The 57,671-nt window shown below is 70.3% G+C and carries 54 protein-coding genes, 6 pseudogenes and 1 riboswitch (1 of these 61 running past the window's edge); of the genes and pseudogenes, 43 read left to right on the top strand and 17 right to left on the bottom strand.

The genetic code is table 11. The features are described 5' to 3' along the window. Both ACWC1K_RS41850 and ACWC1K_RS41845 read left to right on the top strand, forming a co-directional pair. Positions 1-811, top strand: the 3' portion of a protein-coding gene (locus ACWC1K_RS41850; protein WP_450838506.1) for an NADP-dependent oxidoreductase. It extends 188 nt beyond the left edge of the window; only the last 811 of its 999 coding nucleotides appear in the window; its start codon lies beyond the left edge, outside the window; the stop codon is at positions 809-811. Beyond that, positions 808-1,236 (top strand): nuclear transport factor 2 family protein, encoded by a 429-nt coding sequence (locus ACWC1K_RS41845; RefSeq protein WP_450838505.1) that lies wholly within the window; start codon positions 808-810, stop codon positions 1,234-1,236. Before ACWC1K_RS41850 ends, ACWC1K_RS41845 begins: the two co-directional genes overlap by 4 nt. Before the next feature lie 147 nt (positions 1,237-1,383). Here the strand turns inward: ACWC1K_RS41845 and ACWC1K_RS41840 are convergent, their stop codons facing one another. Then, positions 1,384-1,686 (bottom strand): hypothetical protein, encoded by a 303-nt coding sequence (locus ACWC1K_RS41840; RefSeq protein ID WP_450838503.1) that lies wholly within the window; start codon positions 1,684-1,686, stop codon positions 1,384-1,386. Positions 1,687-2,305: 619 nt separating this feature from the next. On the opposite strand from ACWC1K_RS41840, the gene ACWC1K_RS41835 reads away from it, so the two are divergent. The 18 genes from ACWC1K_RS41835 (at position 2,306) to ACWC1K_RS41750 (ending at position 25,684) form a co-directional block, all read left to right on the top strand. Next, positions 2,306-4,474 (top strand): AAA family ATPase, encoded by a 2,169-nt coding sequence (locus ACWC1K_RS41835; RefSeq protein WP_450838501.1) that lies wholly within the window; start codon positions 2,306-2,308, stop codon positions 4,472-4,474. A gap of 46 nt (positions 4,475-4,520) precedes the next feature. Beyond that, positions 4,521-5,348 (top strand): Pvc16 family protein, encoded by an 828-nt coding sequence (locus ACWC1K_RS41830; protein WP_450838499.1) that lies wholly within the window; start codon positions 4,521-4,523, stop codon positions 5,346-5,348. A 23-nt stretch (positions 5,349-5,371) separates the two neighbouring features. Next, entirely contained in the window at positions 5,372-6,520 is a 1,149-nt protein-coding gene (locus tag ACWC1K_RS41825; protein ID WP_450838497.1) for a phage tail sheath family protein, read from the top strand. A gap of 10 nt (positions 6,521-6,530) precedes the next feature. Next, positions 6,531-6,971: a phage tail protein gene (locus ACWC1K_RS41820; protein WP_450838495.1), complete on the top strand. Its 441-nt coding sequence runs from the start codon at positions 6,531-6,533 to the stop codon at positions 6,969-6,971. Beyond that, positions 6,968-7,336, top strand: a complete 369-nt coding sequence (locus ACWC1K_RS41815; RefSeq protein ID WP_450838493.1) for a hypothetical protein — start codon at positions 6,968-6,970, stop codon at positions 7,334-7,336. Before ACWC1K_RS41820 ends, ACWC1K_RS41815 begins: the two co-directional genes overlap by 4 nt. An 11-nt stretch (positions 7,337-7,347) precedes the next feature. Beyond that, positions 7,348-7,485 (top strand): DUF6760 family protein, encoded by a 138-nt coding sequence (locus ACWC1K_RS41810; RefSeq protein WP_450838491.1) that lies wholly within the window; start codon positions 7,348-7,350, stop codon positions 7,483-7,485. Positions 7,486-7,535: 50 nt separating this feature from the next. Beyond that, positions 7,536-8,501, top strand: a complete 966-nt coding sequence (locus ACWC1K_RS41805; protein ID WP_450838489.1) for an eCIS core domain-containing protein — start codon at positions 7,536-7,538, stop codon at positions 8,499-8,501. A 1-nt stretch (position 8,502) separates the two neighbouring features. Next, the gene (locus ACWC1K_RS41800) at positions 8,503-9,246 is read left to right on the top strand and encodes a CIS tube protein (RefSeq protein ID WP_450838487.1); all 744 of its coding nucleotides are present in this window, start codon (positions 8,503-8,505) and stop codon (positions 9,244-9,246) included. Further along, positions 9,243-10,928: a phage baseplate assembly protein V gene (locus ACWC1K_RS41795; protein WP_450838485.1), complete on the top strand. Its 1,686-nt coding sequence runs from the start codon at positions 9,243-9,245 to the stop codon at positions 10,926-10,928. The genes ACWC1K_RS41800 and ACWC1K_RS41795 overlap by 4 nt, the downstream gene beginning before the upstream one ends. A 34-nt stretch (positions 10,929-10,962) precedes the next feature. Next, a complete protein-coding gene (locus ACWC1K_RS41790) occupies positions 10,963-11,346 on the top strand; it encodes a GPW/gp25 family protein (protein WP_450838483.1) in 384 nt (127 codons plus the stop codon). Beyond that, on the top strand, positions 11,343-13,565 hold the full coding sequence (locus ACWC1K_RS41785; protein WP_450838481.1) for a putative baseplate assembly protein: 2,223 nt from the start codon (positions 11,343-11,345) through the stop codon (positions 13,563-13,565). Before ACWC1K_RS41790 ends, ACWC1K_RS41785 begins: the two co-directional genes overlap by 4 nt. A gap of 10 nt (positions 13,566-13,575) precedes the next feature. Then, positions 13,576-15,228 (top strand): hypothetical protein, encoded by a 1,653-nt coding sequence (locus ACWC1K_RS41780; protein ID WP_450838479.1) that lies wholly within the window; start codon positions 13,576-13,578, stop codon positions 15,226-15,228. Between the two features lie 40 nt (positions 15,229-15,268). Further along, positions 15,269-17,380, top strand: coding sequence for a hypothetical protein (locus tag ACWC1K_RS41775; RefSeq protein WP_450838477.1), 2,112 nt, complete (start codon positions 15,269-15,271; stop codon positions 17,378-17,380). A 78-nt stretch (positions 17,381-17,458) separates the two neighbouring features. Further along, positions 17,459-17,737, top strand: a complete 279-nt coding sequence (locus tag ACWC1K_RS41770) for a hypothetical protein (protein ID WP_450838475.1) — start codon at positions 17,459-17,461, stop codon at positions 17,735-17,737. Beyond that, complete coding sequence (locus ACWC1K_RS41765; RefSeq protein ID WP_450838474.1) at positions 17,737-18,132, top strand: hypothetical protein; 396 nt, start codon at positions 17,737-17,739, stop codon at positions 18,130-18,132. Before ACWC1K_RS41770 ends, ACWC1K_RS41765 begins: the two co-directional genes overlap by 1 nt. A 34-nt stretch (positions 18,133-18,166) precedes the next feature. Next, positions 18,167-20,299, top strand: coding sequence for a hypothetical protein (locus ACWC1K_RS41760; protein WP_450838472.1), 2,133 nt, complete (start codon positions 18,167-18,169; stop codon positions 20,297-20,299). Further along, positions 20,292-22,334 (top strand): eCIS core domain-containing protein, encoded by a 2,043-nt coding sequence (locus ACWC1K_RS41755; protein ID WP_450838470.1) that lies wholly within the window; start codon positions 20,292-20,294, stop codon positions 22,332-22,334. Before ACWC1K_RS41760 ends, ACWC1K_RS41755 begins: the two co-directional genes overlap by 8 nt. An 86-nt stretch (positions 22,335-22,420) precedes the next feature. Then, positions 22,421-25,684, top strand: a complete 3,264-nt coding sequence (locus ACWC1K_RS41750) for a hypothetical protein (RefSeq protein ID WP_450838468.1) — start codon at positions 22,421-22,423, stop codon at positions 25,682-25,684. A 544-nt stretch (positions 25,685-26,228) separates the two neighbouring features. On the opposite strand, the pseudogene ACWC1K_RS41745 reads toward ACWC1K_RS41750, so the two are convergent. The 4 genes and pseudogenes from ACWC1K_RS41745 to ACWC1K_RS41730 form a co-directional block, all read right to left on the bottom strand. Continuing rightward, positions 26,229-26,718 (bottom strand): annotated as a pseudogene (locus tag ACWC1K_RS41745) (IS701 family transposase); the annotation flags it as partial. Continuing rightward, entirely contained in the window at positions 26,628-29,372 is a 2,745-nt protein-coding gene (locus ACWC1K_RS41740) for an ATP-binding protein (protein WP_450838466.1), read from the bottom strand. The pseudogene ACWC1K_RS41745 and the gene ACWC1K_RS41740, both read right to left, overlap by 91 nt. 123 nt (positions 29,373-29,495) lie before the next feature. Continuing rightward, positions 29,496-30,458, bottom strand: a complete 963-nt coding sequence (locus ACWC1K_RS41735; RefSeq protein WP_450838464.1) for a GNAT family N-acetyltransferase — start codon at positions 30,456-30,458, stop codon at positions 29,496-29,498. Positions 30,459-30,466: 8 nt separating this feature from the next. Next, positions 30,467-31,036 carry a dihydrofolate reductase family protein gene (locus ACWC1K_RS41730; RefSeq protein ID WP_450838462.1) on the bottom strand — a complete coding sequence of 190 codons (570 nt, stop codon included), beginning with the start codon at positions 31,034-31,036 and terminating at the stop codon, positions 30,467-30,469. Positions 31,037-31,501: 465 nt separating this feature from the next. Here ACWC1K_RS41730 and ACWC1K_RS41725 point away from each other — a divergent pair. From ACWC1K_RS41725 to ACWC1K_RS41700, 6 genes and pseudogenes are all read left to right on the top strand, one after another. Continuing rightward, positions 31,502-31,738, top strand: a pseudogene (locus ACWC1K_RS41725) (PhzF family phenazine biosynthesis protein); the annotation flags it as partial. 49 nt (positions 31,739-31,787) lie between these two features. Further along, positions 31,788-32,383 (top strand): annotated as a pseudogene (locus ACWC1K_RS41720) (transposase family protein). Between the two features lie 105 nt (positions 32,384-32,488). Next, a complete protein-coding gene (locus tag ACWC1K_RS41715; RefSeq protein WP_450838460.1) occupies positions 32,489-33,355 on the top strand; it encodes a TIGR04222 domain-containing membrane protein in 867 nt (288 codons plus the stop codon). Between the two features lie 51 nt (positions 33,356-33,406). Continuing rightward, positions 33,407-33,601, top strand: a complete 195-nt coding sequence (locus ACWC1K_RS41710) for a hypothetical protein (protein WP_450838458.1) — start codon at positions 33,407-33,409, stop codon at positions 33,599-33,601. Then, the gene (locus ACWC1K_RS41705; RefSeq protein ID WP_450838456.1) at positions 33,576-33,953 is read left to right on the top strand and encodes a hypothetical protein; all 378 of its coding nucleotides are present in this window, start codon (positions 33,576-33,578) and stop codon (positions 33,951-33,953) included. The genes ACWC1K_RS41710 and ACWC1K_RS41705 overlap by 26 nt, the downstream gene beginning before the upstream one ends. Next, positions 33,859-34,215 carry a VOC family protein gene (locus ACWC1K_RS41700; protein WP_450838528.1) on the top strand — a complete coding sequence of 119 codons (357 nt, stop codon included), beginning with the start codon at positions 33,859-33,861 and terminating at the stop codon, positions 34,213-34,215. The genes ACWC1K_RS41705 and ACWC1K_RS41700 overlap by 95 nt, the downstream gene beginning before the upstream one ends. A 52-nt stretch (positions 34,216-34,267) precedes the next feature. Here ACWC1K_RS41700 and dacB read toward each other — a convergent pair whose 3' ends face one another. Continuing rightward, a complete protein-coding gene (gene dacB / locus ACWC1K_RS41695; protein WP_450838454.1) occupies positions 34,268-35,596 on the bottom strand; it encodes a D-alanyl-D-alanine carboxypeptidase/D-alanyl-D-alanine endopeptidase in 1,329 nt (442 codons plus the stop codon). Positions 35,597-36,965: 1,369 nt separating this feature from the next. Here dacB and ACWC1K_RS41690 point away from each other — a divergent pair. From ACWC1K_RS41690 to ACWC1K_RS41675, 4 genes are all read left to right on the top strand, one after another. After that, complete coding sequence (locus tag ACWC1K_RS41690) at positions 36,966-37,994, top strand: SDR family oxidoreductase (protein WP_450838452.1); 1,029 nt, start codon at positions 36,966-36,968, stop codon at positions 37,992-37,994. Positions 37,995-38,012: 18 nt separating this feature from the next. Continuing rightward, on the top strand, positions 38,013-38,816 hold the full coding sequence (locus ACWC1K_RS41685; protein WP_450838450.1) for a helix-turn-helix transcriptional regulator: 804 nt from the start codon (positions 38,013-38,015) through the stop codon (positions 38,814-38,816). Between the two features lie 150 nt (positions 38,817-38,966). Then, the gene (locus ACWC1K_RS41680) at positions 38,967-39,491 is read left to right on the top strand and encodes a transposase family protein (protein WP_450838448.1); all 525 of its coding nucleotides are present in this window, start codon (positions 38,967-38,969) and stop codon (positions 39,489-39,491) included. Positions 39,492-39,502: 11 nt separating this feature from the next. Beyond that, positions 39,503-39,742, top strand: a complete 240-nt coding sequence (locus tag ACWC1K_RS41675) for a hypothetical protein (RefSeq protein ID WP_450838446.1) — start codon at positions 39,503-39,505, stop codon at positions 39,740-39,742. A gap of 921 nt (positions 39,743-40,663) precedes the next feature. Here ACWC1K_RS41675 and ACWC1K_RS41670 read toward each other — a convergent pair. The 6 genes and pseudogenes from ACWC1K_RS41670 to ACWC1K_RS41645 form a co-directional block, all read right to left on the bottom strand. Further along, positions 40,664-41,197, bottom strand: a complete 534-nt coding sequence (locus ACWC1K_RS41670; protein WP_450838444.1) for a GNAT family N-acetyltransferase — start codon at positions 41,195-41,197, stop codon at positions 40,664-40,666. After that, on the bottom strand, positions 41,160-41,750 hold the full coding sequence (locus ACWC1K_RS41665; protein WP_450838526.1) for a Mu transposase domain-containing protein: 591 nt from the start codon (positions 41,748-41,750) through the stop codon (positions 41,160-41,162). Before ACWC1K_RS41665 ends, ACWC1K_RS41670 begins: the two co-directional genes overlap by 38 nt. Positions 41,751-41,800: 50 nt before the next feature. Further along, positions 41,801-41,980, bottom strand: a complete 180-nt coding sequence (locus tag ACWC1K_RS41660) for a hypothetical protein (protein ID WP_450838442.1) — start codon at positions 41,978-41,980, stop codon at positions 41,801-41,803. Positions 41,981-42,314: 334 nt separating this feature from the next. After that, positions 42,315-42,719 (bottom strand): STAS domain-containing protein, encoded by a 405-nt coding sequence (locus tag ACWC1K_RS41655; RefSeq protein WP_450838440.1) that lies wholly within the window; start codon positions 42,717-42,719, stop codon positions 42,315-42,317. Positions 42,720-43,008: 289 nt separating this feature from the next. After that, a pseudogene (locus tag ACWC1K_RS41650) lies at positions 43,009-43,217 on the bottom strand (VOC family protein); the annotation flags it as partial. A gap of 631 nt (positions 43,218-43,848) precedes the next feature. Then, positions 43,849-44,121: a hypothetical protein gene (locus tag ACWC1K_RS41645; protein WP_450838438.1), complete on the bottom strand. Its 273-nt coding sequence runs from the start codon at positions 44,119-44,121 to the stop codon at positions 43,849-43,851. Between the two features lie 177 nt (positions 44,122-44,298). On the opposite strand from ACWC1K_RS41645, the gene ACWC1K_RS41640 reads away from it, so the two are divergent. The 4 genes from ACWC1K_RS41640 (at position 44,299) to ACWC1K_RS41625 (ending at position 48,003) form a co-directional block, all read left to right on the top strand. Continuing rightward, complete coding sequence (locus tag ACWC1K_RS41640) at positions 44,299-45,129, top strand: maleylpyruvate isomerase family mycothiol-dependent enzyme (protein ID WP_450838436.1); 831 nt, start codon at positions 44,299-44,301, stop codon at positions 45,127-45,129. Positions 45,130-45,192: 63 nt separating this feature from the next. Continuing rightward, a riboswitch (guanidine-III (ykkC-III) riboswitch) is annotated at positions 45,193-45,262 on the top strand. 147 nt (positions 45,263-45,409) lie between these two features. Next, entirely contained in the window at positions 45,410-46,147 is a 738-nt protein-coding gene (locus ACWC1K_RS41635) for an MBL fold metallo-hydrolase (RefSeq protein ID WP_450838434.1), read from the top strand. Between the two features lie 164 nt (positions 46,148-46,311). Further along, positions 46,312-46,758, top strand: a complete 447-nt coding sequence (locus tag ACWC1K_RS41630; protein WP_450838432.1) for an SRPBCC family protein — start codon at positions 46,312-46,314, stop codon at positions 46,756-46,758. A 657-nt stretch (positions 46,759-47,415) separates the two neighbouring features. Then, on the top strand, positions 47,416-48,003 hold the full coding sequence (locus ACWC1K_RS41625) for a hypothetical protein (RefSeq protein ID WP_450838430.1): 588 nt from the start codon (positions 47,416-47,418) through the stop codon (positions 48,001-48,003). On the opposite strand, the gene ACWC1K_RS41620 is transcribed toward ACWC1K_RS41625, so the two are convergent. After that, on the bottom strand, positions 47,991-48,968 hold the full coding sequence (locus ACWC1K_RS41620; protein WP_450838428.1) for a TolB family protein: 978 nt from the start codon (positions 48,966-48,968) through the stop codon (positions 47,991-47,993). The two genes, ACWC1K_RS41625 and ACWC1K_RS41620, sit on opposite strands and share 13 nt — an antisense overlap. A gap of 497 nt (positions 48,969-49,465) precedes the next feature. Between ACWC1K_RS41620 and ACWC1K_RS41615 the strand changes: the two genes are divergently transcribed. Both ACWC1K_RS41615 and sigJ read left to right on the top strand, forming a co-directional pair. Then, positions 49,466-50,635: an NAD(P)/FAD-dependent oxidoreductase gene (locus ACWC1K_RS41615; RefSeq protein WP_450838426.1), complete on the top strand. Its 1,170-nt coding sequence runs from the start codon at positions 49,466-49,468 to the stop codon at positions 50,633-50,635. After that, positions 50,632-51,525 carry an RNA polymerase sigma factor SigJ gene (gene sigJ, locus ACWC1K_RS41610; protein WP_450838424.1) on the top strand — a complete coding sequence of 298 codons (894 nt, stop codon included), beginning with the start codon at positions 50,632-50,634 and terminating at the stop codon, positions 51,523-51,525. Before ACWC1K_RS41615 ends, sigJ begins: the two co-directional genes overlap by 4 nt. 332 nt (positions 51,526-51,857) lie before the next feature. On the opposite strand, the pseudogene ACWC1K_RS41605 reads toward sigJ, so the two are convergent. Continuing rightward, a pseudogene (locus ACWC1K_RS41605) lies at positions 51,858-52,016 on the bottom strand (IS5/IS1182 family transposase); the annotation flags it as partial. A gap of 85 nt (positions 52,017-52,101) precedes the next feature. Here ACWC1K_RS41605 and ACWC1K_RS41600 point away from each other — a divergent pair. Further along, a pseudogene (locus ACWC1K_RS41600) lies at positions 52,102-52,251 on the top strand (NUDIX hydrolase); the annotation flags it as partial. Between the two features lie 112 nt (positions 52,252-52,363). Here ACWC1K_RS41600 and ACWC1K_RS41595 read toward each other — a convergent pair. Next, positions 52,364-52,774, bottom strand: coding sequence for a winged helix-turn-helix transcriptional regulator (locus ACWC1K_RS41595; RefSeq protein ID WP_450838422.1), 411 nt, complete (start codon positions 52,772-52,774; stop codon positions 52,364-52,366). Between the two features lie 44 nt (positions 52,775-52,818). On the opposite strand from ACWC1K_RS41595, the gene ACWC1K_RS41590 reads away from it, so the two are divergent. Beyond that, a complete protein-coding gene (locus ACWC1K_RS41590; RefSeq protein WP_450838420.1) occupies positions 52,819-53,709 on the top strand; it encodes an NAD(P)H-binding protein in 891 nt (296 codons plus the stop codon). A 204-nt stretch (positions 53,710-53,913) separates the two neighbouring features. After that, positions 53,914-54,438 carry a hypothetical protein gene (locus ACWC1K_RS41585; protein WP_450838418.1) on the top strand — a complete coding sequence of 175 codons (525 nt, stop codon included), beginning with the start codon at positions 53,914-53,916 and terminating at the stop codon, positions 54,436-54,438. Positions 54,439-54,638: 200 nt separating this feature from the next. On the opposite strand, the gene ACWC1K_RS41580 is transcribed toward ACWC1K_RS41585, so the two are convergent. After that, entirely contained in the window at positions 54,639-54,788 is a 150-nt protein-coding gene (locus ACWC1K_RS41580; RefSeq protein WP_450838534.1) for a hypothetical protein, read from the bottom strand. Here ACWC1K_RS41580 and ACWC1K_RS41575 point away from each other — a divergent pair. From ACWC1K_RS41575 to ACWC1K_RS41560, 4 genes are all read left to right on the top strand, one after another. Then, the gene (locus tag ACWC1K_RS41575) at positions 54,750-55,064 is read left to right on the top strand and encodes an SMI1/KNR4 family protein (RefSeq protein WP_450838524.1); all 315 of its coding nucleotides are present in this window, start codon (positions 54,750-54,752) and stop codon (positions 55,062-55,064) included. The two genes, ACWC1K_RS41580 and ACWC1K_RS41575, sit on opposite strands and share 39 nt — an antisense overlap. Before the next feature lie 118 nt (positions 55,065-55,182). Continuing rightward, positions 55,183-55,410: a hypothetical protein gene (locus ACWC1K_RS41570; protein ID WP_450838416.1), complete on the top strand. Its 228-nt coding sequence runs from the start codon at positions 55,183-55,185 to the stop codon at positions 55,408-55,410. 22 nt (positions 55,411-55,432) lie between these two features. Next, the gene (locus ACWC1K_RS41565; RefSeq protein WP_450838414.1) at positions 55,433-55,597 is read left to right on the top strand and encodes a hypothetical protein; all 165 of its coding nucleotides are present in this window, start codon (positions 55,433-55,435) and stop codon (positions 55,595-55,597) included. A 186-nt stretch (positions 55,598-55,783) separates the two neighbouring features. Further along, positions 55,784-56,683, top strand: coding sequence for an aldo/keto reductase (locus tag ACWC1K_RS41560; protein WP_450838412.1), 900 nt, complete (start codon positions 55,784-55,786; stop codon positions 56,681-56,683). A 245-nt stretch (positions 56,684-56,928) separates the two neighbouring features. On the opposite strand, the gene ACWC1K_RS41555 is transcribed toward ACWC1K_RS41560, so the two are convergent. Further along, a complete protein-coding gene (locus ACWC1K_RS41555) occupies positions 56,929-57,366 on the bottom strand; it encodes a hypothetical protein (protein ID WP_450838410.1) in 438 nt (145 codons plus the stop codon). Positions 57,367-57,671: the final 305 nt, after the last annotated feature.

The raw sequence follows: 57,671 nt of genomic DNA, 5'->3' as shown, positions 1-57,671 counted from the left end.
CCCCCTCATCCCCGGAACGGACATGTCGGGCGTGGTCGAGGCGGTCGCTCCGGGCGTGCGGGGGTTCGCCGTCGGTGACCAGGTCTTCGGCATGCTGCGGTTCCCCGGATTCGACGGACGGACGTACGCCGAGTACGTGGCCGCGCCGGCTTCTGACCTGGCTCACAAGCCGGCCGGTATCGACCACGTTGAGGCGGCCGGGGTGCCGATGGCCCTGCTGACGGCCTGGCAGTACCTGGTTGATCTCGGCCACGACGTGCCGTCACCCTTCACCGGCCAGGTGCACCAGCCGGTGCCGATCACGCCAGGGATGACCGTGCTGGTCAACGGGGCCGCCGGTGGAGTGGGTCACTTCGCGGTGCAATTGGCGAAATGGAGGGGCGCACACGTCATCGCGGTGGCCTCAAGCCGGCACGAGCAGTTCCTGCGCAAGCTCGGCGCCGATGAGTTCATCGACTACACCACGACGCAGGCCGCGGACGTGGTCAGCGGCGTCGACCTGGTGATCGACACCGTCGGTGGCCCGGACAGCGCACGCTTCCTGAGCGTGCTCAAGCGCGGCGGCACGATGCTTCCGGTGTTCTTCGCCCAGTACGACCCGGAAGAGACGGCGCGTCTGGACATCACCGTCTCGAACATTCAGGTGCGTTCCAACGGCCCCCAGCTCGCCGAGATCGGGCGCCTGTTCGACGAGGGCACGCTCCAGGTCGGGGTGGACAGCACCTACCCGCTGTCCGAAGCGGTCAGCGCACACACGCGAGCCGCGCAGGGCCACATCCAAGGCAAGATCGTGCTGACGGTGGCCTCGTGACCGCCGAACTCCAGCAGGCGGTGGCGAGCTACGCCCACGCCCTGGACGAGCTGAATGTGCCCGAGCTGGAAGCGGTCCTGACCGAGGACACCACCTGGACCTTCACGATGCCCGGACAGGGGATGCTCGGCCCGGTCGCCGGACGCGCGGCGGTGCTCGACTTCATCCGTGACGGGCACACGGCCCAGACCGGAAGGGTGCGGCATCACCTGGGCAACGTCGTGGTCACGACGACGGACGCCGCCACCGCCGAGGTGCGGGCCACTCTGCTGCAGACGAGGAACACCGGCGAGAGCATCCAGATGATCTCGACCGGGCTCTACACGTTCAGCCTGCGACGGTCCGACGGTAGGTGGCGGATCGCCGAGCTCGCCCTGACGCTGGACAACGCCTTACGGCTTGGATCAGCGGGATCAGCTGGGTGACGTCGTTGCGGATGCCGCCGGTCTTTGATCACGAAGGGCCGACGGCCCGGGCGCCGCGGCAGTTACCCCAAAGCGGCGCGGCACGCTGCGGTCGCACCCGAGGTGCCCCATGCCTGGCATGGGGCACCTCGGGAGTGCGGTGGGCGATTACCAGATGGTGGCCCACCCGGGCGCGCACTTGTCGAAGACCAGGCGGCCCTGCCCTGTCTTGTGGCCCAGGCATTCCTGAACCTGGATGTCGCGGACCGATGAGGCGAAGTTGTAGCCGTCGGAGCCGAGTTGCTTGGAGCTGCCGGTCACATCGCGCTCGTAGCGGTGGCCTCCGTCGGCGCAGGTGGCCCAGATCTGCAGGACGGCCAGCTTGTGGTCGGACTGGTTGGTGTCCCACAGCTTGCCGGTCAGCTGCACGCGGCCGTCCCCGCGCTTGTAGATGCTCCCGGAAGCGACCATGCGACGGAACAGCGCGCTGACTCCCTGGACTGAGCCGCGCCGGCGCACTGCACTGGCTGTGGACAGCCACGAGTAGCCGGGCCACCATTGACGATCGCGGTGATCACACGCGGCGGGCCAGAACCAAGAACCTTTTCGCGGCCGGGCCCCTGCTTCCTCTGGATGGGCACTCCCTGTGCGGATGGACCGATCGCCAGGTCCTGCCACGCCAGGATCAGTCCGTCGTCTGCGGCAAGATCACTCTCCGTCGCCCTCGCCCGGCCCGGCGGTGTACGCCTCCTTCGCCAGGTTGGCCGGCGCGTCCCACATCTGTGCTTCCTCGGAAGCCCCTCCGTTCACCGAACCCGATCACCGCACCCTGTCACGCGGGTCGGGGCAGTGTCAGCGGGATGATCGGCCGGTACCCCAAGGCGTTCCGGCACCTTCGAGACCAGCCGTTCCCTATCTGACAACTACTGACTGAAAACATCCGGAAGATGATGATTCAAGGTGACAAGACGGGTGTAGCAGAAAGAATCACTGCATGCCTGCAACAGAGCTCTTGACGGCTTTCACCCGGCTTTTCTAGGCTTCGTCTGCCCTGGGGGGCATACGGCTGGGCGCGTGAGGGGGGCGGCTCATGCTGGACGCGACCCGTGTTGCCGCGGTGCACGAACTCGCAGGGCTGCTCGCGTTCCGTCGCCTCGACCTTTTGCTCGCCACCGGCGTGGCCGCGGCCGGGCAACGCTATGGGCCCGATGCCGGAACAGACTCCTTCAGAGGCCTGTACCTGAGCGACGATCAGGTGCGCCGCAGTCTGCTCACGCCCGCGGCCCTTCCGTTGGCGGCCGACGCGGGCTCGCCCCCGCACCCACTGCCGAGTTGGCCGGAGATCGAGGCGGACAACCCTCGTTGGAGGTGGTTACGCCGCCGCTACGACCTCGGCCCCAGCGAACTCGACACCGTGCTCGTGGCCCTCGGCCCCGATGTCGATCGCCGCTACGAGCAGCTGTACGGCTATCTGCAGGACGACGTCTCCGCGCGCCGCCCCACCGTGAACCTCGCCCTCGACCTGCTCACCACCTCGCCTGCCGAACGGCTGCGCATGCTCGGCGTGTTCGCCGCCGACGCTCCGCTGCTGCGACACCGGCTGGTCACGCTGCTCAGCGACCCGCGGGCACTCGCCCCACCGTTGATCGCTCGCGTGCTCGCTGTCGACGAGCAGATCGTCGCCGCTCTGCTCGGGGTGGACGGTCTGGACCACAGGCTCGCCCCCTGGTGCGAAGTCATCGCGCCGGCGGCGCGCGAGGACGCGGACGCGGCGGACGACGGTGGGGAGACCGGGGCCCGTACGGCATCGCTGGCGGCCGTGGTGCGCCAGGCGTGGGCCGCCCGCCGCCCGTTGCGCCTGTGCTTCCACGGCCCCGGCGGTACCGGCCGGAAGCCGACCGCACGAGCCGTCGCGACGCAGTCGGACCGGCCGCTGCTCGTGGTGGACGTGCCCACGATGGCCCGGGATGCCGCCGCCGTCGACGAGCGCCTGCACTTGGCTCTGCGGGAAGCCGAGTTGCGCGACGCGCTGGTCTATCTGGACGGTGCCGACACCTTGCCGGCGGCGGACGGGACAGGGCCTCGGCGTCTCGCCGCGGCGCTCGCCGGGCACCGGGGTGTGATCCTCTTGGGCACGACCGAGCCCTGGGCCCCGCTCACCCACCATCCCCTCGGTGTGCTGAACATCGCCTTCACCCGGCCGTCGGCGCCGGAGCGGCTCCTGGTGTGGCGTCAGGCGTTGGCCACCGCCGGGGGAGTGGCGTCGGCGCAAGACGTGTCCGCCATCGCCGACCGGTTCCGGCTGTCGCCCGGACAGATCCGGGACGCCGCGCTCACCGCGACCGCCGCCGCCCGGCTGCGGGGCTCCGGCCGGGACGACCATCCCGAGCTGAGCGCCGCACAACTCTCCGCCGCGGCCCGCCAGGAACGGGGACACGACCTCGGCGCGTTGGCGCGCCGGGTCCGGCTCGTGCATCGCTGGGAAGACCTGGTGCTGCCGGACGACGTGCTGCGCCAGTTGCACGAACTCACCCTGCGGGTGCGGTACCGCACCCGGGTGCTGGACGAGTGGGGCTTTGGCCCCAAACTCTCCGGCGGCAAGGGAGTGACCGCGCTGTTCGCCGGCCCGCCCGGCACCGGCAAGACGATGGCCGCCTCCGTGATCGCCGCCGACCTCGGTCTCGACCTGTTCGCGGTCGACCTGTCCAGGGTGGTCAGCAAGTACGTGGGAGAGACGGAGAAGAACCTCGCCCGGGTCTTCGACGCCGCCGCGGACAGCGACGCCGTCCTCTTCTTCGACGAGGCGGACGCCTTGTTCGGCAAGCGGGCCGAGGTGCGCGACGCCCACGACCGCTACGCCAACCTCGAGACGGCCTACCTGCTGCAGCGCATGGAGCAGTACGAGGGCCTCGCCGTGCTGGCGACGAACCTGCGCCACCACCTCGACCAGGCGTTCACCCGGCGACTGCACATCGTGGCCGACTTCCCGTTCCCCGACGTACCGGAACGGCTGCGGATCTGGCGGACCTGTCTGCCCCCGCAGACGCCGACGGCACCGGACGTCGACCTCGCCGAGCTGGCCCGGTACCGCCTCGCGGGCGGCAGCATCAGGAACGTCGTCCTCGGTGCGGCATTTCTGGCCGCGGCCGAGGGCGTGCCGGTCGGCCGGCGGCATTTCGTCGACTCCTCCCGGCGCGAGCATCACAAGATGGGCAAGGTGGCCGCCGACCTCGAGCCGCCACCCCCGCCCGACCCCTGATCCGATCCGCACGGGCCTGTTCGACAACCGAGAAGGGGGACGCGCGGTGTTCGACGATCTCGATGCCAGCCTGGCCGCAGTGCTCGCCGACGCCGGCGCGCCCGCCGAGGTGCGCACGGCCGACGTCAGCTTCGCAGTGCCGGACAAGGACTTCACCCCCGGCCAGGTCACCTTGAACCTGTTCCTGCACGAGGTGCAGGAGAACCGCGCGCTGCGCGACGACACACCGCTGCGGCGACCCCTTCCCGGCGGAGCCTGGGAGAGCCGGCGCCCACCGCTGCGGATGGACTGCACCTACCTGATCACCGCCTGGTCCGCCATGACCGGCGGGCACCGGGTCACCGAGGAACACCGACTGCTCGGCCGTTCCCTGCTGTGGCTGTCCCGCTTCGCGGTCGTCCCGGACAGCTTTCTGCGGGGCGCGCTCAAGAACCCGCCGCAGCCCTACCCCCTCGCCACCAGCATCGCCCAGACCCGGGAAGGCCCGTCACTGGGCGAGTTCTGGAGCGCACTCGGCGTCGCGCCGAGACCCGCGTACACGCTCACCGCGACCATCGCCCTGCAACCGTTCACCGAAACCGAGACCTTCCCCGCCGTCGAGGCGGTCGAACTGCGCACCGGGCTGCTCAACGACCCGCAGCTGCGCGGGCGGGTGCTCGACCCCACCCTGGCGGCCGTGCCGGGGGCGAGCGTCCGCCTGGTCGAGGCGTCCCGCACCGTCACCAGCGGTTCCGCGGGCGGCTTCGGCTTCACGGATGTCCCGTTCGGCACCTACACGCTGACGGTCCGGTCCGCCGGGCGCCCCGACGTCACGTCGACGGTGGTCTACGCGCAGGACACGCAAGTGCACGACGTCATCCTGAGCGGGCCCTGACCCGCCATCGCCGAGGAGAGAGCATGGTCGACTACGAGACCAAGGCGCCGGGCGTCTACATAGAGGAGCAACCGGCGGCCGGGCCGATCGCCGGAGCGGGAACGGGCACGGCGGCGATGATCGGCACCCCGGTGGCGTCGGTCTCCAATGCGGCCCTCGGCATCCCCGTCGTGATCACCAACTGGACCGACTACGTCACCCAGTTCGGCGGCTTCAAGACCAACTCGCCCCTGCCCTACGCGGTGCGCGGCTTCTTCGACAACGGCGGTGCGAAGGCCTACGTCGTCCCGGTCAAGGACATCAAGGACGCCACCGGCATGGCCGCGGCCCTGGAACAGCTCACCAGGGTCCGGGAGGTGAACCTGGTGTGCGCCCCGGGCCTGGTCGACGCCGGGGTGCAGAGCAGCCTGCTCACCCACTGCGAGACCATGGCCAACCGGTTCGCCATCCTCGACGGCGCCACCGACACCACCCCGCTCAAGGCCGACGGGGCGCTGCTGACCCAGCGGGGCGGACTGCTGTCGAAGGGCGGCTGGGGCGGGCTGTACTGGCCGTGGATCGTCGTCGACGATCCGGCGCCCACGCCGCCGGGCACCACGCTCGTGCCCCCGTCCGGGCACATCGCCGGGATCATGGCCCGGGTCGACGGTGCCGTCGGCGTGCACAAGGCGCCGGCGAACGAGGTGGTACGCGGCGCCCGCAACCTGTCGTACACGCTCAACGACACCGAGCAGGGCACGCTCAACCACGCCGGAGTCAACGCGATCCGGCTCTTCCCCGGACGGCCCCCCACGCTCTGGGGCGCCCGCACCCTCACCGACGGCACCGCCTGGCGGTACGTCAATGTGCGGCGCCTGGTCGCCTACGTCGAGGAATCGCTGCTGCAGGGGCTGCGCTGGGCGGTGTTCAGCCCCAACACGACCGGGTTGTGGAAGACGCTGGAGCGGACCGTCTCCGAGTTCCTCGTCCGGATCTGGAAGGCGGGCGCGCTGTTCGGTCGTACCGCCCAGGACGCCTTCTACGTCCGGATCGACGAGGAGCTGAATCCCGCCGCGGTACGCAACGCCGGCCAGGTGATCATCGAAATCGGGCTGGCCCCGGTGCGGCCCGCCGAGTTCATCGTCGTCCGGCTCGGACTGTGGGACGGCGGATCCCAGGCGACGGAGAGTTGAGGAGAAGCCGATGACCCAGACAGGACAGCTGGTCGACCCGTTCCGGAACTTCAACTTCCTTGTCGAGATCGACGGGATCGCCCAGGTCGGCTTCAGCGAGTGCAGCGGCCTCGGCTCGACCACCGAGGTGATCGAGTACCGCGAGGGCGGCGACAACACCACCGTGCACAAACTGCCGGGCAAGACGAGTTACGGGGACATCACCCTTAAATGGGGGGTCACCGACAACCTGGTCCTGTGGAACTGGCGGCAGCAGGTCATCGACGGCCACATGGTGCGCAAGAGCGGCGCGCTCATCCTGTTCGACCTCGCGGGGAGCACCGAGGTCGCCCGGTGGAACTTCGTCCGGGCCTGGCCCACCAAGTGCGAACTGCCCTCGTTCAGCGCCAAGGGCAACGACATCGCGATCGAGACCCTGGTGCTCGCTCACGAAGGGCTGACCCGGGCGTGAACACCTTCGTCACCGAGATCGAGTTCGAACTGCCCAAGGGGTACGTCGACTCCACCGGCACGGTGCACCGCACGGGCGTGATGCGGCTGGCCACCGCGGCGGACGAGATCTACCCGCTCAAGGATCCGCGGGTGCGCAACCTGCCCGCCTACCTGATCGTGCTGCTGCTCGCCCGCGTCGTGATCAAACTCGGCAGTCTCCCTGAGGTCCATGCCGGGGTGATCGAGGGCCTGTTCTCCGAGGACCTGGCCTACCTCCAGGACCTCTACAACCGGATCAACGGTCTGACACCGGCCACCCTGGCGGTCACCTGCGCGCACTGCGGTGCCGAACACACCGTGGAGGTACCGCCGTTGGGGGGATAGCCGGCTACCCCGTGGACCGGGTTCACCACGAGGTCGCCTTCCTGGGACGGCATGTCCACTGGACCCTCGAAGAACTGCTCGGCCTTGACCACGCCGAACGCCTGCGCTGGGTCGGGGAGATCTCCGCCCAGCTCACCGGCGAGACGTGACCACCCGGCCGAGCCGACGACGGCCGACGAGAGCGCAGGGGAGGACCACCGTGAACGACCAAGGCACCGCCGAGGAGCGACCGCCACCCGACGAGGAACGGCCCACGTTGGGCCAGTTGCTCGACGCCCGGGCACGTCACCGTGCCCGGACCGTGCAAGCCCATCTGGCCTGGGCCCGGCCCCTGGCGGCCGTGATGCGCAAGGCGGAACAGCTGGGCGGCGTCGTCGGGGACCGGTTCGACCGGTTCGAAGGACGTCCTTTCGCCTATCCCGGCGCGAGCGCCCCCACCGCCGCGGCCCTCGTGCGACGCCCGCCCACGGCACCCCGCCACGTTGACATCGGGGAAGTCACGACGGGCGAGCACCCACGCGGCACAGATGCCACCGCCTCCTGGAAGTCCCCTTCCCGCCAAGGGAGTTCGCAGCCGGCCTCGGTGGACGGCGCCGGTGCCGACGCCGAGCTGCGCGAGCTGCCGCCCTCGACGCGCTACCGGCTGCGGCAGGAGGTCGGTGCGGCGGCGGACGCCCTGCGGGTGCACGACGGTCCGCACGCCGATGCGCTGGCCCGGGCCGCCGACGCCGACGCGGTGGCGGTCGGCCGGGAGGTCCACCTGCGCCAGGGCCGTTACGCCCCGCACCGGCAGGACGGGCTGGCCCTGCTCGCCCACGAGGCCACCCACGTCGCCGCCGTTCTGGAGCCAGGACACGCCTGGCGCCGAGCCGTCGGTGACGACGCCGAGGAAACAACGGCCCGGACCATCGAGGCCCGGCTGCTCGGTGGCACGTCGCACCCCCCGTCCCGGCCCTCGGCCCCCGCCCCGCCCGGCCGCTCCCTCACGCCCTCCGCCGCGCCGCCCGCGGACACCTCGGCTGCGACGCCCGCTCCCAGAGCCGCGCACACCGACCGGGACCTCACCGCGAGCCCGGCCGAGCCGGTGGACCTGGACGCACTGCGGCGCAGCGTGCTGGCCGACGTGATGCGACAGATCAGGACCGAGTCCGAACGGGGAGGATGACATGGCCGATCCCGGAGTCGTCCGGACGACGGCGGTGCCGCGCGTGCGCACGCACGAACCGGCCAAGGCGACCATCGTCAACACGTTCACCCGCGAGTCGTTCGGTGTGATGTACAACCCCGACGAGCTCAAGCTGGAGCAGGGCAACACCTTCGCCGAGGTGGGCGTCCCGGGCCTGGGCACCCCGCCGGTGCAGTACGTCCGCGGCAAGGCACGCACCTTGTCCATGGAGCTGTTCTTCGACACCTACGAGGAAGGCATCGACGTACGGCGGCTGACCTCTCCCGTGGTCGCCCTGCTCGACAAGGACCCCCGCGAACAGGCCCCGCCCGTCCTGCTGTTCTCCCTGGGCCGGCTGCAGTTCCGGTGCGTGCTGGTCGAGGCCGGACAGCGGTTCACGATGTTCCTGCAGGACGGAACTCCCGTGCGCAGCACCCTGACGGTGAGATTCCAGGAGTACGTGCGCGTCGAGGTCGACGTCCGCCAGGGCCTGTTCTTCGGCTCCCCGACGGTGTCCGCTGCCGTCAACGCCGTCGGCACGGTGATCGGCGTCGGCACCACCCTGCATGTCACCACGGCGGGCGACACCCTCTCCGGCCTCGCCGGTGCCTACCTGGGCGACCCCGGACTGTGGCGGGAGATCGCCCGCGCCAACCGGATCGACGACCCGCTGAACCTGCCGCCTGGCCAGACCCTCGTCATCCCGCCCCGCACCGGCGCCGGCCGGACGGGAGACGCGCGATGACCGAGCCCTTCTACGCACCCCGGTTCGAGGTCCTGATGTCCGGGGTCACCCTCGCCGCCGACCTCACCGAGCAGGTCGTCGGCCTCACCGTGGAGACCGACCTGGACCTGGCCGGCACCTTCTCCCTGGTGCTGCGCAACGGCGACAACCGACTCCTCGACTCCGCGCTGCTGGACATCGGCAAGAGCGTGGAGATCCACCTCGGCTACGGGCACGACCTGCACCCCGCGTTCCTCGGTGAGATCGCCTCCGTCGAGCCGAGCTTTCCGCAGGACGGACCCCCGACGATCCAGATCACCGGGTACGACAAGTCCTTCAAGCTGCGCCGCAACCAACCCGAGCCGACCACGTACCGCCTGACCACACCGAGCCTCATCGCGGCGCGGATCGCCGCGCTGAACGGACTGGTCCCGGTCGTCGACCCGACCCCCGACCTGCCGGAGGCCCTGACCCGGACCGAGAGCGACTTCGCCTTCCTCAAGTCGCTGGCCGCCCCGCACGCCTTCGACGTCTTCGTGGAATGGGACCGGCTGCACTTCCAGTTCCCGCGGCCCCGGTTCGCGGCGCAGGTCCTGGAGTGGGGACGGAACCTGTCCAGCTTCAACGCCCGCATCTCCGCCGCCGGGCTGGCCGGGCTGCAAGTGGTGCGCGGCTACAACCAGGAGCTCGCACAGAGCGTCTACGCCGCCGCCCTCGCCATGGACGTCAGCACCGAAAACCTCGTGGAACGGCTCGGCAGCAGCGCCATGGACCTGCTCACCACACTGGTGCGGGAAGGCGTGCGCGACCACAAGGTGACCAACCCGCTGAACGCGCTGGAGGTCGCGAAGTCGGTGCTGATCGACCTGATGGAGGGGATGTACGAGGGCCAGGGGTCCTGCGTCGGACTTCCCGAGCTGACCGCCGGCAAGTACGTCGAGATCCGCGGCGTCGGCAAGCGCTTCTCCGGAACGTACCGGGCCCGCAAGGTCACCCACCGCATCGACTCCGGCGGCTTCCGCACCGACTTCTCCATCACCCAGCGCGGCCAGACCAGCCTGCTCGGGCTGCTGCGCAAACACGCCGTACAGGTCCCGGCGCCGGACCGGGCCGAGAAGTTCTACGGCGTCAAGGTCGGCGTGGTGGACAGCAACAACGAGCTGGCCGGCGCGGCCGTACCACTGGGACGGGTGAAGGTGAGATTCCCCGATCTGTCGGACTCCGTCGAGAGCACCTGGGCCCCCTGCGCCCAGGCCGCGGCCGGTGACGGCAGCGGCTTCTACTGGCTGCCCCAGGAGGGCGACCAAGTGCTGGTCGCCTTCCGCGACGGCGACTTCTCGCAGCCGTACGTGGTCGGCAGCCTGTGGAACGCCGCGAAGCGGCCACCGGCGAGCAACCTCGACGGCGGCAACAGCCTGCGCGTCCTGCGCACGCCCGCCGGGCACACGATCACCTTCGACGACTCACCGCAGAGCCGGTCGTTGACCGTCCAGGACGCCGGCGGCAGCTCCGTCGTCCTGGACTCCCGGACCGGCAAGATCACCGTGCACAGCGCCGGGAACCTCGAGATCGGCGCCACGGGCGCCGTGTCGCTTTCGGCCGGCACGAACATCACCCTGTCGGCCAAGGGCGAGATCCACCTCGAGGCCGCGGCGGGGACCACGAAGGTGGCCATGACGGCGACCTCGGTGGACGTCACATGAACGGGCGGCGCTAGCGGCGACGGAGGGGGCCACGGTGAACGAAGCGGCGTACGGGCGGGGGCTGACGCATCCCTTCCGGCTCGGTGTGATGGGACTCAGCCAGTCCGAAGGAGTCCCCAAGGTCGAGGAGTCGATCCGGATCATCCTCGGCACCCAGCACGGCCAGCGGGTCATGCGGCCCTCCTTCGGATGCGACCTCGCCTCGCTGGCGTTCGCACCGAACAACGCGACGACGGCGAACCTGGCCCGGTACTACGTCGCCGACGGACTGGCCCGCTGGGAACCGCGGATCGAGGTGCTGGACGTCGGCGTCGACAACGGAGACGCCCAGCTGATCATCACGATCACCTACCGGCTCCGGGCCACCCAGGACGTGCACAACCTCGTCTACCCCTTCTACCTGGAGCCCGCGCCATGACGTTCGACGCGCAGCGGGGCCGCATCCTCCCGCCGAACCTCGACGACCGGACCTGGCAGGACCTGGTCGAACAGATGCGGGCGCTGATCCCGAAGTACGCCCCGGAATGGACCGACCACAACCCCAGCGACCTCGGCATCACCCTGATCGAGCTGTTCGCGTGGCTGACCGAGGGCGTCATCTACCGCCTCAACCAGGTCCCGGACAAGAACTACCTCGCCTTCCTGAACCTGCTCGGCGTCACCCGGGACCCGCCCACGCCCGCGCACACCCACCTCACCTTCACCACCGGCGCCGGGCCCCTGGACGTACCGGCCGGGGCGCAGGCCTCGACACCGGCCGGCGAGGGCCGCACCCCGGTCGTCTTCGAGACCGACGAGCCGGTGCGGGTCCTGCCGGTCAAGCTCGACACCGCCCTGCTGATCGGACCGTTCGACACCGGAGCGGCATCGGCCGGCTACCGCGACGTGAGCACGGAACTCGTCGGCCCGCCGGCCGCGAAGACGCTGCTGCAACTGCCGGCCGGGCAGAGCGTGCAGCTGTGCCTCGGATTCGACGCGGCCGCCGCGGAGGCGGTCCGGCTCGGCGTCCGGCTGTATCTGCCGCTGCCGCCCGGGGCGACCGTCAGCTGGGTCTACTCCACCGGCAGCACCGAGCCGATCGCCTGGCCGTCCCCGGCGGCGGGACAGCTGTCCGACGGCACGCTGGACCGGCCCCCCGACGGCAGCAAGGGCCGCCCGCTCGCCCAGGACGGCTCCGTCGTACTCACGCCCCCGGCCGACTGGACCGCGCAACGGCCGGCACCCGCACCCGGCGGTCCCGCCTCCCCGACCTGGTCCGCCGTCAAGCCGCTCTCCGCCAAGGACGCGCACACCGACCCGCGGTTCTGGCTGGGCCTGCGGCTGGCCAATCCCGGCACCTCCCAGACGGCCGTCGGGATCGACCGCCTGCTGTTCAACGCCGCTCACGCCTCCACCGCCCTCACCCTGCGCGTGCCGGAGACGCTCGGCACCAGCGACGGCACCCCCCTGCAGTCCCTGCCGCTGCACCATCGCCCGCTGCACCGGCGCCCGGACCTGCGCGCCCCCTACGGCGATCTGCTGGTCGAGGTCGGCACCGGCACCCCGCCGGTCTGGCAGGCCTGGACAGCGGTGGCCGACCTGCCCGCCGGCGCGGGGAACGTCTACCGGTTCGACCCCGTCGTCGGCGAGATCTTCTTCGGCAACCACGACCCGCAGAGCCAGCAGGGCAGCGGTTCGATCCCGCCGGCCGGCGCCCTGATCCGGGCCGTGTACCGGTACGTGGCGAGCGGCGCCGCCGGCAACGTGGCCGCCGGGCAGGTCGTCCAGCTCGGTACGACACGTCGGGGCGGCCCCCTCACCGGCCTGACCGACGTCACCAACCTCGCACCCGCGGCGGACGGCGCCGACGAGGAGCCGATCGAGGACACCCTGCGCCGGGCGCCCCGCGAGCTGAAGACCCGCGACCGGGCGGTCACCGGCGAGGACTACGAAGTGCTCGCCGGCGAGCCCAACAAGAACGTCAAAGTGGTCGCCTGTCTGCCACCGCGCTCCCAGGCCCTGGACAACCCGCCGGCCTGGAAGGCCGGGGACCCCTGGACCTTCGCCGGAATCATCCGGGCACCCGGCACCGCCAACGTCGTCATCGTCCCCGACCAGGGCGACGGCGTCCCACGGCCGGAACCGACCCCCGAACTCCTCGACCAGGTGCGCAGCCACCTCGACCAGCGGCGCGACATCGGCGTCCAGCTGCAAGTGATCGGGCCCCGCTACCTGCCCATCATGGTCCAGGCCGAGGTGGTGATCTGGCAGCAGGCCGCCGCCGCGGGCGCCACCCTGTCCGACGTCCGCGACGACACCCTCGCCCGGATCGCCGCGTTCCTGCACCCCACACGCGGCGGACCGGACGGCACCGGCTGGCGGGTCGGCCAGAACGTCTACACCTCCGACCTGTTCCGGGCCGTCATGCCCGCGCCCGACCTCGGCTACCTCTCCACCCTCCAGGTCAGGCCGGACACCCCCGCCTACCACTACCCGCCTCTCCGGCCCGACGGCACGGACGCCAACTACAACCCGAATCTGGAGCGGCCGTTCGCGCTGTCCGGCTTCGGCGCCTCGGTACGTCTGGCCGACTACGAACTGGTCTGCGCCGCCGTGCCCGGCAAGCAGGTCGTCACCCCGAAGATCTCGGACAGCTGAGGGAGGCGACGTGGACCAGAGTTCCTACCTGCGCCACCTGCCACCGGTTCTGTGGCAGGACGTCCCGCCCGACCAGGGCCCGCCGCCCGGCGTCCGGCTCGGCGAGTGGCTGCGGATCGTGGAGAAGGTGCTCACCGGCATCGACGACGGTATCGAGCTGCCGCACGACCATCACACCCACCCGGCCGTCACCGATGCCATCGCCGGCCTCCACCGCCTCCTCGACCCGTGGAAGACCCGGGAGGAGATGCTGCCGTGGCTGGCCTCGTGGGTGGCCCTGGAGCTGCCGACGCTGCGCGGGAAGCCGCTGTGGGACGAGTACCAGCGGCGCCGGGTGACCGCCGGGATCGCCGCCACCTACCGGCGGCGCGGCCTCAAGGCCGGCCTGCTCGCGCACCTCGGGCTGCACACCCTGGGACCGGCCCGGCCACGGGTCGCCGTCGACGACGGCAGCCGCGTGCTGGTGTGCACACCGCGGCCGGACCGCGTCGCCCCGATCAGCGTGCTGGTCGGTCAGGGCCCGGTGCTGCGCGGACAGACCGTCGTCACCGAGGGACTGATCCGCCCCTGGTGCATCGCCCGCGCCGGCGACGGGGAGTTGCTCATCGGCGACGCCGGACTGCCCTCGGCGGTGGTACTGCCACCGTTGCGCAGCCGGGTGTGGCAGGTAACCCGTTCGGGTGCCTACCACTTCGCCGGAGCCCCGCCCAAGCCGCGGCCGGTCACCCCGGACACCCAGCTCAACGCGGTGATCGCGGTCGCCGTCCGGCCGACCCGAGGCGCCCAGCCGGAAACCCTGTACATCCTCGACCGGCGCGGCACCCTGCTCAGCGTCCCCGCCCCCTTCGACGCCGCCACCGCCACCACGGTGACCGCACTGCCGCTGGGCGCGAACCAGTTCACCCCGATCGCCATGGCGGTGGACGTCAACGGCGACCTCCTGGTCCTCGACCGCGGCGACGGTCCGGGCACGCAGAACCCGCCGAAGATCGTCACGGTCGCCCCGAACCCGCTCACCGTCACCCGGCGCAACCTCGGCACCGTCGTCGAACCGCTGTCGCTGCTGGTCCGGCCCGACGGTTCCCTGGTGATCGGCGACGGGCGCGAACAGGACAACCCGGGCCCGGCGCAACGCTCCGGCAACCTCGTGGTCGTCGACCGCGCCGACCCCGCGGCCTGGAGGGAGTCCTTGCTGCTTCCGCCGGCCAACCCGCTCGTGGCCCCCACCGGGATCGTCCGATCCCACGACGGCAGCCTCTACGTCCTCGACGCCGGCCTGAAGCCGTTCCGGCCGTCCGGCGACCCGTTCGTGCGGGCCGTCTGTGAGCCGGCGGCCGTCTACCGGGTCGACCCGCTCGCCGGCACGCCGGACGCGGTCCGCATCAGCGAGGCGGGACACATGGTGTTCCCCACCGCCATGATCGCCGACGGGGACCGCCTGATCATCTGCGACCCCGGCCAGCCGGAGTCCGCCGGGGTCGCCCCCATCTGGCCCCGGCTGCGGCCGTTCCGGTTCGACGTCGTCGTCCACTTCCTCGAGGACGGGCTGCCCGCCGGTTCCGCCCGCGAGCGGATGGAGAACCAGGTCATCGCCACCATCCGCAGCGTCGTCGAGGACAACCGGCCGGCCCACACCGAGTGGGGCCGGATCACCGCGGTCTAGGTCACCGGCCTGACCGGTGCGAGAAGGAGAGGGGGACGGTATGCCGGTACGGCGCACGTACTACGGGAACCTGGCGAGCGGTCAGGTCATCACGGGCAGCACTCAGCACGGCGAGAGCCTCACCGACATCGAGGGATACGCCCTGCCCCTGCAACAGGCCCGGCTGAGCGCACTGCTGGCCCCCGGTGTCGCCGACGGTCTGCAGGTCGGCGCGACGCTCGGGCAGCCCGGTCTCACGGTCGGCGTCGGCGTGGCCGTGGACGGGCGGGGGCGCAGCGCCGTCCTCGCCGTCGACGGTGCCGCCGTCGCCGACCAGTCCCTGCCCGGCGACCAGCTGAGAAACGTACCGACCGTGCCCGTCACCGCGAACGGGGCCCAGTTGCCCACGGACGGCATCGACGGTATCCAGGTGCTGTCGATCGTCGCCCGCGAGGTGCTCGTCACCGGCAGCCTCGGGCAGAACCCGGAACTCGTGCACGCCCCCTGGCTGCGCCTGGAACCTGCCTCGGCCTGGACCGGCGACAACCAGAGCGTGCCGCTGGCCACCGTCACCCTCGACCCGGCCGGCGCGGTGACCGCCCTGACCGCGGACCGCCGGCTGATCGCCACTCCGGTCGGCACGCCCGCCACCCGCTTCCCGACCGCGTCCCCGGGCCCGTCCCCGGTGATCGGCCAGGCCACCGGCAGCGGACTGCGTGCGCTCGCCGACGGCGGACTCCACCTGTTGCGGAAGGCCCCGGACGGCACGGTCGCCGCGGCGCTGACCGTCGATCCGGCCACCGGAGACATCGGGCTGCCGGCGCGCCTCGCGGTCGGCACCACCGCCCCGGCCTCCGCGGTCACCCTGCACGTCGAGGGGGCCGAGGTGCACAGCGGCGGGCAGGGGGCCGGATTCTCGTTCATGGACCGGCACGTGCCCGGCTTCGTCGGTGCCCCGACCGACGGGCAGCGCTGGGTCTGGTACGCCCAGGACGGCAGCGCACGCCTGTGGTCCGGGCACGACCAGCTGACCGTCGGGAGCCCCGGGGACGGCGGCGGCCTCGACGTGCCCCGCCGGATGCGGGTCCGGCAGGGCCCGGACGCCTCGGCCGGGATCTGGCTGCGGCAGAACGGCTCCGGCGACGCCGCCTTCCTCGGCATGCGCGACGACACCCACGTCGGGATGTGGGGCACGCGGGCCGGCTGGGCGCTGGTGATGGACGTCGGGACCGGGCGGACCGCCACCACGGGCCCCCTCGACGTCGGCGCCGGCGCCCGTGCCGACCTCCACGTCAGCGGGAGCACGGTGATCGGGGCGGGCGGCAACGGCGACCTGACGGTGCGCCACGTCAACGGCAAGGCGGTGGGCCACGACGGCGACGACGACCTGTACCTCAACTCCGGGACCGGTCGCACGGTCCACATAGGCGGCCAGGCACCCGCACCGCTGGCCGTGCACGGGACGGCCTTAGTCGAGGGCGACCTGCGTGCTTCCGGCGGGATCACCATGGCGCCGTTCGGAACGCTGCAAGGCGAGGGACGCCTCCACATCAGCGGCGGAGAGACCCTCTACCTCCTCAACCACGACGGCGTCGTGATCAGCACCGCGTGGGGCGGGAACGGTCAACTTCGGGTCGAGGGGCACCAGATGAGCATCGGCAGTACGCCACCGATAGCGACCTGGTCCAGCGGCGGACTGCTCACCGTGGACGTCTTCGCCAGCGGTGCGCTCTACGTCGGAGGCAACTTCGAGAACCCCAGCTGCGCCTTCTACGCCGACGGCACCAAGCACTTCGTCATCGACCATCCCCTGGACCCCGAGAACAAGTCGCTGCACCACGTGTGCGTCGAGGGCCCGGAGGCCGCCGTGTACTACCGGGGATCCGCGCGGCTGACCGGCGGAAGCACCGACGTCGAACTACCGCCGTACTTCGAGGCGTTGGCCCGGGTCGACGGCCGCACGGTCATGCTCACCCCGGTCTGTGACGGCGACGGGCCGATCAGCGTGCTGGCCGCCTCACCCGTGCGCGGCGGCCGGTTCACCGTCCGGGCCGCGGACGACCGCAATGCCGCCCAGCGCTTCTGCTGGGAGGTCAAGGCGGTGCGGGCCGACGTCGAGTTGCTCGCCGTGGAGACGGCCAAGGCCGGCCGGGAGACGAGCGCCGTGGGCTGACCGGACCGGACATGTGCGGGGGACACCTCACAGGAGCAGCAGCAGATGCGATCGAACGCGAGGAGCGAAAGGAACGCGATGAGCGAGCAGATGCGGGACCGGCTGGCCGAACTGCGGCGCGAGTACGAGCTGGGGCAGCGCCGCCTCCAGGAAGTGATGGGACAGGAAGTCGCCCTGCGCGAGACCCTGTTGCGGATCAGCGGCGCCATCCAGGTGCTGGAGGAACTGTCGGGCGCCCCGGCGGACGGCGCCGCCCCGGACCCGCAGAGCACGAGGGATCCGAGCACGGGCGATCCTCGGCTGGACGGCGTACCGGCCGAACCGCCCGCACCCGCCACCGTGCTCACCGTCGGCTGATGGCCACACCACCACCCGCGGTGGCAGTGGCGGGCGGAAAGCTGCTGTGCGGGCACGGAGGGCAGATCGACATCCCCGCGGACAAGGTGAGCACCCGACTGACCGTGGCCAAACGGGGCGTGCTGCTGGTGGGCCAGGAAAAGGACCTGCCGTTCCTGCTGGCCGCGCCCCCGTGCGCGCACGTCACCCAGGACAACCCGCCGAAACCGGCCCCCTGCGTCACCAAGGCGGCCAAGACCGGGACGACCGCCACCAAACTCACCGTCGGCGGGTTCGCGGTCGTGCTGAAGACCACGACGGGCACGACGACGACGGACGTTCCCAACCCCGTGGCGCCGAAAGACAGCACCTGGTCACTGTCAGAGGCCGGGCAGGCCAGACTCCGCGCCGTGTGACCGCACCTCACCGGACAACACGAAAGGCGATGCCGTGAGCGCCACCCCGATGATCCGCACGCAGTACTGGAACCTCGCCACGAACACTTTGCGCGGCGGCACGACGGGCCACGGGGAGAGCGTGACCGACATCGAGAGCGGCCTGCTGCCCCTGGCCCGGGCCACCGAGTCGAGCCTGCACTCCTGGGGCGTGGCCGACGGGCTCGGCGTCTTCGCCACGGCGCACAGCCCCGGCGTCACCGTCGCGCCGGGAACGGGGCTGGACGCCCTGGGCCGGCTCGTCGCGCTCGCCTCCGGGGGAGTCGCCGTCATCGACCCCACCGTCGATCCCGGGCAGATGGTCAACGTTCCCACCGTGCCGGTCGCCGACGCCGGCGTCGTCCTGCCCACCGACACCCTCGCGGCGGGCGTCCTGCTGCTGACCATCGCCTTCCGCGAGGTGCAGGACGACGGGCTGCTGGCCAACGCCCCCGTGCTGCTGCACGCCCCCTGGCTGCGGCTGCAGGCTCCCGGTGATGTCCCGGACGACGGCCGCGAGTTGGTGCTCGCCCAGGTGACACTGGGCGCCGGTGGAGCCGTCACCACGCTGGACGCGGTCCGGCGCCGACCGGTCGGGCTGCCCACGGGCCGCCTCGAACTCCGCCGCCCGGTCGCCGTCACAGCCCCGCGACTCGGTGTCTCCCACATGGCCGCCGCCGCGCTCGCCGTCGGCGCCGGCGGCGGTGTCACCCTCACCGGGACCGCCGGCGGCCCCGCCGTGCCCCTGCTCACCGCGGACGCGGCGCTGACCTCACTCGCTCTGCTGCCGGGCGGCGGAAGGGTCGCGATCGGCCTCGCCGCGCCACCGCAGACCAGCCTGCACGTGGAAGGTTCGCCGGTGCACAGCGGCGGACCCGGCGGCGGGCTCTCCTTCGCCGACCGGGGCACCGGCTCGTACGTCGACAACCCCGGCGCCGGTGAACGGTGGCTGTGGTACGCCCAGGACCGCACCGCCCGGCTGTGGTCCGGCGGTGACCTGCTGACCGTCTCGGCCGTCGACCAGCAGGTCACCCTGCCCGGCCCGGTCAAGCTCGCCATCGGAACCAGCGATCCCGCCCTGCGGACCCTCCACGTGGAGGGCAGCGAGGTGCACAGCGGCGGCCCCGGCGGCGGGTTCTCGTTCGCCGACCGAGACGTCGGCTCGCTCGTGGACCTACCGGACCGGGGGCAGCGCTGGGTCTGGTACTCCCTCGGCGGAGCCGGACGGCTGTGGTCGGGCAAGGACCTGTTCACGGTGACCCCGACCCCGGACGGCGGCACCGAGTTCGGGCACCCGGACGGGCCAGCCACGCTCTCGCTGTGGGGGTCACGGATCGCCGACACCGGCGGCGGCGCCTTGGCGATCCAGTCCGGCGGGGACATCATCGCGTTCAACGGCGGCGACCGCGTCGGGATCGGCACCGACGCCCCCGGCGGACAGCTCGAGGTGATCTCGGAAGGTACGGCGGTCGTCGCCAACAACACCCAGAACGGCTTCCTGCGAGCCGGGTTGTTCGCCACCGGTGGGCTGGCCGTGCTGGCTCAGGGCAGGACCACTGGCGTCTTCGCGGGCGGCCAGAGCACCGGCATCATCGCCAGCGGCCCGACCGCCGGGCAGTTCAACGGCAACGTCAGTATCACCGGAACCCTCAGCAAGGGCGGTGGCGGCTTCCGTATCGACCATCCGCTCGACCCGGCGAACCAGTACCTGTCGCACTCCTTCGTGGAGTCGCCCGAGATGCTCAACGTCTACCGGGGGACCGTCACGACCGACGACACCGGCGAGGCCACCGTCGAGCTCCCGGCGTACGTGGAGGCGCTCAACGCCGATGTCAGCTACCACCTCACCGTGGTCGGCGACGTCGGCGCCGCCTCGGTCACCGAGCCCTTGCGGGACAACCGGTTCACCCTGCGCACCGATCGCCCCGGCGCCGATGTGTGCTGGCTGCTCCTCGGCGTGCGTACGGACCCGTGGGCGCAGAAGCACCGCATCCAGGTCGAGGAGGACAAGCCGGACGACGTGCGCGGCCGCTATCTCCACCCCCACCTGTTCGAGGAAGGCGCTCAACCGGCTTACCCCTACGCCGAGTACGAGCAGATACGCGAACCGTCGAAGCCGTCCGACGCGTCGGAGGATTCTCATGAGTGACCGACAGCGCGTGTCCGACACAGGTCTGCCGGTGAACCGTGACCACCCCGCGGCCGGGAGGGGAACGCCGGCGCCGCGTGCCCACCGTGACCTCGATGTCCGGCCGCGCCGTGCCGCCCCGCCGAGCCGGGTACGCGGTGGCGGCGACGTGCCGGCCGATCTGCTCGCCCTGCAGGGGCTCGCGGGCAACAACGCCGTGGCCGCACTGCTCGACACGGGCCGGCCGTGGCCCGCAGGGTCCGACCCCGGCACACCCCTGCCCGGGGACGTGCGCGGACGCCTGGAGCACGCTTTCGGCGTTCCCCTCGACCATGTCCGCCTGCACCGGGGAGCAGACGCCGCTCGCACGGCCCAGGCCCTGGACGCCCGCGCCTTCACCGTGGGGGAGCACATCGGATTCCCTCCCCGGCTGTCCCCGGGCTCGGCGGACGGGGAACGTCTGCTCGCGCACGAGGTCGCCCACGTCGTCCAGCAGGGCCCGCAGACCGGCAACACCGGGACGTGGCAGCGGACCTCACGAGGCGACGGCACGGAGCGATCGGCCGAACAGGCCGCCGGCCGCGCCGCGCGCGGTCAGCGCGTCGGTCCGCTCACCGCCGTCCGCGCACCCGGCCCCCTCGTCGCCCGCGACGGGGTCTTCAGCGCCCTGGAGTGGCTCGGCGACAAGGCCACGCAGACGAAGGAGGCCGGATACCACTGGCTGATCGAGCGTCTGCGAGCACTGCACCGAGCCGGCATCGCCCGCCTGATGTCGTACGGAGACCGCCTGACGGGTACGCAGCGCACCCTGTGGCAGGGCATCGTCGGGGCGGTGGACATGACGATGACCATCCTGGAGGGTCTTGTCTACGCCGTGGTGGGCATCGTTGCCGGCTTCGTCACCGGCATCCTGCAGATGCTGGTCGGCCTGCTGCGCATGCTCGTCGGAGTGTGCGAGGGAATCCTGCGGTTCCTCTACGGTTTCATCGACGGCGGCAAGGCGTACGACGAGTGGGTAACCGGCGTCGCCCGGACGATCTCCCTGATCCCCCAGGGGCTGCGGATGCTTGTCGACGACTGGCTGGCCGAGTTCCGTACCGCCTCGCCGGAGAAGGCCGGCCTGATGATCGGCGAACTCACCGGCCAGATCCTGGCGTTCCTGGCGACCCTCGGTGTCTCCGCGGGCAAGGCGGGCAGCGCCGCCCAGTCCGTGAAGCTCGTGCCGAAGCTGGCCGCGCTGATCGAGACCACGCCCGGGGCCCTCGCGACCACGACCGGGATCACCGTTCCGCTGGCCGTCGAGATCGCGCCCGAGACCGCGCAGGCGATCGCCGCCACCGTGGTCAAGCACGGCTCCGCCGCCACCGACGCGGCCGTGCTGACGAGCACGCAGATGGCCGCCCACGGCGGTCGACCCTCCGGCCCCTCCCGCAGCGCCGGCGGCAGCGGGCAGGGCAAGCCGCCGTCCCAGCAGACCGGTCCCGGGAAGAAGGCCCCGGGGGGATCCGGACCCGCACTGGCCGGACCGGTCACGGCCGCCGACGAGGCGGCACGCCTCGCCGCCTGGCGGAAGCTGGCCGACCAGGAGTTCGAGGCGTTCCTCGAATGGACGCGCAGCGAGGGTTCGAAGGGCGTCTCGTCCGGCGAGCGACTGGAGATGCAGGCGCACGGCGCGGCGTCGGAGATCCGCGCCCGCTACGGACTGACCGGGGACCACCAGTCGATGCACGGCCTGCCCCGTTCAACGGCCAGGGACCTGCCCGGCTACGACCCGAAGGCCTCCCTGACCATCCTGGGTGAGAGGGAACTGCACGCCGGGGTCGACGAGGGCTGGAAACAGGCGTTCCAGCAGATGCGCCGGGAGGGCCGGGTCGACGTCACCGCGGGTGAGGTGTTCGACGAAGTGGCGAAGTCCATCGATGGGTCCCCACAGCTGTCCGCGGGCACGAAACGCAGCATGATCCTGCGGCTGTGGGACGAGATGTTCGTCGAGTACGCCCTCAAGGAAGACCAGCTGCTACGGCTTCCGTACCCCAACATCCCGGCGGCCCCCTGATGCCCCCCGACGGCACGGGCCGGGCCCCGAAGGAGACTCGGGCGCCGTCGAGGCCCGGCGCTCCGCCGTCACGGGAGCAGACTCCCGTGCGGACTCCCGCGGAACACCTCGGCAATCAGCGACTGACCCGACTGCTGCACGACGCCGACGCGCGCGGTCTGGCCCGCAGCGGCATCGGCGGCACCACCGGGACCCCGCTGCCCGCGGAACTCGCCGCGCGGATGGCCGCCGTCGCCGGGGCGCGGGCGAGCAGAGTGAACTTCTCGTACAGCGTCCGTGTCAGCTCCCGGCTCGACTCCGACGATCTGCTGATCGAATTCATCAAGCAGTACCGAGAAGCGGGCACGAACGAAGAGGCGAGGCGCATCCGGGACCAAGAGGACTGGAAGTGGACCGGCACCGCACCGACCGTCACCGACGCGCACATACGGCAGGGCTACATCCTGATCCCGGTCACCGACCGGTCGATCACGCCGGCCACGGCGGACGAACGCCGTCAGCGCCGGGAGTTCCTCACGGGACTGTCGCCGGCCGACCAGGAGACGATCGACGCGCTGTCGCCGGGCGTGCGCGCCGTTCTGGGCGAGGACAACCTACGGGCGATACCTCAGGACGACTACCCGGCCCTGATGCGCATCGCGGGCAAGCTCGCCGAACTGTCCCCGGCCGAGCTGGCCGAATACCGCGGCCGGGTCACCGCGAGCACGACCGGCTGGGAGGAACTGGAGGCATCGGTCGACCGGTTCATCGCCGAGCGCCACGAGCGCCAAGCCGCCACCCAGGAACGCGAACGGACCGTCACCCAGCTCTACGGAATGCGCGAGCTCTACCGGCGCTACCGCCTGTACCTGTCGATGCTGACCAACACCGCGGCCCTCGCCGCTCCGGTCGGCGGCATGGGCGGCGCGGGCCTGGGCACGGCACTGGGCAGCCGGCCCACGATCAACCGCCTCCGGTCGGAACTCGAGGCCGACCTGGCGCCCTACGGCGGCATGGCCGGGTTCGAGGCACTGATCCGCCGGTACGAGAAGGCGTACGAGCATGAGACCCTGGCCGTCGCGCGGGTGATGCTGGACCAGTACGAGCACACGCTCTACGAGCAGGGGCAGCGCTACCAGAGCGCCGCCGCCGGCACGGAACTGCACCGGGCGGTCGCGCTGACCGGGGCACGGCAGCACTACGAGGAAGCCGAGCGCGAGGCGCGCACCAGCATGATGTACGGCGGCTCCATGCACGAGAGCCCCACCATGGACGACCTCGCGCTTGAACACGCGTCGCGTTCGGCTACGGCACACCAGCGAGGCGAGGCAGCGGTCGGCGGTATCTCGGGCACCCACCCCCTGGCCACCAACGCCGACTTCGACCGGGAACGGCTCGCGCGGGCGGAACCGGGCGAGGCCGGGTCGATGATGCGCGAGTACATCGCCGCCCGTCGTCGCGACATCGGCAGAACCCGCCGCAGCCTCGCCGACCGGCCCACCCTGATCTACCAGCTCGACGCACTCATGACGGCGTCGTACCAGTCCCAGCGCATCGCCCCCGACTCGGTCTACGACCTGATCATCCGCGACCACGCCCGGGACGTGGCCATAGACGAGGCCATCCCCGACATCGTCCTGGCGGTCGTGGCCATCGCCGCCGGACTGCTGTCCGGCGGCACCGGCACTGTCGCGGTCGCCGCGGCCGGTACCGCGCTGGGCACCGGCGCGTACCAGGCGGTGGAGGAGTTCCGCCGGTACGAGACGCGCTCGGCAGCGCACGGCGCCCAACTGCTGTCCGACTGCCCGAGCTTCGCGTGGGTCGTCGTGGCGCTGATCGGCGTCGGCCTGGACGCGGCGGCGGTGGCATCACTGCTGCGCAGCGGCAGCGCGACACGTCGGGCCGTCGAGATCTTCAATGAGAACAACGACATGGCGGCGTTTCGACGGCAGTTGCTCTCCGACGCGGTGCTGGAGGAGAGGATCCGGCTGGCAGCCACTCGGGCGGCCGAGGCAGAGGCCGAGGCACGTGCGGCGTGGCGCAGTGTCCTGAAGCCGACTCAGGGTGTGCTGTACGCGGTGCCGATCCCGGGCACGGTGGAGTTCGGCAAGCTCGTCTACGCGGTGTATCTCAGCATCCGCCGGGGCATCCGCGAGTTCGAACTGTTCCTGCACACCCGCCAGGCCGCCGAACTGGGCCTCGGCGCGGCACGGTTCGCCGCGCCGGAGATGGCCAGGGACCTCGCGACCCTGAAGAATTCCTATCTGCGCGCCATCGCCGACCTGGACGCCGTCCGGGCGCAGGCTCGGGCGTTGGGACTCAGCGAGCAGGAGACCAACGCGTTCCTGCGGATGTGGGGCGAGTGCCCGACGCCGATGACCGCCGAAGAGGTGGGCCAGGAGATGGGCGCCTGGACGACCGCCCTCACCGACCGCGTCGACGAGGCCGCCCAGGAACTCGGCCCCGCGCCCCGGGCAGGCGCGGGCCCGCACCTCGGACCCGAACCGGCGGCGACCGAGCCCCCGGCCCCCGGCGTGGCGGGCGCCGCCCCGCGCCCGCGCCCCGGGCCCGCCGCCCGCTGGCAGAGCCGCGAACAACTGGAGCAGGCTGCCCTGAAGGACCCCGAGGCCGGTCTCGACCGGGCCTGGTACGAGAACGCGAGCGACGCCCAGCTGCGCGCCCGCGAGGCCCGCGACCCGGTTGCCAAGGAGTACCTGGACGAGCGCTACGGCGGCGTCCGGCGCCCCTTCCAGCCCGACCGGTCCAGCGACCCCGGCCTCCAGGAACGCCTCCGCGAGGATCTGCGCGAGGCACGCACCGCCGTCGAGGCCGAGCGGCGCGCCCTGGAACAGCAGGGGCTGCGCGAGCCCGGCACCCGCGAGCGCGGCGGCTTCGAGGCCCGCGACACGCGCGCCGGGCGGCAGAGCGTGCCGCCCACCGCCAAGTCCGCCGCCGGATACGAGGGCACGGTCGCGGTCGCCCGCACCGACATCCCGGCCCTGGCCGGCGAGCGCTTCTCCGGCGGCTCGCCGCGCGCCCTCGGCTCGTACGACCCCGCCCACGAGATCCGGCCGCCGGAGAACGTGGTCGTGCCGCAGGCCCACGGGCACGCCGAGCAGGACCTCGGCCAGCAGCTCGACGCCCGCCTTACCGCTCTCACCCCGGCCGAGCGGGAGGCGGCGCGCGGCCGCACCGTGTCCATCCGCGTCGACCAGGAGGTCTGCTCGATCTGCGCGGCCGCCCTGGGCGGCGGCCCGCGCGCCGGCGTCCTGGCCCGGCTCAGCGCCCGCCACCCCGACCTCGTCTTCGAGGTCACCGCGGACGACACCAGCGCCGTCTACCGGATCGTCGGCGGCAGGAGGGTCCGATGAACCGGCCCGCGAACACCCCGTACCCCGCCGCTACCACCTGCCCGACCGCGTCCCGAGGCCCGTCGGGCTCTCCCCGGACACCGCCCGGCAGCTCGATCTCGCCATCCGGCAGGCCATCGGCGGCTCCGTCCGCGCCGCCGAGGCCCGCCGCAACGCGCCGGGGACTGTCTCCGGGCCCAACACGCGGGGCGGCGCGGAGGCGACCGGCTACGCCGTACCCAGCTACGACGACCGGGGCCGCCCGGTCGTCGTGCCGCTCGTGCGGGCCCCGGGCCGGGGCGGCGGCCCCGTCGTCGCGGGACGCCCGGCGGGCGGGATCAGCACCGGCGCGGACGCGGGCGCGAGCTCGGCCGGCGGCGGGCAGGGCCTGGGCCGCGGCCCAGGCACCCGACGTGAACCGGCACCCGCGCCGCCCAAGGCGTGGAACTGTGTCCGCGTCGTTTGTAGTGGCTGATGCGGGCTTGGTACTGGCGTCGGCGGCGCCACGTCGACCAGTGCAAAACGTCGTCGACCGGGGTCGGGGGACGGTGGGTGAGACGGGTGATCAGGCGTCGGATCTCGGCGAGGCTGAGGTGGATGAGCTGGGAGGATCCGTTTCTGCTTTCTCCTCTGCTTTCTCCGCGTCCATTTCCCGAGCCCGCAGGACGGTCAGGCAGGCGTGAGCAGCCATGGCCAGGATCATGTGGCGGTGGCCAGCCGGGATAACGGCGGACCTGATAGTCGTCCAGGCCGCATTCCTGCTTCGCGGTCTGGAAGCACTCCTCGACAGCCCACCGGCTGCCCGCGACGCGGATCAGCTTGTCCAGCGTCGTGTCGGCGGGGCAGTAAGCGATGTAGTACGAGATCTCTTCGGGCCGGCTGACGCTGCGGCGGGCGAGAACCCAATGCCGGCGGTCCTCGCGGTGCCAGGGTCCGACCTCGACGCGGGCCCGGTGCGCACCGGCTACCCACCGAGCAGGTCGGCGAGTTGGGTGCGGGAGTTGATGCCGAGCTTGGGAAAGGCCCGGTAGAGGTGGTGTCCCACCGTGCGCGGGCTCAGTAGCAGCTGGGTGGCGATCTCCCTGTTGGTCGCGCCGGTCGCGGCGAGCCGCACCACCTCGCGCTCCTGCGGACTCAGCCGCGCGATCGGCGAGTCCGCGGCGAGCGTCGGGTCGTGGTGCCCGCCCGCGGCCCGTAGCTCGGTCTGGGCTCGCCGTGCCCACGGCTGAGCGCCCTCTCGGTCGAAGCGCTCCAATGCGGCGCGCAGTCGCTCGCGCGCGTCGAGCTTGCGGCGTTGCCGGCGCAGCCACTCGCCGAAGAGCAGCTCGGTGCGGGCTCGCTCGAAGCTGTCGTCGGCCGGGTGCAGGTCGAGGGCGGCGAGGTAGTGCTCCTCGGCCCGGGAATCCGGTCCGGCAAGAGCCCGGCAGCGGAGGAGCTGCGCGTGGACCGCGGGCTGCCGGAGGGCGTCCGCGCAGGCCGCGAGGGCCTGCGCGGGTGCCTTCGCCCGCTCCGGGCGGCCGGCCCGTACGGCTGCCTCGACCAGGTCGGGCAGCAGGTGTCGGGCCATCAGTGGGTGACCGGCCTCGTCCCGCGCTGTCTCCAGTCGGTCCAGCGCCCGCTGGCTCTGCCCGGAGCCGAGGTCGAGCAGGCCCAGCGCCCACAGCGCGTCGGAGGTGCCCCGGCCGACGCCTCGCGGGCGGGTGTACTCCAGGGCCAGGTCGGCGAGTTCACGGGTGCGGTCCTCCTCGCCGCGGGCGGCGGCCAGCACGGCGAGCAGGGCGCGCAGGTGCGCGACCCGGTGGTCGAGGTCGTAGTAGTCGGCGAGCCGGAGCGCCTCGGCGGCGTGCGCCTGGGCGTCGTCGCGGCGGCCGAGCGCGAGCTCCACCTGGGCGAGCAGGTGCAGCGTGGTGGGCAGCCAGCCGCCGACGCCGTGGTCGCGGCAGTGCGCCACGGCGGCGGAGACGACCCGGTGTGCGCTCGCGTGGTCGGCGAGCAGATGGCAGTAGTGCCCGGTCATCAGCCGGTCCATCAGGCTGACTTCATCGCGGTCGCAGGCGGCCACCAGCTCGGCGAGCGGCCGCCGCGCGCCACGGACGTCGGGGTCGGCGGGGACGTCGTCCGCGGCCGCATGCGCGTTCTCGTGCCGGGTGGCCGTCGCGTCGGCGAAGACGTGCGCCGGCACCGCGAGGACCGGCAGGCCGGGCGCGCGGGCCGCGATCTGGGCGATCAGCGCCGCGTCCCCCGCGGCGAACGCCGCGTGCAGCGCGTCCGTCAGCAGCGCGGGGAGCTTGTCGGGGCGCTGCGCGGCGGTCGCGTCCGCGCCCTCGGCGAGGATCCGGGCGGCCCGCGCCGGGCTGCCGAAGCCGAGCTCGACCACGGCCCGTACCCGGGCGAAGTCCGCCGCCATTCCAGGGTCCTGCAGCGGCTGCGGCACATGGTCGGCGAGGGCGCCGCAGCGCTCGTCCTGTCCGGCCTCGCTGGCCCGCTGCGCCGCGCCGATCAGACGCCTCGCCCGCAGCGCCGGGTCCGCGGTCAGCTGAGCGGCCCGCTCGTAGGCAGCGGAGGCCGACGCCATCGCCTGCCTGCTGCCCGCCCACTCGGCGACCTGCTCCAGCTCCGTGGCCACCCGCTCGTCCGGCCCGGTCGCCGCCGCGGCCAGGTGCCAGGCCCGGCGGTGCGCGTGCCCGGCGCCGTCCAGCGTCTGCGCCAACGCCAGGTGCGCCGCGATCCGCTCCGCGAGCGGCGCGCTGCGGTAGGCGGCGAACCGAACCAGCGGATGCCGGAAACGCAGCCCTGTGCCGGAGACGGCCAGCAGCCCGGCCTGCTCGGCGGGCGCCAGATCGTCGACCGATCCCCCGGACCGGGCTGCCGCCGCCAGCACTGCGGCCAAGTCCCCGGTGTCGTCCGCGGCGGCCACAGCGAGGATCTGGCGGGTGGCCTCGGGCAGCCGGCGGATCCGCTCGGCGAGCGACTCCTGCAGCCGGCTCGGCAGCGCCGACGACACCTCTGGCAGCACCAGCGGCCCCAGTTGGCCGGACCGCTGCGCCGGGGTGAGCGCTGCGGACAGCTCCCGCAGCGCCAGCGGATTGCCTTGCGCCTGGTCGATGATCTGCTCGGCGACGTGCGGCGCGAGTACGGGCAGCAGCGCTGCGGCCGCGCTCCGGTCGATGCCGGTGACGTGCAGCCTGGGCAGCGCCCGCCCGGTGCTGCCGGGCCAGTCGCCGCGGGCAGCGAAGAGCATCGCCACGCCCTCGGCGCGCAGCCTGCGGGCGGCGAACGCCAGTACGTCCACAGACGGCTGGTCCAGCCACTGCACGTCGTCGACGAGACACAGCAGGGGCGTGTCGGCGGCGGCTTCGGCCAGGACGGACAGCGCGGCGAGGGCGACGGTCAGCCGGTCCTGCACCGGCGCGTCGACGAGGCCGAAGACGGAGCGCAGCGCCTGGGCCTGCGGGGCGGGCAGCCGGTCGAGCACCTGGAGGATCGGCAGGAAGAGCTGGTGCAGTCCGCTGAAGCCCAGTTCCATCTCGGATTCGATGCCCTCGACGCGCAGCACCCGCAGGCCCTGCGCGCGGGCGGCGGCGTGGTCGAGGAGCGCGGTCTTGCCGATGCCTGCCTCGCCGTGCAGCAGCAGGGCGCTGCTCTCACCGCGCAGGGCGTCGGCGAGCATCAGCTCGATCCGCCGCAACTCCTCGTCGCGTCCCTGCACCCATGCCCCCCGGACCCACCAACCCGGCCACCGCCGGGCCACGTTGATCGTCACTGTACGCGGACCGGGCGGGACGGACCGGGGACGGACCGGGGACGGACTCGAGGGCGGCGACCGCCGCGCCTACCGCGCTCGCTCCTGCTCGGCCACCGGCGCCGACCAGATCATCCGGATCTGCGTGGTCCGGTAGCCGGCCCGGGCGAAGGCCGCCGCCATCGGGGCGTTCCCGGTGTCGGTGGTGGCGGTGATCAGCTCGGCGCCGGTCTCCGCATGGCTCCGGGTGACCTCGGCGAGCAGGTCGTCCACATAGCCGCGGCCACGGAACTCGGGCAGCACACCGAGGAATCCGACGTTCCGGGCGTACGGCGTCGCGGAGGGAATCACCAGTCCGGCGAGCCGCCCGTCGGGGTCGTACGCCAGCCGCCACCACTCCCGCTCGCCAGGGCAGCCGAGGTAGAACTCCAACTCCTCCCGGGCGGCCGCCTCGACGCCCAGCGTGGCGACGTTCCGGCGGGTCTCGTCGTCCAGGCTGCCGACCGCGATCCGCCGGAACATCCCGAGGAACTCCTCGTCGGAAGCCGGAGCGAAGCTGAGCCGGCCCTCGCCCCCTGGCAGCGGATCGCCGCTGGTCCATTCCAGCCGCAGCCGCTCCACCTCATGGCTGAGGCCGGCGGCCCGCGCGGCGCTCCGGCGCCAGGCCACCGCGTCCGCAGCCACCGCGTCGTCGCGCCAACCGACCGGCAGCGTCAGGTTGTACAGCGGCGGCTTCGGCGCGCCCGCGGCGGCGAACGCCTGCAGCCCGGCGGTGAGCAGTCCGGCCGCCACCTTGGCCCGGTCGCCCGCCCCGGGGTCGACGTGCAGGCAGTCCAAGGCGATCGGGTGGGCGCTGTCCGCCCGGCCCCACCACATGGCGCGGGCCAGCAGCCGGCCGTCGCCGTCCTCGGCGATCCAGGTCCACTCCGGCCGGTACATCCCCTGCCCGAGCTCATCCCGGTAGCGGTCGGCGTCGATCCAGCCGACGGGTTCGGTGACCGTCACCGCGGCGACGCGGTCGACCTCGGCACCGGTCGTGGGTCGAAACAGCATCGGTGCTCCTAGCGTCGGACGTAACTGGTCAAGGTGGTGCCGGTGAGGAAGACCCGGGAGTCGCGGAGCAGCCATTCGCCGGGGGCGAAGGGCGCGCGGAACAGTGGGATGCCGCTGCCGGACACCACCGGGTAGCGCTTCACGACCAGTTCGTCGATCTCGCCCAGCAGCTGCCCGGCCAGGCTCGCCCCGCCGCACAGCCAGATGCCCGCGCCCGGCTGCCGCTTGAGGCCGCGGACGAGCTCCACCGGGTCCCCCGACACCACCTCCACCTCGGGGTCGGTCCGGGGCAGGGTGGAGGAGAAGACGTACTGCCGAAGGTGCGGATAGGGGCTGGTGACGCCGATTCGCAGGGCGGGATCGTAGGTGGCGCGGCCCATCAGGATCGTGTCGAAGACCTTGTTGGGCACATCGACGAGACCCAGCGCCTCACGGGCATGGCCGGGGATCGTCTCGGGGTACTCGGTGAGGATCGCGTCCTTCAGGTCGCCGTCGAAACCGGAGGAGTCGGTCTCCCCGTCCGGTCCGGCGATGAAGCCGTCGAGACTGCAGCCGATGTAGTAGGTGAGTCGGCGCATGGGCCGCCTTTCACTTCGCTGGGGGACCGTCGGGCCGTGGGTGACCGACGAGGACAGCCCGAACCTAGGCCCCGGTCACCGCCCCGGGCATCGGTCACGACGACCCAATGTGCCGGTCCGACTTGCCGGCCCTGCCGGCTGCCGTCGTCAGCCGTCGACCTGGACAGCTCCCGGATCGCGGCAGCGCTCCGGACGATCCGCCCGTGCTGTGACCACATAGGTCGCCAAGCTCGGAGCAACCGTGCGGCGTGTGGGCCGTCCGGCTCTGACAGCCGCCGGCGACGGCACCGAGGGCAGAGCGCGCCCGGGCTGAGTCGTATGCACGCTGCTCATTGATCTTCCACAGCTACGACACCGCACAGCCGTCATCCGGTGACCTCATACGATGCCGGCGTTTGCTGACTTCGGCGTACGAAGACGCGGTCACCGCATGGCGGGAGGCGACGTGGGCGGGCATCTGCACGCACGGCCCGCATGTTCGCCCCGTCGATCGGCGTCGCGGAAGACATCGCCAACGCCAACAGCACCGCCTGCCTCGCTGCGCACCTGGCCGGCCAGGGCATCAGCAACATCGCAGTCGACATGGGTGACTCCCTCGGCAGTCCCTCCACGATCACCGCCACCGCACATCCTGACGCGTCGGGTTCGCGGGACCACTTGGGTGGCGCCGCAAAAGGCACACGCAGCATCTGCATGCCATAACCGGTCCGTAGCTCATCAGCGGCTTGCACATCAGGTGATCGTCACCCGCCTGTCCTTCCGCAGCAACGAGCGACGAAAGCGGTCCCACCAAGTCCCCTGCTCCGCAGCCCTCTTCGTCGCCCTGGTCCATCTGCGCCGGCGCGACGCGCTCGCGCAGATCGCCGCGGGCTCCGCCATATCCGTCGGCACCGCCCACGCCTACATCACCGCTCTCGTCGATCACCTGTCCCGCCGGGCGCCCGGACTGCTGCGGGTCCTGCGCTAGACCGATCCCGAGTACGTCCTGCTCGACGGCACGCTCGCCGAGTGCGACGGGGTCGGCGACAGCCGAACCGACTTCTCCCAGAAGCACCGCCGCCACGGGGTGAACGTGCAGGCAGCGGCCGACCCCGCGAACAACCTGCTGTGGATCTCGCCCGCTCTGCCCCGCCGCACCCACGACCTGACCGCGGGCCCGCACCCACCGCGTGAGCACTGGCGGCGTCGCGAGCACCGGTCGAGTGAAGGGTCGCGAGGCTGAAGTCCTGGCGGATCTTCCGAAAGGCTCGGTGCAGCCGAACCGCCTCTCGAACATCCGGCCGCCACCGGGGACTACACATGGCCGTTGACAGGAGTGGAAGCGAGCTTTTGCGTGGGGGAGCGTGAACAGGCGGGGCTCGACTGACTACGTACAGGATTCCGTAATTTCCCTGAGGTGTCCCGCTTGGTCGCCTGCCATCCTTGTTCTTCCGACTGTCGTGCGGAGGTGACTTGGAACAACCATGGGGGTTGAGCGGTCCGCAGTTCCTGGGCGTGTACGGCATCGCTCTAGGCGTGTCGACCCTGGTGGCCGCCCTTGTGCGGCTCCTGGTCCGAGGGCGCCGGTCAAGGCCTGTGGGGCCGCTGGACGTCTATACCTACGCCAGGGTGTGTCAGTACGAGACGGGTGTGGTGGACACGGCGGTGTACGCCCTGATCGACAGCGGGCGACTGCGTGTCGACGGGGACCACAGGATCAGCGTCTGCGGTCAGGCGCCCGATGAACCCGTCCAGGCCTCGGTGCTCGAAGTGTTCGGCCCAGACGAGCGTCTCACCCTGGACGAGGTGCGCCGACGGGCGTCGAAGACGCAGCCGGTACGCCGCACACGTCTCGTCGCCATCGCCGACGGCGTACGGCTGACGCCTGGCCGCTCCCTGGCCTCGCGGCTTGTTCTCTTGCTGCCCTTGGCCGTCCTCGGAGTCGGCATCGCCCGCTTGGTCAACGGCATCCGGCTGGGGCGGCCGGTCGGCTTCCTGGTGCTGTGCCTTTTGCTGACCCCGGTGGTGGTCCTCGTGGCGGTGCCCTTCCACGACGAGACCACCAGGGTCTCGGAGCGCTTGAACTGGGCCCGCTGGTCCATGGTGCGTGACCCACGAAAGTACATACGCGCCGTCTACGCCGCCACTGCGATCGCGGTGCCGGAATCCGTCATGCACTTCGCCCGCCTGGGCATATACGGACTTGAGGACGTGTCACTGCGCGAGGCACTGCTCGGGCCGACCGCATCGACCTCCCACTCGTCCTCCGGCGGAGACGGCGGAGGCGGTGGCGGTGGCTGCGGTGGAGGGGGTGGCTGCGGTGGCGGATGCGGAGGATGAACACGAAAGGCGGAGCCACTCGGGTGCGTCCGGTACCTGCACAGCCCCGGGTTGGTCACCCTGGCCGGCGATCCGGTCCAGGGCGCCGTACTCGGCGACGGCACCATCCTCACCGGACCTCGTCGTGACTTGCACAGGGGCCCCACCACCGGATGGCTCAAGCACACCGGCTTGGCGAACCGTCTCGGCGTCGACATCGACGACACCTGCTTCGACCGGTGTGCCCGGCATCTGCGCCGCCGGTGACGTCGCCTACCGCAGTGCCGACGGGCGCCGGCCCGACCGCCGTACTCCGTTCTGGTCCAACGCCGTAGCGCAGGCGAAGGTCGCCGCGGCCACCGCGCTCGGCAGGGAAGCGGCGGGACCCCCTTCGGACGACTACTTCTGGACCGAGATCATCGGAGTGTCCATCAAGGTCGTCGGACCGCCGCCCCTGCACGGCGAGCCGGCGTCCGTGGAGGGGAACCTGTCCGACGAGTCGGCTCTGCTCACCTGGGAGCACCCTGACGGCAGAAGCACTGTCGTCGCCTACGGCGTACGCACAGCGGTCCGCAAGCTGCGCGCCCTGGCGGGGCGCTCCTGCAGGCTCAGCGGCTGACTGTCCGACAACGGCAGAGCCAGGCGCGGGCCTCGCGCACCGTGCACACAGGAACCCCCCTGTCGGCCCCCCGACCTGGCCCGACCCCACCCGGCGGAAACAGGCCCACATCGAACTGGGCGTCGACGACCTGGATGCCGGCCAGGACCGAATGCCGGCCCTGGGTGCCGTCGCGGCACCGTTCCCGCCTCGCCCTGACGTATGGCGTGTGTTGCTGGACCCGGCGGGCCATCCCATCTGTCTTTCCACCCGCGGAGTCTGAAGCGCAGGGAGAACGGGCGGGCCTTTCGGGCCCGCCCGTCGGATCTCCTTGGTCAGGCCCAGCAGCCGTTGACGGTCGCGGCGAGGCCGTCTTCTGCGTGCCGGATGTCGGTCGTTTTGGCGGTGGAGCCGTTCTCGATGAAGGAGAAGATCTTCCACTGGCCGTCGGAGCCCCGGGTGAGCCCGCTCAGCGCTATCGCGCCGGTCAGGGTGCCGGTCTTGGCCATCACCTTGCCGACGGCGCACTTGGAGTCCGGTGTGTCGAAGCGGTCCAGCGCGGTGTCGAGCGTGGACCCCGCCTCGCCCGCGACCGGCAGGCCGTCGATGACGGGCTGCAGGATCACGCGGTTTCGGGGGTCGGCGTCGGTCTCCAGGATCTGGGCGACGGTCTCGGCGGAGATCCGGTCCTCGCGGGAGAGACCGCTGCCGTCGTAGAGCTTGAAGTTCTCCAACGAGATGCCGTAGTTCCGCAGCACCTCGGTGACCACCTCGGAGCCAGCCTCGAAGGTGGCGGGGCGGCCCGTGTGCAGCGCGGTCATCCGCAGCAGGGACTCAGCGATCTGGGCGTCGCTCTTCTTGAGCATCCGGTGGACGGTGTCAGCGACCGTCGGGGACTGGTGGACGGCCATCGGGAGGGCCTGGCCGGGGTGGACCGTACCGCGAGTGATGCTACCGGTGACGGTCAGGCCCTTGGCGGTGAGCTGCTCGGCGAAGACCTGGCCCGCGTCGAGCGAGGTGTCCTGGGTGAAGTTCTCGTCAACCGAGAGCGCTCGCACCGGCGGGATGACATCGGTGAAGTAGCTCGGATCCCAGCCCTGGGCCAAGGCGGGGTCCGGGAAGAGGCTGTCGTCCACCTGCACCCGGACCGACTTCACCCCGGCGTACTGCAGGTGGGAGACCACGTCGGCGGCCATGGAGGCCAGGTCGGCGGTACTCAGCAGCCGGTCGCCGCCGCCCACCAGGGTGACGACGCCGTCGTTGTAGAGGGCTCTGGTGCTGAAGCGGTGGTTCGGGCCGAGGACGGTCAGCGCGGCGGTGGCGGTGGCCAGCTTGGCGTTGGAAGCCGGCATCAACACGGTGTCCCCGTTGTGGTTCCACACCGTCCTGCCGCTCGCCTCGTCGATGACGAGGCCGCTGAACGTCGAGTTGGTGAAGGCTGCGTTCTGGACGCGGGTGTCCAGGTTCTTGGCTATCTGCTCGTCCGCGGAGTCGGCGATGTGGTCGGGGGCCGTTGCGGTCGTCGGCTGATCGGCGGCGAAGGCGGAGCCCTGGCCCAGGAGCATCGCAGTGGCGACCGGCGCGCTCGCAGCGACGACGAGGGCACGGCGTACCGCCACGCCGGCGGGCTTGGGCTTACGGTGACGGCCTGTGGAACTGGACACGTGGATTCTTCCCGAAGTGGTGTGGGGGGATTGGCGGTTGAGCAGACGGTCAGGTTGAACTCATCGAGTCTGCGAACAGTACTTGAGTGTTGAAGTACGTTGTCCTGCGGTACTTGCATGGAGGCGGGCCCACCCCCAAGGGGCAGGTGATACGAGGGCGGGCGCGGGCACCGCCGCGCAGGAACCGTCCGCATCCCGCCGTTTCACCTCGATGTCCGCAGGGGTCAGGAAGGGTCCGGCAGCTGGACGCTCCACCTGGATCTGCGGGGCCACGACCTGGTCGCAGGTCGAGTCGTTGCGGTGGGAAACCGTGAATAAATGTGAGTGCCCGGACCCGGAGGGGGTGCCCGTGTCGGCAGGTTCACGAATTCGAAAGGAACCGTTGCTTCGAAGGGACCCGTTATACCGACCGGCGTGGCCGCAAACACTAAGGGCGCTGCCGCGAGACGGCAGACGGTCAAGGGTGCGCACACAGAACTCCTGGCGTGATTGCGCGGCGGCATTTGCATGCGGTCCTTCCTCTCTTGCGGATGAAAAGTGCCGGCCGCTCGGCCGCTCCTGATTGGTTCTTTCGGAGGCAACTGATAAACGCCAGGCATCTCCTCGCGAAGGCGAGTGCACTTCCGGCCATACGCCGAGGCGCCTGGACGGGCCAGGGCCTGCTGTCATCCACGATGACAGGAGGGCGGTTGATTTCCACCCCACTTCATGGCTGTAATCAATCTCATCGCATGCCGGAGGGCGCCGTGGATATATAGGATTTAGTGGAGCAAAGTAGACATTCTGAACTGTGGTCGTTGTTGAAGGCTTCCATTCGTTGTGAACTTGAGCCGGCCCTTCGGGGGGCGGCCGGGCAGGGCGTGATATCCAGTCTTCTGCGTGCACAGATTATCTGAGCCTGATTCGGGCATTCCAGAAAATCCAGGCCGGTAGTCATTCGGGTCGCCGCCGAGCTGAAGGCTGACCAGGTGATGGAATTGAGCATCACCCATGCGGCCGGTGTATTGATCAGAAACGGTTTAGGTTCTGGGTCGTTGGGTGGGTGTTTGCGATCTGGTGGGGGACGCGCGGCGTCTGTCGCCGTCGGCGCAGGAGGCCCTGCGGCTGCGGGCGGTGGCCAGGGCTCAGTCGTTCTCGCGGTGGGCCCGATATGGCGGATACGGTCCTGATGCCCCATCTCGGCCGTGTTGGTGATTCGCGATGAAACGGCAGGCAGATGTGGCTCGCAGCGATACTTGGCCAGCCGCAGTGCTACCTGGCCACATGGCTGGTTGGGGGGACTGACGACACGGCCGTCATGCCTGTCCCTGCGGGTACCAGTAACAGCAGGATCTGGAGCTGAGCGGTCGTGCACGGTGATCCTGTCGTCATGGCACACGTACTCGTTACTGGTGGGACCGGCTTCCTGGGCTCCCACACGATCGCGCGGCTCTTGGCGTCGGGGCACAAGGTCACGACCACGCTGCGCTCGCTGAAGCGGCAACCTGACGTCGAAAAGATGCTCTCCGTGGCTGAGGCGCCAGGGCGGGAGGGAGTCTCCTACGTCGAGGCGGACCTGGCCGCCGACGCCGGCTGGGACCGGGCCGCAGCGGGGGCTGACTATGTTCTGCACATCGCTTCGCCGTTCCCCGGCTCCCGTCCGAAGGACGAGAACGAACTGATTGTCCCGGCCCGCGACGGTGCGCTGCGGGTGCTGCGGGCCGCGCGGGACGCCGACGTCAGGCGGGTGGTCCTGACGTCCTCGTTCGCCGCGGTCGGCTACGGTCACGGCCCGACGGACCGGGTCTTCACGGAAGCCGACTGGACGAGCCTGGACGGGCCCGGCGTGACCCCATACGTCAAGTCGAAGGCTGTCGCCGAGCGCGCTGCGTGGGATTTCATTGCCGCCGAGGGCAACGGTCTGGAACTCACCACGATCAACCCGGTCGGGATCTTCGGTCCGGTACTCGGTTCCGACTACTCCAGCTCGATCCGCATCATCCACGCGATGCTCACCGGTGCCATGCGCGCCGCGCCGCCGATCTGGACCAATACCGTCGACGTCCGGGACGTCGCCGACCTGCACATCAAGGCGATGACCTCGCCGGCTGCCGCCGGGCAGCGGTATCTGGCACTGGCAGGCGAGCCGATCTCCTTCGAGCAGATCGCGCTCGCCCTTCGCTCCCAGCTGGGCGAAGCGGCTGCCAAGGCCCCCACCCGGTCGGCCCCAGCCTGGCTGCTGCGGCTGCTGTCCACGGTCAGCCCGCAGTTGCGCGAGACGGTGCCGCAGCTGGGCGTGGTCCGCCGGGCCAGCAACGCCAAGGCCCGTGAGCAGCTGGGCTGGGCACCGCGCTCGAACGAAGAGGGTGTCGTCGCCAGTGCACGCAGTCTGGTGCGGCTCGGCCCGCTCGCCGACTAACGTCGAAGGATGCACGACATGGCGGACACCCTCGGCCACTTCCTGCGGGCCCGGCGGGAACAGCTCAGCCCCCAGCAGGCCGGCCTGCCCGCCGGAGAGCGCCGCCGTGTCCCGGGGCTGCGCCGTGAGGAGGTTGCCCACCTCGCCGGCATCAGCCCCGAGTACTACCTGCGCTTGGAGCAGGGCCGCAACCAGCACCCCTCCGACCAGATCCTCGAAAGCCTGGCTGCGGCGCTGCAACTCGAGGACGACGCCGTCGCCTACCTGCACCGCCTCGCCCGTCCCACGCCCCCGGCCCGGCGACGCCGTCCCCGCTCCCAGACGGGCCAAGCCGACCTCCAGCCCCTGCTCGACGGCTGGCCTCTCGCACCCGCCTACGTCCAGGGGCCGGCCGGCCGCGTCGTCGCCGCCAATCGCCTGGCTGTGGCCTTGTGTCCGGTCTTCGCCGTGGGGAGTAACCCCCTGCGAGCCGTGTTCCTCGAGCCCGAGATGCGCAGCCTCTATCCCCAGTGGGACGACGTGACCGTCAAAGCCGTCTCCGGACTTCGTGCGACCCTCAGTATCGACGACGCCGATCCCGAACTCATGGAGACGATCGGCGAGCTGACGGTCGCCAGCGAACGTTTCCGCACGCTGTGGGCCAGACGGGAAGTGCGCCGCCGCGCCGCCGGCTACACCCAGTTCAACCACCCCTTGGTCGGGCAGCTGGAACTGCGCTACGAGAAGCTGCTCAGGCCAGAGGCACGGCAACTCCTCGTCGTCTACTACGCCGACCAGGGCTCACCCAGCGCCGAGCGCCTGCAATTGCTCAACAGCCTCTGACCCCGGGCACCGACAGCACGCCTCGCCCGGACTCGGCACCGAAGCTCAGACCGCGGTGGCCAGCTACCGCTGAAGGTCACAGCAGACGCGCAGGCACGGATCCCGGTGATCATGGAGTGTCGAATTCGCTGATCACCACAACGGAAGACCGTGCCTGCCGCGTCATCATCGCCCATCCCCGCCGGGCTGGGCCAACTCGCCGGTTCCGATCCGGCATGTCCCGATGAGCTGCCCGGCCTGCTGGACCGGCTGCGCCGCCTGCCTGACCCGCGCCGCCTGAGGGGCCGACGCCACCCACTGTCGTACGTCCCGGCCCTGACCGCCTGCGCGGTCCTGGCCGGAGCAAAGTCCCTCACCGCCATCGCAGAGTGGGCCGCCGACGCCCCTGGCCAGCTCCTTCTCCGCTGCGGGGCCGCGCTGCGCGATCCGGACCGGCCCTACCGGGCCCCCAGCGAGGCGACCGTGCGCCGGGTACTGCAACGCGTCGACGGCGACGCCCTCGACGCAGCGATCAGCGGCTGGCTCACCGCCCGTGCGGACGCCTCCCGCACCGCCGACGAGGACAAACACCCGCGGTCTGGCCCGGTGCGGGCAGCGGTCGCGGTGGACGGCAAGTCCCTGCGCGGCGCGATACGCGCCGACGGCCGCCGCGTCCGCTTGAGCCGCTGGACCTGACCGGCGCGGTGGTGACCTTCGATGCACTGCTGACCCAGACCGGCCATGCGAAGTTCCTGGTCGAGGACAAGAGCGCGCACTACATCGCTGTGCTCAAGGGCAACCACCCGACCCTGCACAAGCTGGTGAAGGATCTTCCCTGGAAGGACGTGCCGCTGATGGACCGCACCCGCACCGCTGCCCACGGCCGCGACGAGATCCGCCGCTTGAAGGGCGTCACTGTGCCGCACCTGCCAGTCGATCACGCATGACCTGTACGGCGGCGCGGTACATGCCGCCGGTCCCGCCCGCAGGCTCGTCGAACTTCATGCCGGGCTCAAGCGGCATGCAAGTGATCTGCCAGGACGGGCACCTCAGCGTATGCAAGTCGCTCACCAGCAGCCCATTCGCGAGCAAGGTCACGATCTACAGCTGGAGTACTAGCGGAGGCTGAGCATGATCGGGTCGCGGGCACCTTGGCAGTCCGAGCCAGCAGCCGGGACCGCGCCGCAGGACGATTTCCAACTGACCGCGGTCACGGCCACCTCCAGCGGGCAAGATCGGCCCGCACCCCCATCGTTGGACATCGAGGTCCGCTGCGCGGTCTGCGCCCGGCCTGCTCGGAGGAGTCTTGAGCGATTGCTGGAGCACCGATCCTGGTCATGCGCGGAGGGCGGGACGGTCAACAAGTTTCACACCAGGTGACGGCGGCCGGGCACGGGACGGTCTGCCGGGCCCGTCAGCCCCGGGCCTGATCCAGCCTTCTTTGCCCGCCCCGACCGCGTCCTGCATGGCGACGTCTGCGGTCGGCCGCAGACCCTGCGCGCCGAGTATGTCCCCTCGCGCCCCTTGAGGATCGTCCCTCCGGCCGCCCCGCCCATTCTTCAGGAAATCCCCACGACCCAAAGGGAACTGATGGCGAATTAGATATATCCGCCATCTGTGGTGGTCTGGATTACCTGACAGGCCAAGCATCCACTGCGTCGCCCTGCTCGACGCCGTCCCGCCGGTGACCGTCCAGCGCCTGTGATGGGGCTTCGTGAAAATAGTTTCTGCCCGCAGTTCCGTGAAAGCGCGGGTCAGCGACGGGAGGACACTATCTGTCTCTCGTGTCCGTACCGTCGCGATCAATGCGCTCGGGGGGCGTAGGGATATTGGTCGGCTGTCTTGCGATGTTCGATGGTTCGGCCGGTTTACGCCTGGAACTCAGTGAGGTCGATGGCGTGAACGCGCAGAGGGTAGCCGTACACCGGGTGCACCGTCTCCCGCTCGGGCTCCAAGCCGAGCTTGCGGATGACGTTCTCGGAGGCGTTGTCCCCCACCCGGTTGATGCTGATGACGCGGTCCAGGCCGCGGTCCTGAAGCGCGAACTCCAGCGTGGCGTGCGCGGCTTCGGACGCGTACCCCTGGTCCCAGAACTGTGAACCCAGCCGCCAGCTGATCGCCACGGCGGGCATCACCTCCGGCAGGAACTCGGGCACGGACAGTCCCGTGAAGCCGATCAGTTCGCCCGAGGCCAGCAGCTCGACGGCAAAGAGCCCGAAGCCCTCCTCGTCCCACTCCTCCTCCCATCGCTCGATGGCCTCGGCTGTGTGGTCCAGGTCGCGCACCGAGCCGTCGTCGATCCAGCGCATGACCCGTGGGTCCGCGTTGATGTCCGCCATTGGCACGAGGTCGTCGTCGTGCCAGTTACGGAGGAGGAGACGGGGTGTGCGGATCTCGGTCATGCGCCCATCCTGCCGAAGGCAAACGCCTCATCGGTAATCCGGCGCCCGTCCGCGCTGCCGCTCCGGAAACACAGGGCGTCAAGCAGCCTGCACCCGCACCGTCACGGGGGAAACATCGGGCTGAGGGCTGTGCAGACGACGTGCCACTTCGGCAGCACGATCGAGAGGTGAGATCGATTCGGCGGCAGCCTGCCGCAGCACCAACATCATTCACGGAACTGCGGACAGAGCACGCGCGGGTGCCGGCCGCGTCACCGTGGGCGGCCTTCGCCGCGGCCCACCACTTGTTGTGGACGGGGGTGAAGCGGCCCGCGGAGCGGGCTTGTTCCAGTGCGGTCGAGCCGGGAAAGGCTCTTGGCTTGCGCAGCAGGGCCTCCAGATAGTGGTCGAGGACCAGGCGGGAGCCGTGCCGGCCGCCCAGCCGTTCGTGCCGTGTGATCACGGTGCGACCGTCGTAGACGACGAGGTCGTTGGCATGGAGGAGTACCCGCAGCTGACGCCCGATGTAGCGGACCGGTACCGAGGAGGCGTAGTAGGGCTGTCTGGCGAGCATCAGCAACCGGCACGTCACCGTGACGGGCACCCCGTCCCCGGCCAGCTCCTTCACGAGCGGGTAGATCCTTTTCCCGGCAGATGCGCCTGCGACAGATAGGCCGCGGCCCGCCGAAAAACCTCGTTCTCCTGCTCCAGCAGCTTGATCCGCCGACGCGCTTCCCGCAGTTCCGCGCTTTCCTGGCCGGTCGTTCCGGGCTTGGTCCCGTCGTAGATGTCCGCGCGGCGCATCCACTTCCACACGTCATCGGATGGACTCCGAAGTCGGTGGCCACCTGCTCGACCGTCACACCCGGGCCTCGGTTCCTCGCGACCCGCACGACGTCTTGGCGCGACTCTTCCGGATAAGGCTTGGGCACAGCGACATCCTTCCCACCCGCCCTACAGGGCAAGCCAGTTCAGATGTCACCCGATCGCGCGGCAGACCCGAGTCAGCCGGCCACGGCGAGGTAGTCGATCAGGTACATCTCACGACCAGCGCCTGTTCGCGTGACTCCTTCCGGCGGCGGGGGGAGGAATTATCGCGATCAGGCCCTGTGGGTAGCGTCTGACTCTGGTTGATCTGCTATGGAGCCGCCTTGCCCGTCGTGGTGTTCACGGTCTCACCGCCTTGACCGAGGAGCGCTTCACAGGCCGCGTCCGCGCTGTCGAATATCCGGCAGCTCATGCCGACCCCGGTCAGGTCGAGCAGACGTCGCACCACTTGACCGGGGGCGGCCAGGGACACGGATCCGTCGATGCTCCGAACGTCATTTATGGCTCGTATGATGACGCCCAGCCCAGCGGAGTCCATGAACGGTACTTCCGCCAGGTCCAGCACCAGGTGACGGCGTCCATGCACTACCTGGCCCGCGAGCTGGTGCTGCAGGACGAGGCCCGTGTCGACGTCCAGCTCCCCACTGATGGTGATGATCGCGGCGTCGGAGCTGATCACGGACACCTCGACACTCAAACCTGCCGGCTCGGTCACAAGCCCTCCTCGAACGGGGTATACACGGCAGCAGCTCTGCTACCCCGTCCGACCGCCTTCATCCATGGACGCACCGCGGTAGGTTCCTCTCCCGCAGGAAGGAGTCGGCGACGTCAACCCCCCGCCGACGGCCGGCAGATGTGATCAGGCCCCTGACGGCCACCCCGACGGCGGTGGCGCGCAGGGCGCGGACGTCGTCGCGGACGTGCTGGGTGCGGCGCTCGAGGTGACCGCTGTGGTACTGAGCCGTTTCCGCGAAGCGGCATCGGCCGCTGTCTTGTCGCGGATCGCGTGACCGCATCGCCTCGTCTCTCGTCTCGTAGCAGGCGAGCGTCACGCCGTTGCCGAGGTCAACTGGCAGGAACGGCCCACCGGCGCGCCGACCTTAAGGCCCACGATCGCGGCGATGAACTCGGCGGACAGGCAGCGGTCGCCCGCCTGCACAGCCGTGCGGTTCAGCTGGACCTCGGCATGTGGGCCCGGCTGGTCGTAGGACATCAGTGGTCTGTCTCCGGTCCTGGCATCCGCTGTAAAGGCGCCGTACGCGGGCGCCGGAAGCAAACGCGCGGAGAAGGGGGCGGGCCTCTGGGCCGCCCCGGGCTCACGCCGAGGCCGGGAAACCCACTCATGCATGGCCCAAGGCCGACCCGGCAGTCAGGCGAACGACCTCAGTGATCAGCGCAGGCGAGGACAACACCGTTCCACGGCCGTGCTCCGGCCGCCCATCGAGCCGTTGCCGGAAACCGCCGATTCGGTCACAGCCACAGCCGGATGACGAAGGTGGCGGCGAGGTGAACGTATCCGCGCTCGTCAGACGCGGGCCGTCACGGCTCTGGTGATCACCACGCGACACGCGCCCTGGCGGCAGGGGTCACGAGGAAGGCCGTTTTCCCACGGCCACCGATCCCTGCCCCGGCAGCCGGGGTGGCGGCGTCGACGTCGAAGACAGGACAGCCACGCCGGCCGGCCGCGGTCTGCAATGGGCCGTGGCCTGACGGAGCCCGCGGGGTGAGTGGACGGAACACCCGGCGTGAGGTCAGTGGCAGGAGGCGATACGCATCGGCCCCGCAGACAGGAGGAGCAGGGTTCCGGCCTGGCTTTTCCTGCCTGGTTCACCTCCGGGACACTGTCAGTAGGCACCCTGCCGACGCAGGGAGCGCGGTCGGCCGTCGGGATCGGCGACGACCCGGTAGAGCGGGTCGGTCAGGGCTCGTGTGATGCGGGACAGATGCGGCGGGTGATAGGTCCGCAGCCGTCCCCACGGTCGTGGACCGTCACGGCCGCCGCCGTGCCACGCGTCCAGAGCGGCGGCCGAGTCGGCGTAGGCCGCAAAGGCGCGGCCCGGGTCGCAGAGTGCAGCCGCTTCCCCGTCCCCGTCACGGTCAAGGTGTTCGAGATTCAACGACAACCGCAGTTCGCGCGCGAAGACGCGGGCGCCGTCACCCAGGCCGCCGGGGAGCGGCTGTCAGGGCTCCGGCACTCCCGATCAGGTACGACGGCTTGTCGTGCGTCCCTCAGTCTGATTGGGTACGGCGCGCCGGATACGCGAGGGCGCGGTCGGCGGGAGGGAACGGGCAGCGTGCAGCCTACGGCGCAGCAGGACATCCAGGGGCCACTGCCCCAAGGACTCGCAGGAGCGATACGGCAGACCGCCGCTGACATCGCCAAGCTGTTGAAAGACGCCTCCGACACGACCGTTCCCGTACCGGATTCGCAGTGGACGGTCGGTGAGGCCGCCGCCCATCTGGCACTGGCCAACGAGCTGATGGCCGACCTCGCATCCGGACAGGCACGCCCCTACGGCGACGGTACGCCGCAGAGTCTGGCCGCCGCCAACGCACAGTCCCTCACCGTGTTCGCAGAGCGCCGGGCACAACCGCTGGCGTCGATGATCGTCGAGCAGGCCGCCGCGTTCCTCGACGCCGCGGATCGAGCCGCGAGCGACGAGAGCGCCCCCGCACTCGTCACGCCGCTGGGTCCCATGGACCGGCACGTCCTCGCGTCCTACCTGCTCACACACATGCTGGGCCACGGCTACGACCTTGCTCGCGCCCTGAACCGCCCGCACATGATCGACCGCGACCGTGTCGGGCTGTGCATGCCGTTCATGCTCTCCGTCATGCCACGCGTCGCCGACACGGCCGCCATCGCCGGCCTGAGCGTCCGCTACGCCATCCGCCTCCGGGGCGGCCCGGCATTCGGCGTCAGCCTGGACGACGGCGCCGTGCACGTGACCCCGGCGCCCCCAAGACGTCCCGACTGCACCATCCTGATCGAACCCGTGGCCTTCCTCCTCATCGCGCTGGGCCGCCGCAACCCGTGGCGGGCCATCGGGCGGGGACAGGTCGTTGCCTGCGGACGCAAACCCTGGCTCGCGCCCCGCTTCCCGACGCTGTTCACCGCGCCCTGATCCGCCACCGGGCAGCTGCTCGCTCGTACACCTCGTACACAATGTCCGGTGATAGCGTCCCTGCTGGAGCCGCAAGCCGCGTGTCTTCCCGGACGAGCTGTGCGACGTACCCGGCCCGCCAAGACGACGCACTGCGGGAGGCAACGTGTCCGGTACGGGCGAACCAGATGTCCGGAAGTTCAGTGCAAAGCCCCTGGGCGTCGACTGGATTCACGGGTCACCGTCGGCCAAGCACAACACCGACCCCGATCTTCAAGTGCACTGGTCCGACGAGCACACGGTGTTGCTCAGACAGAACATGGCCATCAACTACGAGGCCCCGTTCCTGTACCTATTGTTCGGCAATCGCCAGGCGGTCCTGATCGACACGGGTGCCACGGCGTCACCCGAATTCTTTCCGGTGCGCCGGACTGTCGATGACCTTGTCGAGACGTGGCTGGCGCACAACCCCCGCGACTCCTATGGCCTTCTCGTGCTCCATACGCACTCGCACGGCGATCACGTCGCGGGAGACAGCCAGTTCCTCGACCGACCGGACACGATCGTGGTCGGTGCCGATCGGGATGCGTCCTGGACGTACTTCGGGTTCGCCGACGACCCGGAGGCGGTACGGCCCCTCGACCTCGGCGGGCGGGTGCTGGAAGCTCTCGCGACCCCAGGCCATGACTCCGCAGCCATCACCTTCTACGACCCGTGGACGGGATTCCTGCTGACCGGAGACACCGTTTACCGCGGACGGCTGTACATCGAGGACTGGCCGGCCTTCTCACGGACCATCGACCGGCTGATCGCATTCGCCGACCGCCGTGCCGTCACCCACGTACTGGGCTGCCACATCGAGATGACCCGCGAGCCCGGCGTCGACTACCCGATCCGCACCACGTACCAGCCGGACGAACCCCCGCTGGAGATGACCCCGGCCCACCTGCACGCCGTGCGCGCCGCCCTGGACGAAGTCGGGCCTGAACCCGCTCGACGCGCGTTCGCCGACTTCCTTCTCTGGCCCACAGCAACTTGAACAGTTCCCCCTCGTCAGTGCCTCGGCGCAGGTCCCCGATCTCCGTGTCGGTGTCCTGGCGCCCATGACGAGCGGTGGGCGGAGCCGCGGCGATACGCTGATGGTGCTCGGCAAACCAGCGTGCGCACAGCCGCAACTCCAGCGACCGCAGCACAGGAGGAATCGTGGCCGGTCAGTTTGAGGCGACAGCCGAGATCAACCGTCCCATCGAGGAAGTCTTCGCCTTTCTTTCCGACGGCACGAACGACCCCAAGTTCAGCCCGAGGGTCCAGGCGATCACGAAGACTCCGGAGGGACCGACAGCAGTCGGCACGGTCTTTACGAGCACGGTCAAGGACGCCGGCATGAAGACGGGCCGAAAGTTCCGGATCACCGAATTCGAGGCCCCTCACCGAATCCGCTGGGCAGAAACCTCGAAAAACATCGTGACGGCCGACGAAGGCGGCTACGACCTGGAGTCCACCGGTCCGGGCACCACCAGGGTGAGGATCTTCAACGTCCTCGAAGGCCACGGCATCGGAAAGCTGCTGGTGGGCTTCGCACTGGGCGCCGCGCGCAAGGACGCGCCCGCGTTCGGGCGGCGCATCAAAGCGGCGGTGGAGGCGTCCTGAGGGGTGCCGAAGTCCCGGTGCCTGCGGTGCAGATGCGGTACGGGTGCGACGGCGACCAGCGTGGATGGGGGCCGGGCGCGGACCGCCGGCGACGGCTGCACGTCGACGCCCCGCGCGCCCGGCACCGCATGACTCAGCCCCCGCTCTTGCGCGAACTCGGCTGTGCCGTATCGTCCGGCGCTGTCCACGGCTTGGGCGATGCGCTCGTCCTGCCGCGAGCCCGGCTGGGATGCCCTCGCCGCCGCCTTGGACCAGGTGAAGCGCGCGGGACACGACCCCGATGCCCTGCTCCAGCAAGCCATCGAATGGCGCGAACTGGCCACCGCGGACCACGTCACCGACGTCCTCGTCCGGTGGCTGCGACGCACCGGCAAACTCCCCGCCACCATGGACCAGCCCCGTGCCCGTACGAACGCGCGTGCAACGCAAGCACGCTCCCACCCGTCCCCGCCACAGGCGCCCGAGGTGCGACCCCGGCGCTGTGCCGGGGCAAGCGAGGAAGCTGAGAGAGCCGCTTGGACTCCACCCCAACAACGCCCGGAAGCCCGCCTGGGCAACGCCGTCCCGGGACTTCCCAGGTGTGGGCATGCCTGATTGCCCGTCGCGGTGCGAGGGTCATCTGGTTGAACATGAGGTGTGCGATTCGATTCCGTTCCCATGCCGGCGAGCGTCGAGGCCCGGCCTCGGGACAGCCGTGGCTATCCGGTACCCGCCATCACCCCGTGGGAGGGCGACGAACCCCAGTTCGCGCTCACCGACTACGGGCGCAGCGCCGAGTGCGCGCGACGGCGGCTGTGTTCCGTGTGCAACACCCTGATGCCCAAGGGGCCGGTGTGGCGGGTGGTCGGCGCCGCGGAGAGCTCGGCGATCCGCGAGGCGCTCGCTGCCGGGCGGCCGTACCGCAACATGGCGGCGACGCTGGAAGCTCCGGGGCACCGCGCCTGCATGCTCTACGCCTCGATGGTCTGCCCGTATCTGGCGCGTCCCAACGCGCGGCGGGGGCTGACAGCGGAAAACCCGGACGACATGACCGCGCATGTCGTCCGGGGTGCCGTTCGTGGTGAGCTGGGCGCCGTGGTCGGCTTCGGCGACTACGAGTTCGCCGTCACCTCGACCCAGGTCCTGTTCCGCTTTCTCGATGTGGTCGAGTACCTGCCGCATGACACGGCCGACCAGCATCTGGAAGAGCTGCGGGCCGAACTCGCCCGCTCCGGCGGCCGGCCCGCCGGCGGTCAGCCGCGGTAGGCCGGCAGGCCGGTGTGCCGGGTGACCTTCACGGGCTTGCCGAAGCCGTGGGCGGTCCTGGTCACGGTGTACGTGCCGGTGGGGGCGCGGAAGGCGATGGTCTTGCCGTCGGGTGACCAGGTGGGCTCGGTGTAGTCGGTGGTGGCGTGCGGTGTGATGTCCTTGACGGCGTTGCTGCCAGTGCTCAGGTCGTCGACGAAGAGGTGGTCGTGCCCGCCGATGGAGCGCACGAAGACGACCTCCTCCGCGTCGGGTGCGAGCGCGGGCTCGGAACCCCTGGTCAGCGCACCGCCTTGCTGACGCAGGTAGTCGTCACGGATGTAGACCTCGCCGGTGCGGGTGTTCTCGTAGACGGAAGTGCCGTAGGTCCCGCCGACGTTGGGCCAGGTGTTGTCGGTCTTCGGGAGGCTGCCGCCGTCCGCGTCGCTGTTCAGGCTGATCCTGGCCGGCGTGCCGTGGTCGGCGGTGGCCTTGACGCGCTCCAGGACGGTGCTGCCGTGGACCTTGGCCGAGAAGATGATGTTGTTCTTCGCGGGGATGCCGTTCGCCCGGTCGGCCGCGGTGACCTGCCACGTGGGGTGGGACCAAGTCTGCCCGCCCGGGTTGGCGGCGACGGTCCTGCGGTGGCTGCCGTCGGGGTCGGAGACCTCCAGGTTGCCGTGCCCGTCGATGAAGGCGGCCTTGGTGCCGCGAGGATTCCAGGCCAGGTCACGGACGACGGTGCCGAAGTCGACCGACTTGCCGTTGACCCAGACATGGCGGGTGCCGTCGCTGATGGTCAGACCCCTGGGCACGGTGAGCGTGTGGGCGGACGCGGACGCGGCGACCATCGCGGCGCTGCTCCTGGCGTCGCGGCCGGAGGACGGTGCGGCCATCGCGGTGGCGGCCGCGCCACTCAGGGCGAGCAGCGCGGCGACACCTGCCGTGAATGCGGCCGCGGTGCTCCGACGGTTACGAATGGACATCGAGGTTCCCCCAGGGATGTGAACGACGCTGCGACGAGACTCTCGCGGGAGCCACCCGCCGTCCCCGGGACCCGAACCGGTCCGCTCGGCCTGCTGCTCTTCGCGATCGGAAGGAGTTTTCCCACGGCGCATGACGGAGCTGTGCGCTCACCGTCACAACTGTGCAATAACGGGTCGAATGAGAAGCGGCCCGATCGCGGTGCGCCGCCCGCTGGGCAGCCACAAGGCGTTCCGGGTACTCCCAGACAGCCCCCGGCGGTCAAGTGCCCGTCATCGCTTGGGAGTTCCGATGGGGAGGCCAAGAGCACGTCGTCGGAGGTGAGATCTACAGCTGGAATATTGGCCTGCCGTTGCGCGTGGGTGTGCGGGCGCCGGCGGCTGGCCTTGAACTCCGGTGATGATCACGGCGCTGTGAAGGCCGGCATGCTCCTCAGTGGGGTGGCGGGCGTCACTTTCGTGTCCTGTCACGTCGCTGCGGTCCTCGGTGTCTTGGGGGCATGACTGAACACAGCACCTCACACAAGATCGTGGTCATCGGCGGCGGGTACGCGGGAACGGTCGCGGCCAACCATCTCAGGCTGCGCGACGACGTCGACATCAGTCTTGTCAATTCCCGCTCGAGGTTCGTGGAACGGATCCGGCTGCATCAGTTCGTGGCCGGCAACTATGACGCCTCGGTCGACTACGGCACGATCCTCGGTGACGGCATCGAGTTGGTTGTCGACCACGCCACCCGCGTCGACACCGCCTTGCGCAAGGTGGAGCTGGCCTCGGGCCGCGCGATTGATTACGACTACGTCATCTACGCGGTCGGCAGCACCGGCGCGGTCCCCTCCTGTGTGCCGGGCGCGGCCGATTTCGCCTACTGCGTCGCCGAGCTCGAATCCGCCCAACGGCTGCGCGCCGGTTTGGCGGAGCTGCCGGCCGATGCCGTGGTCACCGTGGTCGGTGGCGGGTTGACCGGCATCGAGACCGCTGCGGAGCTCGCCGAACAAGGGCGCAAGGTCACTCTGGTCGCCGGGAGGACCCTGGCACCGACGCTCGGCGCTCCTGCCCGCCGGTCCGTCGCGATGTGGCTGTCGGAGAACGGTGTCACGGTGCTGGAGGGGACCGGGGTGGCTGAGGTCCGTCAGAACGCGGTCGTCCTCACCGATGGAGCGGTGCGGCAGAGCGCGCTCACCATCTGGACGGCCGGTTTCGGCGTGCCGGGTCTGGCGGCGGCCAGTGGGTTGCGCGTGGACGAGCTGGGTCGGCTGCTCACCGACGAAACACTCACCAGCGTCGATGACGACCGTATTGTTGCGGCGGGTGACGCCGGTTCACCGTCGGGCCGGCCGCTGCGGATGAGCTGCCAGGCCGCGATACCGCTTGGCGTGCAGGCCGCCGACACCGTGCTGAGCCGCATCGCGGGAACCGCCCCTGCGGTGCTGGATCAGGGCTTCAAGGGGGTGCTCGTCAGCCTGGGCCGGCATGCCGGCATAAGGCAGCTCGTCAGCGCGGATGACACTCCCTTGGATACCTGCTGCGACGGGCAGGAGGGAGCGCAGATGAAGGAGGAGCAGTGCCGCAAGACGGTGATGGGCATCGGGATGGAGGCACGCAACCCGGGCACCGTCGTGTGGTACAAGCCGGGACCGCGACTCGAGCAGATGGCGGCGGCCCGATGACTACCGACGAGCATGCCGAGCGGTTCACCGTACTGCGGCCACTGCTGTTCACGATCGTCTACGAGATCCTCGGCTCGGCGACCGAATCCGACGACGTCCTGCAGGACAGCTACCTGCGGTGGGCCCAGGTGGATCTCGCGACGGTGCGGGACACCAAGTCGTACCTGGCACGGCTGGTGACCCGCCAGGCGCTCAACGCCCTGCGTGCCAGCAAGCGCCGCCGCGAGGAGTACATCGGCTCCTGGCTGCCCGAGCCGCTGCTGCTCAGCGAGGACGACGCGTCGGCCGATGTGGTGCTCGCCGAGTCGGTGTGGATGGCGATGCTGGTGCTGCTCGAAACGCTCACCCCCGATGAGCGCGCGGTGTTCGTGCTGCGCGAGGTGTTCGGGTTCGACTACGACGAGATCGCCGCAGCGGTGAGCAAGTCCGTGGTGACGGTGCGCCAGATAGCGCACCGCGCCCGCGGGCACGTGCAGGCACGGCGCAGGCGTTTCGACCCCGTCGACGCCGGGACGTCCATGCGGATCACCGAGCAGTTCATGTCCGCGGCGGCGACCGGTGACATGGAGGGGCTCCTTTCGCTGCTCGCACCGGATGCCACGTGGACCGCCGACGGCGGCGGCAAGGTCGCCGCGGTACGCCGGCCGGTGGTGGGCGCGGAGAAGGTGGCCGCGCTCGTCAAGGAACTGTTCCGCATGGGACGGGTGCCGGACTTGCGTATCGAGATGGTCAACTGCAACAACGCGCCCGCGATGGCCGCCTACAGCGGAGACCGCCTGGAGGGTGTCTTCCTGGTCGACGTCGTCGACGGGAAGATCAACCACTTCTACGCCATCCGCAACCCGGACAAGCTCGTCGCACTGACGACTCCGCGTCAGATCAGCAGGTGACGGCAAAGCTCTGGATCTGGATATCCGTGGTGGGTGTTGGCCTCACGACGTCTGTGGAGAAGCCCCTGGCGACCTGGGGACGCTTCGGGGCACGGGGGAGTGGCGGTGCGCAAGGCACCGCGTCGTGGGGCCGCCGGAGGGGACAGCGTGGCAGGCTGAGGCTGCTGCAGAGCGGGCGCTCAGTGCCGACGGCGGCCGCTGGGGGACGCCGGGAACATTGGCTTCGTTCCTCACCGTGAGTGTGTCTGCAAGATTGCAGAGCGCGGCACTCTGTTCCACGGCCGCCCGGCGCGGGCAAGCGGTTTCCGCGGTCGGCCAGGGAGTTGATGGTGTCACCGGACCAGACGTGCGTAGCAGATGAGGGTGGCGGCTATGCTGGCGAGGGGTAGGAAGTGACCGGCCCTGCGCTCGTAACGGCGGTGCAGACGGCGGCCCCCAAACAACAGCCGGGCCACCGTCCGTTCCACGGTCCAACGGCGGCGGCACGGGTGGTCACACAGGGAGGGTGGTGCTGTGGCGTCGTCGCTACTGGAACACGAGCGGCGTCTGCGGCAGCAGCAGGCGAAGCGGGTTTGTTCCTGGACCCTTGCGGGTGGCAGGGTCGAGCATGCGGAGGGTCCGTTCGACGCGGTGATCGGGGTGGTTGCTGAGGAGACCGGCTGTGAGGCGGTGGTCGAGCGCCTGGTAGGCGTGGACTCCCGGGTGGTCCCCGCTGATGAGGCTCGTTGAATTTGGCTCTGGCCCAAGTGGCGTGAAGTGGTGAGGCATGGGCGCCGGAGTACGTACGTCGTAGAGGTGCTTGGGAGTTCGGCGTCGGTACAGATACGTGGTGAGCGGGTCAGGATCCGGCGTCGTATCGGGCGCGTGCTGTCTGCATCTCGGTCTCGTGGGCGACTGCCCATTGGCCGAGCGTGATCAGCAGTTCTCGCAGCGAACGGCCGAGGTCGGTCAGGGCGTACTCGGCCCGCACTGGTGTGCCGGGATGAAGGGCTCGGCTGATGAGTCCGTCGCGTTCCAGCGATCGCAGCGTGCGCACCAGCATGCGGCGGCTGATGCCCTGGACCGACCGGTCGAGCTCGTTGAACCCATGACTGCGCTGCGCCAGAAGCGACAGCAGCACCGGGCTCCACTTGTCGCCGACACGGCGTAGCAGCGCCGTTGCCGGACACCGCTCGTGGTCGTCGACGGTGACCGGCACCGTGACGCCGACGACGGGTTCGAGTGCCGAGGTTTCAGGGAGGGGTGACATCAATGTGCCTTCTTACGAGACGACGCGCGCTCACCCATCATCAGATGAGACACCCGGCAAAGGAGCTTGTAGTGATCGCAGTGACTGGAGCCTCGGGAAACCTGGGCAGCTTGACTGTCCGGCGTCTCATCCAGCGTACCGACGCCGCCCGCGTCCTGGCGTTGTCCCGCACCCCGGACAGGAGTGCCGGCTTGGGCGTCAAGACCTGCCACGGCGACTTCGACGAGCCGGACACGCTCGTACGGGCTCTCGACGGCGTGGAACGGCTGCTGATCATCAGCATCGGCACCGACGACCGGCTGCCCAAGCACGCCCGGGCGATCGACGCCGCCGCGAAGGCGGGTGTGGGCCACGTCGTCTTCACCTCCCTCACCCGCGCCGGCGACCCAGGACACCCCAATCCCCTCGTCCCCGACTACGGGGCCACGGAACGGATGTTGGCGGACTCCGGGCTGCCCTTTACGGTCCTGCGCTTCAACGTCTGGGTCGAGATGCTGACCCTGATCGGCCTGGCCCCCCGGGCCGTGGCCACCGGAGTCCTTCCCAGTAACAGCCGGGACGGGCGCATCGGCCACCTCACCCGTGACGACAGCGCCGCCGTGGCCGCCGCCGTCCTGGCCGAGGGAGGCAGTCAGGGCGAGATCCTGGAGGTCACCGGGCCCGAGGCGGTGACCGACACAGACATCGCTGCTGCGCTGACCGAGGCCACCGGCCACCGCGTGCGATGCGAGGACGTGTCCGACGCCGAACACCCCCAGCGGCTCGTCGATCAGGGAATCCCCGAGCACTTCGCTCACGGCTGGAGCACCGCCGGCATCGCCAAACGCAATGGCTGGTACGACATCACCACCCACACCGTCCAACGACTCACCGGCGAGCCCGCCACACCGCTCACCGACTACTTCGCAGCGCACCGTGCCGATTTGGTCGACTGACCCCGGCACCGCGGAGGCGCCCGCCCCGCTACGTGGATCTCCTCACTGACCTGGGGATCCACGGACCTGCGGACAGAGCCCCTGAAATTCACCAGTTCGGCTCCTCGCCCCACCCGGTTCGCTCGTCAGCAACGGCTATGGGTAAGCCTCGGTTGGAGCCACGCGCTCTAGCGCTCGCGCGGTCCGCCCTCGACACTGCGGAGGGTGGCTGACAACACGTTCTGGATCGCTGCCCTCACCGGCGGAACGGCCGTCCTGGCCAGTTGGGTTACGAGCCGAGGGAACACAAGGGCCGCTCGAATTCAGGCAGATGCTGCGACGGCGACACAGCGCATGGAGCGGCTGCACGGGGCTCGTCGAGCCGCCTACCTGGACCTCATCCACCACGGACAGCGCATGGCCGATCTCTACTGGAAGACGGCAGAGGCGCACCGACTGAGCGACCCCGAGAACCGCTCTGCGACGCTCAAGGACTTCCGCGACCGGATTCGGGATACATACGGCGACCTCAGGCGAGCCGTCCGAGTCATCGAGTTGGAGGGTCCTGACGAGGCTGCCGCTGCGGCGTTCGCCGTGAGACAGGCGACGGCTGATCCGTACCAAGCCCTCAACTCCATCCTGGGCGGGGCTACCGGCGCCGAGGACCGATTCGACGCCAGTTACCACCCCTACTGGGCAGCCCTCACTGGCTTCATCGACACGGCAAAGAGCGTCCTCCAGGGGACATAAAGGCGCTGCGACCTGGCTCAACAGCGTGGGGGCACGGGTGAACGATTCTGGGGAAGAACTGAGTCAGGGTGGGGATTTTTGTCGGTTCTGACCGGAGTTCCGTGAATGATCTTGAAGCGGTCGTCTGACGATTCATCTGGTGCATGCTGATGTGATCGGAACTCAGGGACGTGGCTGTGCTCGCGATCATGTGGAGAGAGTCAGTACGGGAAGTCTTCCCTGACGCAGGACTTCGGGAGCCAGTCGAGGCTTCCGGGATCGTCGCGGCGGAAGGACGCCTGGGCCGACCCCTGCCGACGGATCTCCAGCAGTTGCTCCTGGAGAGCAACGGGGTGATCGGCCACACCCACGTGGACACCGTATGGACCTTGGAGCAGATCGTCGAACAGAAGCTCCCATTCTGGTCCGACCAGACGTTGGCCGAGCTCTACATGCCTTTCGAAGCCTTCATGTTCTTCGAGGACAACGGAGGTGGCGATCAGTTCGCCCTTGGGCAGAAACCGCAGCACCCGGACGTCTTCGTCCGGGAGCACGAGACCGACAGCCGCAGAGGGGTAGCACACAACCTGCGCGACTACCTCGGCCGTTCCCTGCGCGGCAGTGGGGACGACTGGTATCGGCTGTAGATCACGGCCGAGCGAGGATCCGGATCCGCAGAAGGCGGAACCAGGCACGGCCGTACATGGCTCGCTTGATCGTTTCCACCCGATTGACATGGCCTCCGACCTTGCCGAAGCTCCATTCGTGGGTGAGACCGGCGGTGACGGCGTCACCGACCAGGACGCGGCCAAGAAACTGCTTTTCCGGCTCGCACTCTCGCACCCCGAGATCGCCACCATTTGGGCAGACTCCGCCTACGCGGGGAAGCTGGTGGACTGGGCAAAGAAGTACCTCGACATCACGATCAAAACGGGGCGGCGCCCTCCGGACGCCAAGGGCTTCGTCGTCCTGCCGCGCAGGTGGGTAGGGTAACGGTCCTGGTCGTGGATCATGCGTGCCCGCCGGGACTGCCGCGACCACGAACGCCCCCGCCGAGATGAGCGAATCGCTGATCACCTGGGCCGCCATCACCTTGATGACGAGGCGCTTGACCAGCCGCACGGCACGCCCCGCCGAACGGCGTGACACGGCCCCGTACTACCTCGCACAGGCAGCCTGATCGCTTCGCTGGTGGTCGCGCGCCTACGACGTCCTGATCGAAGTCCCTCAACAGGTCCAACGGCTGCGCGGCGATGGTTCGTTCCCGATACGCATGTGGCGTTTCACCCAGCCTGTTGATCTGTCGCAGCACCCCGCAGCCGCCCCATACTCCAGAACCTGACGATCCAACAGGTGAAGGAGCACGGTGAACGCAGCAGCGGCAGCAGGGACCTGGAAGCTCGGGGACCTGGAGGTGAACCGCGTCGGCTACGGCGCGATGCGGCTGACCGGTAACGGCATGATGGGGAACTCCGACGGCACTCCGATCAACCGCGATGTCGCCGTCCGGCTGCTGCACAGCGCGTTCGAGCAGGGTGTCAACCACATCGACACAGCGGCCTTCTACTTCTCGCCGCTCCGTTCCGCGAACGAGCTCATCAACCGGGCCCTCGCCTCCTGGCACGACGACGTGGTCGTGGCGACCAAGGTCGGCCCGGGGCGCGACTGCTCCGGCGAGTGGCTCACCATGGCCCGCCCCGACCAGCTGCGCGGCCACGTCGAGGAGAACCTGCGCCAGCTCGGCCGGGACCACCTGGACGTGGTGAACCTGCGAAGCGACGGCATGGACTCGATCGCCGAGCACTTCGGCGCCCTTGCCGAGCTGCGTGCGGCGGGCCTGGTCCGGCACCTCGGGCTCTCCAACGTCCGGCCGCAGCACGTCGCCGAGGCCCGGGCGATCGCGCCTGTGGTCTGCGTGCAGAACTCCTACGGCCTGGACTGGCGCCGCGACGACGAGAGCGGGCTGGTGGACCTGTGCCGGGAACAAGGCATCGCCTTCGTCCCGTTCTTCGCCATCTCCAGCCTGCGGCGCGAGGCTGCCCCCGCCCAGGAGCACGACGCTCGCGTCCACACCGTCGCCCGCGCCCACGATGCGACACCCGCCCAGATACGACTGGCCTGGACCCTACACCGCGGACCCCACATGCTGGCCATCCCCGGTACCACCAACCCGGCCCACCTCGCCGAAAACATCGCCGCCGGCGCTCTGCGCCTGACTGAGGAGGAGCTGGCCCTCCTCGACGAGCCGAGCGAGCCCGACGCCTGAGCGCGCCTTGTCCAGGGCCCGGCCTGGGGTTGAGACACAGACACTTATATGCGTCCGGGAGCATGCATGATGCCGGCAGGCACGTACCCTGTGGTGACTGTCTCGAGCTTCCGCGTGAAACCCGTTTCGCCTGTCGCCGCCGCAGACGCCGCTCGTGGTGGTGGAGCAATCGTCGAGATGTGTGGAGAGTTGCAGGACTGGATCGTTTCTCGGCTGCGTGATGCTGGAGGCCGGAGTGCGCCGACTCAGTCCTTGATTGGTTCGACCTGAAGGGGGTCTGATCCCAGGTAGAGCATGTACCCCGCGTACTCCATGTCCATGTCCATGCCCATCCGCTCTGGTGGCACGACGTAGAGTCCTGCGATAGGTGCGGGAGCCCAGCCCAGGTTGCGTGGAGGGTCGTACTCTTCGTAGTGCCCTACGTAGAGCCTGGTCGGCGGGATGAACACGTCGCAGGCGTCTCCGACCTGGAGCGTGGAGGCTGCTGGCGAGAGTTGAAATGGGCTCCATTCCTCATGGGAATCCGCGTGCGGGAGTGCGACTTGCCCGTTCCAGCGGAAATTGGAGGAATTGTCGATCGCTCTCCACGGCCATTCCAGTGTGATGTAGCGGTCTACCCCGACCACCCGAGTGGAGGCCGGCTCACAGGAGACGATCACTTGGTCGCCGATCCGAGGAACCATGTCTGATCACCTTTGTTCCGGTAGTGGATGTGGAAGGGGTGTCTTACCTTCACGCTTTCGCGGCCTGCTCCTGGCGCTCGACCTGTGCGGGCTGGGGGGGTGTTTCTTTGGGTTTTGCTGCATGGGGCTGAGGGGGTTGCAGGCTTGTGTGGGGGGTGTTGTGGGGGGTCTTGGTGGGGTTGTTTTGTTTTTCTGGTCTTCGGGCGGGGCGGTGTAGTGGTGCGGGCTGGCGGGGGGCTGGGTGGTGGTGGGGGGTTCTGTGTTTTTGGTGGTGGGGGGGGTGTGTGTGGTGTGTTGGGGGGTGT

The sequence above is a fragment of the Streptomyces sp. NPDC001492 genome (genome assembly GCF_053597275.1).
Note: the sequence above shows the minus strand (reverse complement) of the source record. Positions and strands in the feature narration are given on the sequence as shown.

Coding starts and splice junctions, on each gene's coding strand:
- ACWC1K_RS41555 (WP_450838410.1), bottom strand. CDS start 57,366: ATGGTTCCTCGGATCGGCGACCAAGTGATCGTCTCCTGTGAGCCGGCC.
- ACWC1K_RS41765 (WP_450838474.1), top strand. CDS start 17,737: ATGGCCACACCACCACCCGCGGTGGCAGTGGCGGGCGGAAAGCTGCTG.
- ACWC1K_RS41620 (WP_450838428.1), bottom strand. CDS start 48,968: ATGTCCATTCGTAACCGTCGGAGCACCGCGGCCGCATTCACGGCAGGT.
- ACWC1K_RS41800 (WP_450838487.1), top strand. CDS start 8,503: ATGGCCGATCCCGGAGTCGTCCGGACGACGGCGGTGCCGCGCGTGCGC.
- ACWC1K_RS41775 (WP_450838477.1), top strand. CDS start 15,269: ATGCCGGTACGGCGCACGTACTACGGGAACCTGGCGAGCGGTCAGGTC.
- ACWC1K_RS41795 (WP_450838485.1), top strand. CDS start 9,243: ATGACCGAGCCCTTCTACGCACCCCGGTTCGAGGTCCTGATGTCCGGG.
- ACWC1K_RS41685 (WP_450838450.1), top strand. CDS start 38,013: ATGGCGGACACCCTCGGCCACTTCCTGCGGGCCCGGCGGGAACAGCTC.
- ACWC1K_RS41785 (WP_450838481.1), top strand. CDS start 11,343: ATGACGTTCGACGCGCAGCGGGGCCGCATCCTCCCGCCGAACCTCGAC.
- ACWC1K_RS41835 (WP_450838501.1), top strand. CDS start 2,306: ATGCTGGACGCGACCCGTGTTGCCGCGGTGCACGAACTCGCAGGGCTG.
- ACWC1K_RS41825 (WP_450838497.1), top strand. CDS start 5,372: ATGGTCGACTACGAGACCAAGGCGCCGGGCGTCTACATAGAGGAGCAA.
- ACWC1K_RS41690 (WP_450838452.1), top strand. CDS start 36,966: ATGGCACACGTACTCGTTACTGGTGGGACCGGCTTCCTGGGCTCCCAC.
- ACWC1K_RS41625 (WP_450838430.1), top strand. CDS start 47,416: ATGCCGGCGAGCGTCGAGGCCCGGCCTCGGGACAGCCGTGGCTATCCG.
- ACWC1K_RS41730 (WP_450838462.1), bottom strand. CDS start 31,036: ATGCGCCGACTCACCTACTACATCGGCTGCAGTCTCGACGGCTTCATC.
- ACWC1K_RS41735 (WP_450838464.1), bottom strand. CDS start 30,458: ATGCTGTTTCGACCCACGACCGGTGCCGAGGTCGACCGCGTCGCCGCG.
- sigJ (WP_450838424.1), top strand. CDS start 50,632: ATGACTACCGACGAGCATGCCGAGCGGTTCACCGTACTGCGGCCACTG.
- ACWC1K_RS41670 (WP_450838444.1), bottom strand. CDS start 41,197: ATGACCGAGATCCGCACACCCCGTCTCCTCCTCCGTAACTGGCACGAC.
- ACWC1K_RS41595 (WP_450838422.1), bottom strand. CDS start 52,774: ATGTCACCCCTCCCTGAAACCTCGGCACTCGAACCCGTCGTCGGCGTC.
- ACWC1K_RS41615 (WP_450838426.1), top strand. CDS start 49,466: ATGACTGAACACAGCACCTCACACAAGATCGTGGTCATCGGCGGCGGG.
- ACWC1K_RS41820 (WP_450838495.1), top strand. CDS start 6,531: ATGACCCAGACAGGACAGCTGGTCGACCCGTTCCGGAACTTCAACTTC.
- ACWC1K_RS41755 (WP_450838470.1), top strand. CDS start 20,292: ATGAGTGACCGACAGCGCGTGTCCGACACAGGTCTGCCGGTGAACCGT.
- ACWC1K_RS41590 (WP_450838420.1), top strand. CDS start 52,819: ATGAGACACCCGGCAAAGGAGCTTGTAGTGATCGCAGTGACTGGAGCC.
- ACWC1K_RS41840 (WP_450838503.1), bottom strand. CDS start 1,686: ATGGTCGCTTCCGGGAGCATCTACAAGCGCGGGGACGGCCGCGTGCAG.
- ACWC1K_RS41770 (WP_450838475.1), top strand. CDS start 17,459: ATGAGCGAGCAGATGCGGGACCGGCTGGCCGAACTGCGGCGCGAGTAC.
- ACWC1K_RS41660 (WP_450838442.1), bottom strand. CDS start 41,980: ATGCGCCGCGCGGACATCTACGACGGGACCAAGCCCGGAACGACCGGC.
- ACWC1K_RS41665 (WP_450838526.1), bottom strand. CDS start 41,750: ATGCTCGCCAGACAGCCCTACTACGCCTCCTCGGTACCGGTCCGCTAC.